This window comes from Nonomuraea sp. NPDC049141 (assembly GCF_040648415.1).
Lineage (GTDB): Bacteria > Actinomycetota > Actinomycetes > Streptosporangiales > Streptosporangiaceae > Nonomuraea.
On record NZ_JBEZDR010000008.1, the window covers coordinates 449,568 to 506,741 of the forward strand.

Genomic DNA, 57,174 nt, shown 5'->3' on the forward strand with positions numbered 1-57,174 from the left:
CGAACGTGGCGGCGACGTTGCGCGCGTTGGCCGCGCTCAGGTTGGCCGTGTCGATGATGTAGTGCAGGTTGAGCGAGTTGATCAGGCCCGCGACCAGCACCGCCACCCCCGCCCCCCAGGCGAAGGCGAAGATGAGGTTGCTGCGCGGCTCCGGCTCCATCCGGTCGAGCGCGAGCACGGCGGCCAGCAGCAGCGGCACCGGCGCCAGCGCGAGGAGGAGCGAGATGAAGAACTGCACGGGCGCGCCGTTGAACACGTCGAAAGCGAAGGAGACGAGCGCGCACAGGCCGGTCACGATCAGCCCGATGATCAACGCGAACGACGGGCGGTCCTTCAACACCCAGCGTGGATCACGGGACGCCATACGGTGACTGTAACCGATCAAAATGGTGCTGTCCTGCCCAGGTGGCGTGGCCTGTCAGCTCAGTAGCGGGTCGATGGCCACGGCGAGGAACAGCAGCGCCAGATAGGCGTTGGACCAGTGGAAGAAGCGCATCGGCCGCAGGTCGACACCGCTCTTGCCGGAGTTGAGCCGGGCCAGCAGGCGGTGCACCTCCCACAGGCACATGACGCCCAGGACGCCGGCCGCGATCGGGTAGAACAGCGTGGTGCCCGCCACCGGCCACAAGGCCAGCGAGCAGAGCACGGTGGCCCAGGTGTAGGCGATCGACTCCAGGATCACCCGGCGCTCGGTGGCCACCACGGGCAGCATCGGCACCTCGGCCGCCGCGTAGTCCTCCTTGTAGCGCATGGCCAGCGTCCAGGTGTGCGGCGGCGTCCAGAAGAACACCACCCCGAACAGCACCAGCGGCGCCCAGTCGAGCCGCCCGGTGATGCCCGCCCAGCCGATCATCACCGGCATGCAGCCCGCGATGCCGCCCCAGACGATGTTCTGGGCGGTGCGCCGCTTGAGGATCATCGAGTAGACGATGACGTAGAACAGGATGGCGCCGGTGGAGAGCATGGCGGCCAGCCAGTTGGTGGTCAGCCAGAGGCCGACCAAGGACAGCACGCCGAGCACGATGCCGAAGATGAGCGCGCCGGTCGGCGAGACCTGGTGCCTGGCCAGCGGTCGCCGCCGGGTGCGGCGCATCTTCTGGTCGATGTCGCGGTCCACGTAGCAGTTGAGCGCGTTGGCGCTGCCCGCCGACAGGGTGCCGAACACCATGACCGCCACGGACGTCCACAGCGGCGGCAGCCCGCCGGCCGCCAGGAACATCACGGGGAGCGTCGTGATCAGCAGGAGCTCGATGATCCGCGGCTTGGTGAGAGCGATATAGGCCTTGACGAGCATGCCGATCGTCCTTGGCGGCTCGGCCGCGGGAGCGGGGGCCGTCGTCTGCCTGTTCGTCAGCACCGTCAAGGCGCTTCCAGCACGTGCGGAGTCAACGCGTAACCTCTGATTGGAGCGGAATCTCATGGACGGACGCCAGGCGTCCCTGTGACAACGAGAACAACCAAACTGTAGTAGCAGGGTCGTCCGGTCCGGCCAATGGGGGGACACGCACGGGGTGGAGGGGGAATCGATCGCCGACTCCACTCAGTTAGGGTCCGGTGTGGGCGGGATATGCCAACCGGTACCACCACAAGACAACTAGATTCCGGAGACCGAGCACTTGAGCACCGAACTCGTGCCAGCCCTCGAATGGACCGACCTAGACAAGCAAGCGGTCGACGTCGTTCGAGCCCTGGCCATGGACGCAGTCGAAAAGGCGGGTTCGGGTCACCCGGGCACCGCCATGAGCCTGGCTCCCGCCGCGTACCTGCTGTTCCAGCGCGCGATGCGCCACGACCCCACAGATCCCACGTGGATCGGGCGTGACCGTTTCGTCCTGTCGTGCGGGCACTCCAGCCTGACCCTGTACATCCAGCTGTTCCTGTCCGGATACGGGCTCGACCTGGACGACCTGAAGCGGCTGCGCCAGTGGGACAGCCTGACCCCCGGCCACCCCGAGCACGGGCACACGGCCGGTGTGGAGACCACCACGGGCCCGCTCGGCCAGGGCCTGGGCAACGCCGTCGGCATGGCCATGGCGGCCCGCCGCGAGCGCGGCCTGTTCGACCCGGACGCCGAGGTGGGCACCTCGCCGTTCGACCACCACATCTGGTGCATGGTCAGCGACGGTGACATCGAGGAGGGCGTCAGCCACGAGGTCAGCGCGATCGCCGGCCACCAGAAGCTGGGCAACCTCATCGTCATCTACGACGACAACCACATCTCCATCGAGGACGACACGCTGATCGCGAAGTCCGAGGACGTGGTCAAGCGCTACGAGGCCTACGGCTGGCACACGCTCAGCGTCGACTGGACCGAGACCGGCGACTACGTCGAGGACGTTCAGGCGCTGCACGCGGCGCTGGAGTCGGCGCGCGCCGAGACCGACCGGCCGTCGTTCATCCGCCTGCGCACGATCATCGGCTGGCCCGCCCCGAACAAGCAGAACACCGGCAAGATCCACGGCTCCGCCCTCGGCGCCGACGAGGTGGCCGCCACCAAGCGGGTCCTCGGCATGGACACCGAGAAGAGCTTCGACGTGCCCGCCGAGGTGCTGGCGCACGCGCGCGAGGTGGCGCACCGGGGCCACGAGGCGCACGCCGCCTGGCAGAAGGGCTACGAAACCTGGCGCGCGGCCAACCCCGAGCGGGCCGCCGAGCTGGACCGCATCTCCCACCACGAGCTGCCCGCCGGCTGGACGAAGGCGCTGCCCACGTTCGACAAGGGCGGCTCGATGGCCACCCGCAAGGCGTCCGGCGAGGTGCTCACCGCGCTCGCGCCGGTGCTGCCCGAGCTGTGGGGCGGCTCGGCCGACCTGGCCGAGTCCAACCTCACCACGATGAAGGGCGAGCCGTCCTTCATCCCGGAGGAGTACCAGACCAAGGACTTCCCCGGTAACCGCTACGGCCGCACGCTGCACTTCGGCATCCGCGAGCACGGCATGGGCGCCATTCTCAACGGCATCGCCCTGCACGGCGGCACCCGGCCGTACGGCGGCACGTTCCTGGTCTTCTCCGACTACATGCGCCCCTCGGTGCGTCTGGCGGCGCTGATGAAGCTGCCGGTCACCTACGTGTGGACGCACGACTCCATCGGGCTGGGCGAGGACGGACCGACCCACCAGCCGATCGAGCACCTGTGGGCGCTGCGCGCGATCCCCGGCCTCGACGTGGTGCGCCCCGGCGACGCCAACGAGACGGCCTACGCCTGGCAGAGCGTGCTCCAGCACGTCGACAGGCCCGCCGCGCTCGCCCTGACCAGGCAGAACCTGCCGGTCTTCGAGGGCACCAGCGCCGAGGGCGTGGCCAAGGGCGGCTACATCCTGCACGAGGCGTCCGACGGGCAGCCCCAGGTGATCCTCATCGGCACGGGCAGCGAGCTGGAGCTGGCCGTCAACGGCCGCGAACTGCTCGAAGCGCAAGGCATCCCGACGCGGGTCGTCTCGATGCCGTGTGTCGAGTGGTTCAACGGGCAGGACATTGCGTATCGGCAGACTGTTCTGCCGTCAGCGATCAAGGCCCGGGTCGCGGTCGAGGCGGGCATCGCCCTCGGCTGGCGAGAGTTCGTCGGCGAGAAGGGTGAGGTCGTCAGCCTTGAACACTTCGGCGCGTCGGCACCGTATAAGACGCTGTACGAGCAATTCGGGCTGACGGCGGAGCGCGTGGCCGCGGCGGCCAAGGCGAGCCTCGCCAAGCTGGGTCACGACAAGGGCGAGACGACGGGAAACTGAACGAAAATGAGTGAGATCCTCAACAAGCTCTCCGGCCAGGGCGTGTCCATCTGGCTGGACGACATCAGCCGGGAGCGGCTGCGCACGGGCAACCTGGAGCAGCTGATCCGCGAGAAGAACGTGGTGGGCGTCACCTCCAACCCGACCATCTTCGCCGGCGCGCTCAGCAAGGGCGACGCCTACGACGCCCAGCTGCACGACCTGGCCGTGCGTGGCGTCGAGATCGGCGAGGCCGTGCGCGCCATCACCGCCTATGACATCCGCTGGGCCGCCGACGTGCTGCGCCCGGTCTACGACGCCACCGCCGGCGTCGACGGCCGCGTCTCGCTGGAGGTCGACCCCCGGCTGGCCCGCGAGAGCGAGAAGACCGTGGCCGAGGCGCGAGCGCTGTGGTGGCTGGTCGACCGGCCCAACCTGTTCATCAAGATCCCGGCGACGCTCGAAGGGCTGCCCGCGATCACGCAGGCGATCTCCGAGGGCATCAGCGTCAACGTCACGCTGATCTTCTCGCTGGAGCGCTACCGCGCGGTCATGGACGCCTGGCTGGCCGGTCTGGAGGCCGCCCAGGCCAAGGGCCTCAACCTGGGCACGATCGAGTCGGTGGCCTCGTTCTTCGTCAGCCGGGTCGACACCGAGATCGACAAGCGGCTCGACCAGCTCGGCAGGCCGGAGCTCAAGGGCAAGGCCGGCATCGCCAACGCGCGCCTGGCCTACGCCGCCTTCGAGGAAGTGATGAACTCCGAGCGCTGGCAGCGGCTGCGCGCCGCCGGTGCCCGCCCGCAGCGCCCGCTGTGGGCCTCGACCGGCGTCAAGAACCCCGACTACTCGCCCACGATGTACGTCGACCAGCTCGTCGCCCCCGGCACCGTCAACACGATGCCGGAGAAGACGCTCGACGCGACCGCCGCCGGCGCCGTCATCACCGGCGACACCGTGCGCCCCTTCTACGAGGACGCGTGGAACACCATGGCCGCGCTCAAGGAGGCGGGCGTCGACTACGACGACGTGGTCAAGGTGCTGGAGGACGAGGGCGTGGAGAAGTTCGAGACCTCCTGGAACGAACTCCTCGAGAGCGTCAGCAAGAACCTGGTCCCCTGATGACCGTCACGTACCGCGAGGAGGGGGTGGCCGAGGCCGCCTCCTCCGCCGCGGGGCGGCTCGTCGCCGATGGCGTGCCCACGCGGCTCGCCGCCGGCGATCCCACGCTGTGGGGCGCGGACGCGGAGGCGGTGGCGGCCGTCCGGCTGGGCTGGCTGACCCTGCCGCGCACCTCGCGCGAGCTGCTGCCCGAGCTCGGCAAGCTGGCCGAGCGGGCACGCGCCGAGGGCCTGACCAACGTGGTGCTGGCCGGCATGGGCGGCTCGTCGCTGGCGCCCGAGGTGATCTGCGCGACGGCCGACGTGCCGCTGACCGTCCTGGACACCACCGACCCAGGTCAGGTGCGGCGGGCGCTGGAGGAGCCGCTCGACACCACGATCCTGGTCGTGGCCAGCAAGAGCGGCTCGACCGTCGAGACCGACAGCCACCTGCGCGTCTACGAGGAGCTCTTCCGCGAGGCGGGCATCGACCCGGCCGGCCGGATCGTGGTCGTCACCGACCCGGGCTCGCCGCTGGAGCAGGCGGCCGTGGCCGCCGGCTACCCCGTGGTCCTGGCCGCGCCCGACGTGGGCGGCCGCTACTCGGCGCTGTCGGCGTTCGGCCTGGTGCCGAGCGCGCTGGCCGGAGCCGACGTGAAACGGCTGCTCGACGACGCCGACGAGGTCCTGCCCCTGCTCTCGCTCGACCTCGGCAATCCCGGGCTCGACCTGGGCGCGGCGCTCGGCGGAGCGGCGCTCGCCGGACGCGACAAGCTGATACTCGACGACCGGCTGTCCTCGATCAGCGGGCTGCCCGAGTGGATCGAGCAGCTCGTCGCCGAGTCCACGGGCAAGGACGGCGTGGGCATCCTGCCGGTCGTCGGCGCCGAGCCGAACGGCGCCCGTGACGAGCTGGTCGTCGGGATCGACTCCGACGACGGCGACGTGCGCGTCGACGGGCCGCTCGGCGCGCAGTTCCTCATCTGGGAGTACGCCACGGCCGTGGCCGGGCTGCTGCTGGAGATCGACCCGTTCGACCAGCCGAACGTGGCCGAGTCCAAGGCCAGCACGGCCGCACTGCTCGACATGGAGGCGTTGCCGCTGGGCGAGCCGGTACTGGTCGACGGGCCGGTGGAGGTCTACGGCTCGACCGGGGCCAAGGATCTGCCCGGCGTGCTGAGCGAGCTGCTCCACGCGGTGCCCGATGACGGCTACCTGGCCGTGATGGCGTACCTGGACCGGCTGTCGGCCTTCGATGTGTTCGTCCCCGAAGGCGCGGACTTCGAGCAGATGACCGACGCGTGGATGGCGGCCGACCCGGCCACGCTCCGGGCGCTGCTGGCCCTGCGCACCGACCGGCCGGTCACCTTCGGGTGGGGGCCGCGCTTCCTGCACTCCACCGGCCAATATCACAAGGGCGGCCCGCAGAACGGGGTGTTCCTGCTGATCACCGGCGCCGTGGCCGACGACGTGCCGGTGCCCGGCAGGCCGTACACGCTGGGTGAGCTCCAGCTCGCGCAGGCGCTCGGCGACCTCGGGGCACTGCTGCAGCGCGGGCGGCCGGCCGTACGCCTGCATTTGACCGATCGCGCGGCTGGAGTCGCGTACCTGCTCGAAGCCGCACAGGAGGCTTGAGATGACAGAGCCCGAAGCACCTCCGGAGGAGGCCGCCCTTGACAGCACGGCGGCGGCCACAATAGCCACCTCAGCCGCGGGCACCTCCACCACCATCGAAGTGGCGGCCGCCAATCCGCTGCGCGATCCGCGCGACAAGCGGCTGCCCCGGGTGGCGGGACCTTGTGTCATGGTGCTGTTCGGCGTGACGGGGGACCTGGCCAAGCGCAAGCTGCTGCCGGCGATCTACGACCTGGGCAACCGGGGGCTGCTGCCGCCCGGTTTCTCGCTGGTCGGGTTCGCCAGGCGGGACTGGAAGGACCAGGACTTCGCCCAGGTGACCCATGACGCCGTCAAGGCGCATGCCAGGACGCCCTTCCGCGAGGAGGTCTGGAAGCAGCTGCGCGAGGGCATCCACTTCGTGCCCGGCGAGTTCTCCGACGACGGCGCGTTCGACGCGCTGGCGATGGCGCTGAAGGAGATCGACGAGACCCGGGGCACCGGCGGCAACTATGCGTTCTACCTGTCCGTGCCGCCGAAGTTCTTCCCTGTGGTGGTGGAGCAGCTCAAGCGGACCGGGCTGTCCGACGCGCCCGACGGGTCGTGGCGGCGTGTGGTGATCGAGAAGCCGTTCGGGCACGACCTGAAGTCGGCGCACGAGCTGAACGAGATCACCACTTCGGCCTTCCCGGAGAGCTCGATCTTCAGGATCGACCACTACCTGGGCAAGGAGACCGTCCAGAACATCATGGCCCTGAGGTTCGCCAACAACCTCTACGAACCCATCTGGAACCGCAGCTACGTCGACCACGTGCAGATCACCATGGCCGAGGACATCGGCATCGGCGGCCGGGCCGGCTACTACGACGGCATCGGCGCGGCCCGCGACGTGATCCAGAACCACCTGCTCCAGCTGCTCGCCCTGGTGGCGATGGAGGACCCGACGTCCTTCGACGCCTCCGCGCTGCGCCGGGAGAAGGAGAAGGTGCTCAAGGCCGTGCAGCTCCCGTCCGACCTGGGGCTCAACACCGCGCGCGGGCAGTACGACGCGGGCTGGCAGGGCGGCGAGAAGGTCGTCGGCTACCTGCAGGAAGACGGCATCTCCGCCGACTCCACCACCGAGACGTACGCGGCCATCAAGCTGGAGATCGCCAACCGGCGCTGGGCGGGCGTGCCGTTCTACCTGCGGGCCGGCAAGCGCCTCGGCCGCCGGGTCACCGAGGTGGCCGTGGTGTTCCAGCGGGCGCCGCACCTGCCCTTCAGCAAGGACGACACCGAGATCCTCGGCCAGAACGCGCTGGTCATCAGGGTGCAGCCGGATGAGGGCATCACCGTGCGGTTCGGCTCCAAGGTGCCGGGCACGGCCATGGAGGTGCGCGACGTCTCGATGGACTTCGCCTATGGCGAGTCCTTCCTGGAGTCGTCCCCCGAGGCGTACGAGCGGCTGCTGCTCGACGTGATGATCGGCGACCCGCCGCTCTTCCCGCACCAGCGGGAGGTCGAGCTGTCGTGGAAGATCCTCGACCCGATCGAGGAGTTCTGGGCCACGCAGGGCCAGCCCGAGGGCTACCCGTCGGGTGCGTGGGGGCCGGAGTCCGCCGACGCGATGATGGCGCGTGACGGTCGTGTGTGGAGGAGACTCTGATGACCACCTTTATGCTCACCGACACGACGGCGGGGAAGATCTCCGCGCAGTTCACGCACCTGCGCCACCAGATGGGCGCGCCCGCGATAGGGATGGTGCTGACGCTGGTCGTGGTCTGCGAGGAGCGCGACCAGTACGACTCGCTCCGCGCGGCCAGCGAGGCGGCCCGCGAGCACCCCTCGCGCATCATCGTGGTGATCAACCGCGAGTCCGACGAGACCAACCGGCTCGACGCGGAGCTGCGCATCGGCGAGTCCACGCCGGGCGAGGTGGTCGTGCTGAGGCTGTACGGCGAGCTGACCCAGCACGCCGACTCGGTGGTCAGCCCGCTGCTGCTGCCCGACACGCCGGTCGTGGCGTGGTGGCCGGGCCTGGCGCCCGAAGTGATGTCCAAGGACCCGATCGGGATGCTCGCCCAGCGGCGCATCTCCGATGCCAGGTCCGCGCACGACGGCGGGGTCAAGTCGCTGGTGACCAGGGCCAAGGGCTACGCCCCCGGTGACACGGACCTGTCCTGGGCCCGGCTGACGCCGTGGCGCAGCCTGCTGGCGGCGGCGTTCGACCAGCCCGCGGGCCAGTTGCGCAAGGGCTGGGTCGAGGCGTCCGAGGGCAACCCGAGCGCGCCGCTGCTGGCCGCGTGGCTGTCGGAACGCCTCGGCGCGCCGGTCAAGGTGGGCGAGTCCAACGGGCCCGGCATCACCGCCGTACGGCTCACGATGACCGACGGCGAGCTGGCGGTGTCCAGGAGCGACGCCAGGCTGGCGACGCTGTCGCGGCCCGGCCAGCCGGACCGGATCGTGGCCCTGGCCCGGCGGCAGACCTCCGAGCTGCTGGCGGAGGAGCTGCGGCGGCTCGACTCCGACGAGATCTACGGGGTGGCGGTCAAGCGGCTGGCCCGCACGCACAAGTCCTGACCCCATCTCCCACCGGCCGGCGCGGGCCCTGTCCTGGGGGTCGCGCCCGGCCGGTGGGTGCCCATCGTGAAAGAGTGAGCTCGTGAGCGTTCCCAATGTGGTCGTCCATCGTGACGGCGACGTCCTCGCCAAGGCCGTGGCGGCGCGGATCATCACCCGGCTGGTCGACGTGCAGTCGGCCAAGGGGTCGGCGTCGCTGGTCCTGACCGGCGGCACGGTCGGCCACGCGACGCTGGCCGCGATCGCCGCCACGCCGGCGCGCGACGCGGTCGACTGGCACCACCTCGACATCTGGTGGGGCGACGAGCGCTTCCTGCCGGCCGGTGACCCCGAGCGCAACGAGACGGGCGCCCGCAAGGCGCTCCTCGACCACGTCGAGCTCGACCCCGAGCGGGTGCACGTCATGCGCGGGCCCGACTCGGGGATGTCGGCGGAGGAGTCGGCCGAGTCCTACGCGGCCGAGCTGCGCAAGGCGGCCCGGCCTGAGGATCACGGGCCGGTGCCCAACTTCGACGTGATGCTGCTCGGCATCGGGCCCGACGCGCACGTGGCGTCCCTGTTCCCCGGGATGCCGGCGCTGTACGACACGCGGCCCGTGGTGGCCGTCCACGGCGCTCCCAAGCCGCCGCCCACACGCGTCTCGCTGACGCTGCCGACGATCCAGGCCTCGCGCGAGGTGTGGGTGGTGGCGGCGGGCGAGGAGAAGTCGGGCGCGGTACGACTGGCGCTGTCCGACTCCGGGCCCGTGCAGGTGCCCGCGGCCGGGGCCAGAGGCCGGGTGCGGACGCTGTTCCTGCTCGACCGGGCCGCCGCGGCCAAGCTCCCGCCGGGCCTGGGCCGCATCGCCTCCCCCTGAGCCGTTTCAGGCGGTCAGCGCGTCGATCTCGGCCAGGAGCGCCCGCTTGCGCTCCGGCGCCAGGAAGGACGCGTGCACGCCGTTGCGGGCGAGCTGGGCCAGTTCCGGCTCGCCGAGGCCGAACACGTGGGCGGCCACGCGGTACTCCCCGGCCAGGGTGGTGGCGAACATGGGCGGGTCGTCGCTGTTCAGCGTGACGAACAGCCCCTCCTCCAGCAGCCTGGGCAGCGGGTGGTCCTCGATGCGGGCCACCTGCCCGGTGCAGACGTTCGACGTCGGGCAGACGTCCAGCGGGAGCTGCGTCTCGCGCAGGTAGGCCACCAGGCGCGGGTCCTGGAGGCAGGAGATGCCGTGGCCGACGCGCTCGGCGCCCAGCCCCTCGATGACCTCCCAGACGCTCTCGGGACCGGTCATCTCGCCGCCGTGCGGCACGCTGTGCAGCCCCGCCGCGCGCGCCGCCGCGAACGCGTCCCGGTAGGCGTCACGGTACTGCGGGCGGCTCTGCTCGATCCCGCCCAGGCCGAAACCTACCAATGCGGCGGGAGGTTCCTCCAGAGCGTGCATGACCGTGATCTTGGCCGCCTCCTCGCCGAACTCGCCGGGGATGTCGAAGATGTAGGCCATCTCCACCCCGTGGTCGGTCGCGGATCGGCGGGCGGCCAGGTCGAGCGCCTCGGTGACCTCGCGCATGGGCATCCCGACGATGCTGTGGGCGTACGGGGTGACCTGCAGCTCGGCGTAGCGGGCGCCCTGGGACGACAGGTCGCGGGCCAGGCCGAGCACGAGGGTGGCGACGTCCTCCGGCTCGCGGACCAGCGCGTTGACCGCCCCGTACACCTGCGCGAAGTGGGGGAAGTCGCGGAAGGCGTAGAACGCGCGCAGTCCCTCCTCCGTCGTGGGGACCGGGCCGCCCGGGTGGCGGCGGGCGAGCTCCAGGACGGTGGCCACGGAGGCGGAGCCGACCAGGTGAACATGCAGCTCTACCTTGGGCAGGGCGTCGATGAAGGCGTCGGTGGGGGTCGTCATGGCGACGACCATAAGCCCGCCATTTCGCCCCAAAACAGAGTTTCAAGCGAAATTTCACACAAAAATGTGAGGTTATCTGGACCAGGCGTGGACCAGCGGCAGCAGGACCGTGTCCACCGAGTCCGCGACGAAGGACTCGTCGAACAGTGGCCCGAGGAAGATCATGCGGTGCCAGACCAGCGCCTCCGCCACCCCGAACAGCCGGCCCGCATCCACCGGCCCCGGCAGGTCGCCGCGCTCCCTGGCCCGCCCCAGCAGCGCCTCCACCCCGCCCAGGTCCTTGGCCGGCATGTGCTCCCGCAGCGTCCTGGCCAGCTCCTGGTGCGAAACCAGCGTCGAGGACAGCCCCATGATGAGGCCGTGCTTGCGTTCGACGGCCCCGCACAGGCCGCCGAACACCGAGGCGAGGTCGCCGCGCAGCGAACCGGTGTCCTCGGCGGCCGGCGTGTCCATGTCGAACCGGCGGCAGATGACGTCGACCACCAGCTCCGGCTTGCCCGCCCACCGGCGGTAGATGGTGGCCTTGCTGGCCTTGGCCCGCTTGGCGATCTGATCGACCGACATGCGGTCGTAGCCCATCTCCGACAGCAGCGCCAGCGTCGCGTCGAGGATGGCCCGCTCCCGCTCGGGGTCGAGTGGTGCCACGTGCACGTCCTTCAGCTGTAGGTGATCTCGTCGAATCGTACGCCGGTCAGCCGCGTGGACACGTCCCACAGCTCGGCGGCGAGCTGCTCGGAGCGGGCCGCCTTCGACGGCGTGAGCAGCTGGGTCTTGGGGCCGACGAACTCCCCGCCGTGGATCTCCGGCGAGGTGGCCGCGTACAGGGAGGACACCGCACCGGCCGCCGCGCTCTGCAGGAACACCCCCATGAGGGGCTGTAGCGGCCCCAGCGTGAAGAAGTTGGTGGCCGTGACACCAGGATGGGTGGCGACACTGACCAGGTCCGCCTGGGACCGCTGAGCGCGTCGCTGGAGCTCCAGGGTGAAGAGCAGGTTGGCCAGCTTGGAGCGGCCGTAGGAGGTCATCTTCTTGTAGCCGCGCTCCAGGCCCAGGTCGTCGAAGTCCAGCTTGCCCACTTTGTGGGCGTCGCTGGAGACGTTGACCACCCGCGCGCCGGGTCGCGACAGCAGCAGGGGCAGCAGCAGGCCGGTGAGCGCGAAGTGGCCCAGGTGGTTGGTGCCGAACTGCATCTCGAAGCCGTCACGGGTCAGCTGTCGCGGGATCATGCCGACGCCCGCGTTGTTGACCAGCAGGTCCACCCGGTCGACGCCGGCCGCGAAGCTCCTGACCGAGGCGAGGTCGGCCAGGTCCAGCGTGCCGTGTTCGACCTCGGCGCCAGGGACGGCCCGGCGGATCTCCGCCACGGCCGCGCCGCCCTTCGCGGCCGAGCGGGTGGCCACGATGACGCGGGCGCCGTGTCGGGCGAGCTCGAGTGCGGTGGGCAGGCCGATGCCGCTGTTGGCGCCGGTCACGATGGCCGTCTTGCCGCTCAGGTCGGGCATGTCGGCGGGGGTCCAGGTCATCACTACTCCAGGTGTACGGAACCGTTTCGTACACCATAACCTAACGCTCCGCCCGCTGCCGCGCGTGCCGCTCCTCCCGCTGGGCGACCTCCAGCCGCTGGGTGCTCTCAGCGAGCCTCTTGCGGGCCTTGGCCAGCTTCCGCTCCAGCCGGGCGACCCGCTCGGCCCGCTCGTCGTGCTCCTTCCCGGCCTGCTCCAGGGCGGCCACCCACTCCCGGTGGGCGTCCTGCGCCTCCTGCCGTTCGGCGGCCTTCCTGGTCTCGGCCTCTTCCCGCCGTTTCGCCTCGGCCGCCGAGTCCGCCGGCCTTTTGGCAGGTCTGCCGCGCGGCACCGGGGCCGGGGCGAAGCCGCTGTAGCTGAGCGGCTTGGCCAGCCGGCCGCGCCGTACCTCCTCGGCCGCGCCCGCGTCCACGACGGCGGCGTCGAGCGTCTGCTCGGCCTCGGCCGCCGCGGCGGCCGACAGACCGGTGTCCCGCCTGAGCAGCCGGGACAGGACCCCCGCCAGCTCGCCGCGCCGCCGGGTCAGCTCCGCCAGCGCCTCGGCGTCGTGCGCCGCCCACGCCTCACGCAGCCGCCCCCCGAGCGCCAGCAGCTCGCCGAGGTCGTCCGGATGCTCGCGGACCAGCCGGTTCACGGCCGAGGCGGACACCGTGGGCTTACGCAGCCCGGCGATGTCGCGGGCCAGCCGTACGTCGCCCGCGTCCTTGGCGGCACGGGCCTCGGCCGCGCGCGCGGCGGTGAACTCGGACGGCGGGAGCGCATACAGGCGACCGGCCACCTCGTCAAGATCCACACTGGTCAAATACCCCACATCCGCTGGTTTGTAGCGCATAGTGGAGGCACGCCACTCGAACGGAGGACCACCGGTGTTCGAGCGCTTCACCGATCGTGCCCGAAGAGTCGTCGTCCTCGCCCAGGAAGAGGCGCGGATGCTGAGCCACGACTACATCGGCACGGAACACATCCTGCTCGGCCTCATCCACGAGGGCGAGGGCGTGGCGGCGCTGACGCTCGACAGCCTCGGCGTCGAGCTGGGGAACGTGCGCGCGTACGTCGAGCGCGAAGTGGGCCAGGGTGACACGGCGCCGAGCGGGCACATCCCGTTCACCCCGCGCGCCAAGAAGGTCCTGGAGCTCTCGCTGCGCGAGGCCCTGCAACTGCGCCACAACTACATCGGCACCGAGCACATCCTGCTCGGGGTGATCAGGGAGGGCGAGGGGCTCGCCGTCCGCGCGATCGTGGATCGCGGCGTGGAGCTGGGCGACCTGCGGCACCGCGTGCTCACCCGGGTCGGCCAGGGGTCGAAGGAGCGGCCGAGTGAGATGTTCTTCGCCGCCGGCTCGATGCTCGGCGAGCGGCTCACCCAGATCCAGGAGAGCCTCGACCGCATCGAGCGCCACCTGGGCATCCAGCGGCCCGACCGGGCGGCGTCCGACCCGGAACCGTCAGAGCGGGAATCCGGGCCGGACGAAGGCGAGCGGGAGTCAGGCTGACGCCAGCGCGCCGACCGGCAGCCTGGCCTCGATCACGCCCGGGTCCTCGGTGTAGCCGAGCGTGGCGCCCAGCGACAGCAGGAGCCGCCGCATCCGCACGTTGTCGGACAGCATCGTGGCCCTGACCTCGGCGTAGCCGAGATCACGCGCCTCGCGCACCAGCGATCGGGCCAGGGCCGTGCCCAGACCGCGCCCCTGCCAGCGGTCCTCGACCAGGAAGGCCATCTCGGCGATGCCGGGATCGGGAGTGAACATCAAGGAGGCCATGGCCACCACCTGGCCGTCGTGCCCGCCCACGATCGAGTGGCCGCGGCTGCGGTCGCAGAGCCGGTCGAACATCCGCGCCGGCAGCGCGGGCATCGAGGTGAAGTAGCGGAACCTGCGGGCCTCGGGCGAGCACCTGTCGTGCAGGTCGCGTACGGCCTCGCGGTAGATCGAGGTGAGCGGCCGGACCGTGACCTCTTCACCGTCGCTCAGCCTGATCACGGGCTCGCCGGCGCTCTGCTCGACCGGCGGCTGCGCGAGCCGGACGAAGGAGGCCGCCCTGGCCGCCTCGGTCAGCGTGAAGGGCAGCTCGGCGCGGCGCAGCCGGACGGCCCGCTTGGCCGCTACGGGCACCACGAGCAGGGTCGGGTCGGGAAGATCACTCACGGCTTCACCATAGATCCACCGGGCATCGTCGGCGCGCAGCAGCTCGGCCAGGAACTCCGGCAGCCGCCACGGCATGGACCGCAGCCGGGAGGCGAGCAGCAGCGCGCGGGTGGGTTCGTCGGTCAGCTCGTGCGCCGTCGCGGGGACCACCTGGACGCGGCGTCCACCCGCCGCTTCCAGCGCCTCGCGCACCGCCTCCGGACTGGCCGGGATGTCGGCGACGAACTCGTCGACGGTGCCGTCCGCATCCGACTGGACGCTCAGGCCGAGGATGTTGCCGCCCCTGTCGGCCAGGGCCGCGGCCAGGGAGGCCAGCCGTCCCGGACGCTCGTCCACCGTCGTGCGAATGCGCAAGAATCCCATACGAAGAGGATGCCGGGGAGGTGTTACCTGGCCGCTACCGCCGTGTTTCGAATGCGAATTTCATAGCGAGATGCGGCGTATAGGAGGATAACGGCCATGAACGCGCAAGTCTCCTTGTCGTCCGGATTCGTGAACGGCGACGTGTCCTTCTGGTACCGCGCTTCCGGCGTGCCTTCCCCTGGTCCACGCCTCGACGGCGACCTCCAGGCGGACGTGGTGATCGTCGGTGCGGGCTACACGGGACTGTGGACCGCCTACTACCTCAAGCAGGCGCGGCCGTCGCTGAACGTGGTGGTGCTGGAGAAGGACTTCGCCGGGTTCGGCGCCTCGGGGCGCAACGGCGGCTGGCTGACCGGCGATCTGGCCGGATCGCACCAGCGCTATGCCGCGACGCACGGCGTGGAGGCGGCGCGGCGGCTGCAGCGCGAGATGTACGCCTCGATCGACGAGGTGATCGGGGTCTGCGAGAAGGAGGCCATCGACGCCGACGTCGTCAAGGGCGGCGTGGTCAACGTGGCCCGCACTCCCGCCCAGGCGGCGCGGCTGCGGGCCTCGGTGTCGGCCGCCCGCGCCTGGGGCATCGAGGAGACCGACCTGCGGCTGGTCGATCCCGCGGAGCGGCTGCGGGTGACGGGGGCCGTGGCCGCCTCCTGGAGCCCGCACTGCGCGCGGGTCCAGCCCGCCAAGCTGGTACAGGGGCTGGCGCGGGCCGTACGGGAGCTCGGGGTGACCGTCTATGAGCGGACGCCCGTCACGGAGATCGCCCCGGGGCGGGCCGTGACGCCGTTCGGGACGGTCCGGGCACGTCACGTGCTCCGCGCGACCGAGGGGTTCACCTCGCGGCTGAAGGGGCTGCGGCGGCAGTGGCTGCCGATGAACAGCTCGCTGATCGTCACCGAGCCGTTGCCCGCCTCGTTCTGGGAGACGGTCGGCTGGCAGGGGTCCGAGCTGCTCGGGGACATGGCCCACTACTACATGTACGCCCAGCGGACCGCCGACGACCGCATCGCCTTCGGCGGGCGCGGCCGGCCGTACCTGTACGGCTCGCGGGTGGACGCCAGGGGGCACACGCACGAGCGGACGGTCGAGGCGCTCTGGGAGCTGCTGATCGACTTCTTCCCCGCCGCGGCCTCCTCCTCGGTGGCGCACGCGTGGTCGGGGGTGCTGGGGGTGCCGCGCGACTGGTGCTCGACCGTGCACGTGGACCCGGCCACCGGCCTCGGCTGGGCGGGCGGCTACACCGGGCACGGGGTGACGACGGCCAACCTGGCCGGCCGTACGCTGCGGGACCTCGTCGTGGGCGAGCGGACGGCGCTGACGGAGCTGCCGTGGGTGGGGCGCCGGGTGCGGGCGTGGGAGCCGGAGCCGCTGCGCTGGCTGGGGGTGCACGCGATGTACCGCTTGTACCGGATGGCCGACCATCGGGAGCGGTCGATGCCGCGTACGTCCGCGCTGGCCCGCGTGGCCGACCTCATCACCGGCCACTGATCACCGACCCATCACCGAGATCTGGGAGCACCATGCACACGCTCTTCCGAGGGGGACGCGTCTTCACCGCGAAGACCGGTTTCGCCGAGGCCGTACTCGTCCGCGACGGTGTGATCGCCGCCGTGGGCGACGAGCGGGAACTGGTACGGCTGGCGCCGGGCCACGAGACCGTGGACCTGGAGGGCGGCCTGCTGATGCCCGGGTTCACCGATGCTCATGTGCATCCGGTGCAGGCGGGCCTGGAGCGCGCCAAGTGCGATCTATCCGAAATTTACGGACTCGATGCCTACTTGGCGAAGATCGCCGACTATGCGGCGAAAAATCCGGAAAAAGAGTGGATCGATGGCGGCGGGTGGGACATGTCGGCCTTCGAGGGTGGGTTGCCGCACCGTGACCAGCTCGCCTTCGCCGACCGGCCCGTCTACCTCATCCAGCGTGACCACCATGCCGCCTGGGTCAACACCCGCGCCCTGGAGCTGGCCGGCGTCACCGCCGACACCCCCGACCCCGCCGACGGCCGGATCGAGCGCGACGCCGACGGCACGCCCAGCGGCGTCCTGCACGAAGGCGCGATGGACCTCGTCGGCCTGCTCACCCCCCGCCCCGCCGCCCAGGACCTGGACCGGGCGCTGGCGGAGGCGGAGCGGTACCTGTTCTCGCTCGGCATCACCGGCTGGCAGGACGCCATCGTCGGCTCGTACGCGGGCTCGGTGGACCAGCTGCCCACGTACGTGTCGGCGGCCGGCTCCGGCAGGCTGCGGGCCCGCGTGGTGGGCGCGCTGTGGTGGGACCGAACCCGTGGTCTCGACCAGCTCGACGACCTGGCCGCGCGGCGCGCCTCGGCGGAGGGGCTGGACCGGTTCCGCGCGACCTCGGTGAAGATCATGCAGGACGGCATCACGGAGAACTTCACGGCCGCGACGCTGGAGCCGTACTGCCTCTGCGGCGGCACGGGCCTGTCCTACGTCGACCCGGGCAAGCTCAGGACGTACGTGGCCGAGCTGGACCGGCTCGGCTTCCAGGTGCACGTCCACGCGATCGGCGAGCGGGCCGTACGCGAGGCGCTCGACAGCCTCGAGGGCACCTCCCCCGGCAACCGGCACCACATCGCCCACCTGCAGATCATCGAGCCGTCGGACGTGCCGCGCTTCGCCGCGCTCGGCGTCACGGCCAACCTGCAGCCGCTCTGGGCGACCCACCACGCGCAGATGGACGAGCTGACGCTGCCGTTCCTGGGCGAGCCCCGCTCGTCGTGGCAGTACCCCTTCGCCGACCTGCTCGCCCACGGCACGCGGTTCTGCGCGGGCAGCGACTGGCCGGTGTCGAGCGCCGATCCGCTGCAGGGCGTGCACGTGGCCGTCAACCGCACCGAGCCCGGCGGCTCGGTGCACGCCGGCTACCCGACGGCGCAGACCCCGTTCCTGCCCGGCCAGCGCCTCGACCTGGCGACCGCGCTGACGGCGTACACGGCGGGCTCGGCCTGGATCAACCGCTCACCCGCCGGCGTGATCGAGCCGGGCCGCCCGGCGGACCTGGTCGTCCTGGACCGCGACCCGTTCGAGCTGCCGGAGCGCGACATCTGGACGACTCGGGCGCGCATGACGTTCGTGGACGGCGTCGCCGTACACGAGGGGTAGCCGCGCGATCCGGCCCTGCGGAACGCGCACCCTTCCCGGGTACGGTCGCCTCCGACTCGAACGGAGGTTGACATGGTGATGCGGCGAACGTGGGCCGTCGCGGCGCTCGCCTGCGCGATGACGGTGACCATTCCCGGAGTCGCGCAGGCGACGACCCAGCGCGGCCAGGACGTGGTCATCACGTCCAGACGCGGCTGGCAGGACACCGGGATCTACGTGTTCGGCGGCGACCGCGTCCGGGTCGAACAGGTGGGCGGCAGTTGGACGGTCGACCACAACTCCTTCCCCTGGGTGGGCGCCGACGGGTACGACTGGGACACCGACTCGCACATCTACCAGGGCTGCAAGATCCGCGACGACTCCCCGTACGCCCGGCTCCTGTCCCGGGTCAAAACCGGCTCGCGTGCCCTGGGCGCGCACCGGAGCTGGCGGGCCACGACCAGCGGCCGGCTGCTCATGAGGATCAATGATCAGGACCGCTGCCTCGGCGACAACGCGGGCGCGCTGGTCATCAGGATCTGGCACTAGCCATCGGGTCCGGAGTCTAATGACCGTGTGACGGGGACACACGGCAAGCGCGTGGTCGTCGTGGACGACGACGACATCAGCCGCACCGGCATCGTCGCCATCCTGTCCGGGACTCCGGGTGTGGAGGTGGTCGCGGGACTCGACCACCGGGCGGCGGCCGGCTGGTCGTACGAGGGCGTCGACGTCGTGCTGGTGGACGCCGCCGACGAGCGGCGCCCCGACGACCACTTCCCCGGCGTGGCGGTCGTCGAGGCCGTCCGCCGGGTCCGGAGCCGCCGCCAGACCACGGTCATCGTGCTCACCGGCCACTTCCTCGACGGCGCGGTCCGGAGGCGCATGCGGGAGGCCAGGGCCGACTACTTCTACCACCGCAGCCAGCTCGGGGACGCGGCCCGCCTGCGCGCCGCCGTACTCTCCCCGTCGGGAACCGTGCCCGGCCCCGCCGACCCCGAGGAGGAGATCAGGCTCGGCCTCTCGGCCGCCAGCCGGGTCAACGCGGCCGTGGCGCACGCCCTGGCGGAACACCTGCCGGAACGGCTGGGCGAACGGGCCAGCCCCCGGTCGCGGGCCTGGATCCGATTACGGGAGCGGTTCAACCGGCAGGCCCGGCTCGCGGCGATGACCTCCGACGGCCGGGCTCCGGACCGCGCCCAGTCGCTGCCGTCACTGCCGCAGATCGCCCGGTTCCTGACATGGGCGACAAGAGTCAAGACACCCCCACCGCCGTCCCCGTCACCACCCCCGCCGCCCTCACCGCCGCCCTCGCCATCGGATGAGTGAACCGCTCAGTGGGACCGCGCGGTCCACCTCCTTCACCGCGATCCGCCTGTTCCTCAACCTGCGGCTGGCCTCGCGGGTGACGATCTGCGTGACCCTCTGGAAGACCCTCACGCCGCCCGTGGCGGCGCTCACCCTGCTCGCCTCGTGCCTGTACGACGTGCTGGTGTTCCTCGCCCTCAGACGCCACAGGATCCCCGTCCCGGTACGGCTGGCGCTGGACGTCGTCGACGTGGCCGTCTGGTCCGCACTCTCCGGAGACTCGATCGACGCCCCTGCCCTGCTGGCCGCTCCCCTGGCATACGAGCTGGCCCTGGAGCACGGCTGGGCGGCACTGGCCGTGCCCCTCACCTCTGGGGCGGTGACCAACGTGGCACTGACCGTGGCTGGCTGGCCGTACAGTCTCGCGCCCTTCCTCTGGCCCGCAGGCGGCGTGGCAGGTGGCGTGTTCATCGGCCGCTACCTGCGCGGGCGCCTGCGGCAGCGGCTGCGCGTGGCCGCGGCGGAGCGGCAGGCCGCCAGGAGCCAGGCCGAGCTGGCCGGCCGGCACAGCGTGGCCGTGGGCGCCGACACCGTGGTGGACCTGCTGACCCGCACCTGGCCGCTGCTGGCGGGGCCGGGCCGCCCCGTGGCGTCACCTCTGTCGGCCTGGCGGCAACGGCTGGCGGAGGAGACTGCCGACCACGCCGAGTACCTGGCGGTCGCGTTGCTGCGCTGGGAACAGCGCCACAATCTGGCCAGTCCGGACCTCTCCCGCGACGTGGAGTTCCGCCCCTCGTCCGGCAGCGGCGCACTGCTGCTCTCCCCCGCGCAGACCGCCGCGCTGCACGACGCCCTGGTACGACTGGCCCCCGCCGGCGTGCTCACCGTCACCGCGGACCAGCCACGGCCCCTCGGCCGACGGCAGGAACTACGCATCGGCTCCAGAAAGGTGGTGCTGCCCGAGGATGCCCGGCCGCACACTCCGTCGTTCGACGCGGGACCGATCGCCATCGCGCTGGGCGCCATCGGCTCACTCAGTCACTCCTGGCGCGACATGGACGGCGTGCCACTCCCGGCCGGCGCGGCCCTCACGCTGACCGGGCTGCTGGTCGCCCTCTGGGCGCACCGGCGCATCGTCGCCCGCGGCACGGCGGCGCACGCGTGGGTGCTGGCCGCGGGGCTCTGCTTCGGCGCGGTGGACGCGCTCGTCTCGACGTCGCTCATGCGCACGATGGTCGCCGGGGGACTCACCCGGATGCCGTTCCTGCACTCGATGCTCTTCGCCGTCCCGTTGACGGTCGTGTACTGGCGCGACCTGGGGCTGGGACGACGGGTCGCGGCCGTGGCCTGGCTGGCGTCGATCCTCGCGGTGTGCGGGTGGCTGCTGCCCGTACCGCTGCACTGGACCGATCTGGCGGCGCTGGTGTGGCCGCTGGCCTTCACCATCGGCGCCTCGGGAGTGCGCGACCTGCTGGACCTGGACACCACGGGGGTGGACCACGAACTGGCCGCCGAGCACGCCGCCGCCGTACGCGAGGGCTACCTCAGCGGCCGGGCCGACGTACTGCGGCTGGTGGAGCGGGTCGCGGAGGAAGCCGCCCACCGCCTGACCACGGACCGGGACTCGCTCGACCCGCGCTTCCTCCCAGAGCTCGAACGCCGCCTGCACCAGGTCCGCGAACGCGTCTCGGCCTTACGCGGCCAACCAGACCCCTGAATGACGACCGACTTCAGCAGTGCGACCACCCAACACGCGCCCCCGCTCAACGGCCCGCAACCTGTAAGGCCCCCGGGCGCAACGCCAGAAGGGCCCCGGCGCGGTGCCGGGGCCCTTCTGACATATGTACCTCTGAGCTAACAAGATCCTGCTGTTCCTACCAGGGAGACTTGTTGTTGCGCAGACGCTCCAGCGCTTCCTCGAGGATCGCCTTGCCGTCCTTGTCGCTCCTGCGCTCCTTCACATAAGCGAGGTGCGTCTTGTACGGCTCGTTCCGGGGCGGGGCAGGCGGGGCCTGCTCGTCCTGGCCGGCCGGGAGACCGCAGCGTGGGCAGTCCCACATTTCGGGCACCGCCGCGTCGCTGGCGAAGCTGGGACGCGTCTCATGCATGTTGGCGCACCAGAACGAGACCCGCACTCTCGGAGCTGCCTCGCCGCGCTCGGCCTCCCCCATCGGGCCGGCGCCGACACGGCTGCCACGGATCGCGTTGCCACTACCCACGGATGAACTCCTCGCTCGATCGCCCCGTGACACACGGGGGGAGAATCACTGTCACGCGTCAACCTGACTCAGGGCCGCAGGAGCAGGCCCAGAGCGATGATGCAGACGAACCAGACGGTGCCCGTGATGACGGTCAGCCGGTCGAGGTTACGCTCCACCACCGAGGAACCACCGAAGTTCGACGAGAAACCGCCGCCGAACATGTCAGACAAGCCGCCACCCTTGCCCTTGTGGAGCAGGACGAGCAGGATCATGAGACAGCTCGCCAGGATGAGGGCGATGGAGATTCCGATTTCCACGGTATGCCTAGTCCTTCAATGCTCTGTCACGCGTGACGATTCAAACTTGCCTCTAGAGGGTACGGCTTGTTGTCAAGTCGCACCCCCGGAACGACTCAGTTAGCCGGACATATCGGAGAAACGGCAGATCTTTACGAACTCCCCGGCATCGATGCTGGCACCGCCCACGAGCGCGCCGTCGATATCGGGTTGAGCCATGATCCCAGCGATGTTGCCTGACTTTACTGACCCTCCGTAGAGGATACGTACTGCGGAGGCCACTTCGGGGTCGTACAGCTCAGCGAGTCTGCCTCGCAGTGCTCCACAGACCTCTTGGGCGTCCTCGGGCGTGGCCACCTCGCCGGTGCCGATCGCCCACACCGGCTCGTAGGCCACTACTATCGATTGTGCCTGCTCAGCGGAGATCTTGCGCAGTCCACCGTCAAGCTGGTTCAGGCAATGTGAAACGTGTTCGCCTGCCTGGCGCACGGGCAGGCCCTCGCCCACGCACAGGATCGGCGTGAGCGAGTGGCGGAACGCCGCCTGCACCTTGGCGTTGACCAGGTCGTCGTCCTCGCGGTGGTATTGGCGCCGCTCCGAGTGGCCGGCCAGGACGAACGTGCAGCTCAGCTTGGCCAGCATCGCGCCCGATATCTCGCCGGTGTAGGCGCCCGCGTCGTGCTGGGACAGGTCCTGCGCGCCGTAGACGATGCGCAGCTTGTCGCCGTCGACGAGCGTCTGGACGCTGCGCAGGTCGGTGAAAGGCGGCAGGACGGCCACCTCCACCCGGTCGAAGTCCTTGTCGGTGAACGCGAAGGCGAGCTTCTGGACCAGCGAGATGGCCTCAAGGTGATTGAGGTTCATCTTCCAGTTGCCGGCGAAGAGCGGCTTTCTCACGGTCAGTCCTCCAGGGCGGCGAGTCCGGGGAGGGTCTTGCCTTCGAGATATTCGAGGCTCGCTCCGCCACCGGTGGAAATGTGCGAAAAGCCGTCTTCGGGCAGGCCGAACTTACGCACGGCCGCCGCCGAGTCGCCGCCGCCGACCACCGTCAGGGCCTCGGCCCTGATCAGCGCCTCGGCCACGGCGCGGGTGCCGCCGGAGAAGGCGTCGAACTCGAAGACGCCCATGGGGCCGTTCCAGAAGACGGTTTTGGCGTCGGCCAGCTTGGCCGCGAACAGCTCACGGGTCCTGGGACCGATGTCGAGCCCCTCGCGGTCGGCCGGGATGGCGGTGGCCTCGACCACGTCGTGCGGCGCGTCCTCGGCGAAGCCGGTCGCGGCCAGCACGTCGACGGGCAGCACGAGGTCGACGCCACGCTCGGCGGCCTCGTTGAGGAAGCCGCGCACCTGATCGAGCTGGTCCTCCTGGAGCAGCGACTTGCCGACCTCGTAGCCCTGGGCCTTGAGGAAGGTGTAGGCCATGCCGCCGCCGATCAGCAGCCGGTCGACCTTGGCCAGGAGGTTGGAGATCACGCCGAGCTTGTCGGAGACCTTGGCGCCGCCCAGCACCACCACGTAGGGGCGCTCGGTGTCCTCGGTGAGCTTCCTGAGCACCTCGACCTCGGCCACGATGAGCCCGCCCGCCGCGTGCGGCAGCAGCCGGGGCACGTCGTAGACGCTGGCGTGCTTGCGGTGCACCGCGCCGAAGCCGTCGCCCACGTAGAGCTCGGCGAGTCCGGCCAGCTTCTCGGCGAACGCGCCCCGCTCGGCGTCGTCCTTGGACTCCTCGCCGGGCTCGAACCGCAGGTTTTCCAGCAGGGCGACCTGGCCCTCGCCCAGCGCGTCGACGACGCCGTGCGCGCTGTCGCCGACCACGTCGGTGGCGAAGGCCACGTCCTCGCCGAGCAGCTCGGCGAGGCGTTCGGCGACCGGCTTCAGCGAGAAGCCGGGGTTGGGGCGGCCCTTGGGGCGGCCCAGGTGAGCGCAGACGACGACCTTCGCGCCCGCGCCGGTCAGAGCCTTGATCGTCGGCACCGACGCGCGGATGCGGCCGTCGTCGGTGATCGTCTCACCGTCGAGTGGGACGTTGAGGTCGGCGCGTACGAGCACGCGCCGACCCTTCACGTCGAGATCGTCGAGCGTACGCATCAGAGGTCCGCGCCCACCAACTGGATGAGGTCGACGAGGCGGTTGGAGAAGCCCCACTCGTTGTCGTACCAGCCGACGACCTTCACCTGGTTGCCGATGACCTTGGTCAGGCCGGCGTCGAAGATGCAGGAGTGCGGGTCGGTGACGATGTCGCTGGAGACGATCTCGTCCTCGGTGTAGCTGAGCACGCCCTTGAGCGGCCCCTCGGCGGCGGCCTTGTACGCGGCGTTGACCTCTTCGACGGTCACGTCACGGGAGAGCTCGACGGTCAGGTCGGTGGCCGAGCCCGTGGGGATCGGCACGCGCATCGCGAACCCGTCGAGCTTGCCCTTGAGCTCGGGCAGCACCAGGCCGATGGCCTTGGCCGCACCGGTCGAGGTGGGCACCACGTTGACGGCGGCGGCGCGGGCGCGGCGCAGGTCCTTGTGCGGGCCGTCCTGCAGGTTCTGGTCCTGCGTGTAGGCGTGGATCGTGGTCATCAGGCCCTTCTCGATGGTGAAGGCGTCGTTGAGGACCTTCGCCAGCGGAGCCAGGCAGTTGGTGGTGCAGGAGGCGTTGGAGATGATCGTGTGCTTGGCGGCGTCATAGGCGTTGTCGTTGACGCCCATCACGATCGTGACGTCCTCGTTCTTCGCCGGAGCGGAGATGATGACCTTCTTGGCGCCGTTGTCGGCGTGCACCTTGGCCTTGGCCGCGTCGGTGAACAGGCCGGTCGACTCCAGCACCACGTCGACGCCGAGGTCGGCCCACGGCAGCTTGGCCGGGTCGCGCTCCTCGAAGACCTTGATCGCCTTGCCGTCGACGATGATCTCGTCGCCGGCGACCTTCACCTCGTAAGGCAGGCGGCCGAGGATGCTGTCGTACTTCAGCAGGTGGGCGAGCGTCGCATTGTCGGTCAGGTCATTGACCGCAACGATCTCGATGTCCTTGCCACTGGCGGCCACCGCACGCCAGAAGTTGCGGCCGATGCGGCCGAAGCCGTTGACGCCTACGCGGATGCTCACGGGAACCGATCTCCTCGTACGTGATGGCGAGTGAAAACCTCGATGACAAACCCTATCGGACCCAAATTGGTTTAGACCACTGGACTCCCCTTAGCGCGAATCCGCGATCCGGGCGCGTAATTTGTGAGCTTCGAGTAAAGTGCCCGACTCATCGGAGTAAATTCGGGCATTCTCTGGGGGCTGAGATGTCACAACCTAGGTCCGGCCTGCTGTCTGGCCTGGTCGTGGGCTTCATAGCCACGCTCATCTGCACCATCGCGCAAGCGGCGGCACTCCACTACGGAGCCCGCTTCCTTCCGGCTGCCTTCCTGGCGGCCGGCGACGGCCTCTGGGCGCTGACCGCGATCGCCTTCGTCATCGCGCTCCTCCTGTCGGTCCTGGTATGCCTGGTCAGATCGAGCAGCCGGGTGCTGCCCTGGTGGTCAACCCTCTGCGCGATCGCGGCGGTGGCCCTGGGCTGGACCACCGCCCGCGCGACGAGCACCGGCGGCCAGCCGGACCTGAGCCTCGACCGCCTCAGAACCACCTTCCCGAGCGAGCTGACGAACCTCTGGTCCTCGCTGAAGGACTCCTGGGAGCCCTGGCTGCCCCTGGCCGCGGCGGCTCTGACGGCCTATGTGGTCGTACGCATCCGGGTGGGCCGCGTCCGAGCCCGCCAAACGTCCGTCACCCCACCCGAGGACGAGGACCCGACCTCTGCCGAACCGGAGTACCGGGCCCCCTTCGAGCCCCTCCAAAGCCCCACCAACCCCTCCCGCCCCACGGGCGACCTCTTCGCCCCAAGAGACCCGGGCCGCGCCTGAAACGACGCACGGGCCGACCCACGGACTCGGCGCACAAGCCCCTGTCACCGGAACAGGCGCACAAACCCGATCCACGGGATCGGCCGACGAGCCCGCACGTCACGGCGAGAAGTCCCTCCACCGGAGGAGCGTTCCCCTGGACAGGGCCCAGCTCACGACGGCGGTTGGCGCCCACCGTGCCTGCCGTAAAGCATGAACCGCCTTGACGGCAGGCCACGCACGGGGAGCACCCGCACAGAGCCGGACAAAGAACGTCCCGCACAGAGCCGGACAGAGAACGGGTCTACTGGGCGAGCATGTCCACGGTGAGGTTGGCCTCGGTGTTGGGGATGCCCAGGTCGGTCGCGCGTTTGTCGGCCATCGCCAGCAACCGCCGGATACGTCCGGCGATCGCGTCCTTGGTCAGCGGCGGATCCGCGATCTGCCCCAGCTCCTCCAGTGACGCCTGCTTGTGCTCCACCCGCAGCCGCCCCGCGATCACCAGATGGTCGGGTGCCTCGTCGCCCAGGATCTCCAGCGCCCGCTGCACCCGCGCCCCCGCCGCCACCGCCGCCCGCGCCGAGCGGCGCAGGTTGGCGTCGTCGAAGTTGGCCAGCCGGTTGGCCGTGGCCCGCACCTCGCGGCGCATCCGCCGCTCCTCCCAGGCCAGCACGCTGTCGTGCGCGCCGAGCCGCGTGAGCAGCGCGCTGATCGCGTCACCGTCACGCACCACCACCCGGTCGACGCCGCGCACCTCCCGCGCCTTGGCGTGGATCTTGAGCCGGCGCGCCGAGCCCACCAGCGCCAGCGCCGCCTCGGGCCCCGGGCAGGTGACCTCCAGCGACATGGAGCGCCCCGGCTCGGTCAGCGAGCCGTGCGCCAGGAACGCCCCGCGCCACGCGGCCTCGGCGTCGCAGGCGGCCCCCGCCACCACCTGACGAGGCAGGCCGCGCACCGGGCGCCCGTGGTTGTCGATCAGACCCGTCTGCCGGGCCAGCGCCTCACCGTCGCGGTAGACGCGCACGACATAGCGCGATCCCTTGCGCAGCCCGGCGGGTGCCAGCACGAGCACCTCGGCCTTGTGACCGAACACCTCCCCGATGTCCTTGATCAGCCGCCGCGCGGTGGCGTTGGTGTCGAGCTCCGCCTCGATCACGATGCGCCCGCCCACCAGGTGCAGCCCACTGGCGAACCGCAACAGCGTGGACACCTCCGCCTTCCGGCAGCAGGGCTTCAGCACTGGCAGGCGGCTCAGCTCGTCCTTCACCACACCCGTCATCGCCATAAGCGTTAGTCCTCCCCCATTCAGACCGACTCTCAGCAGTCTCTCGCACCTTTGCGCCGCGCCGACCAGGATCAACGCTTCTGGAGGAAAATCTCGTCCAGGACGGAGGCAAGACGTCGTGCGTCATGTCGGGGAGAGCCGTCGGCGGCGGCGACGTCGGCCATGACGAGCCGTCCACCGAGCGCGGCGGCCGCCTTCTCCAGGGCGTCGGGGTCGTCGACCACGCCGGTGTCGGCGAGCACGACGTCGACCCGAAGATCGCGCGCGTGCTGCCGAAGCACCTCCAGGTGCTGCTGGGGTGAGAAGTCGTCGGTCTCGCCGGGCTGCGGCGCCAGGTTGAGGGTGACCAGCCGCTTGGCCTTCGACTCGTGCAGCGCCCTGGCCAGCGCGGGCACCTTGAGATGCGGTAACACGCTGGTGAACCAGGACCCCGGCCCGAACACCAGCCAGTCGGCCTCCAGCACGGCCCGCACGGCCTCGGGCCGCGCGGGCGGGTCCTCCGGCACCAGGGAGATGGCCTGCACCCGGCCGGGGGTCAGCGCGCAGGCCACCTGCCCGCGTACGGTCGAGATGACGCCGTCGAGCTCCACCTCGGCCACGATGTCGAGCGGCACCGACGCCATCGGCAGCACCCGGCCGTGCGCGCCGAGCAGCCGGCCCACCCAGTCGAGGCCCGCCACGGGGTCGCCGAGCAGCTCCCACAGCGCCACGATGAGCAGGTTGCCCACGGCGTGGCCGTGCAGGTCGCCCTCGCTGCGGAAGCGGTGCTGGACGACCTCGCTCCAGGTGCTCCCCCACTCGTCGTCGCCGCAGAGCGCGGCCAGCGCCATGCGCAGGTCGCCGGGAGGCAGCACGCCGAGCTCGCGCCTGAGCCGCCCGCTGGAGCCGCCGTCGTCGGCGACCGTCACCACCGCGGTCAGGTCACCCGCCACGCCGCGCAGCGCGGAGAGCGAGGCGTAGAGCCCGTGACCGCCGCCCAGCGCCACCACCCGCGGCCGATCATCGGACGCCCGGCCTGCTAGGACCGCGTCACCTGGGGCTTCGCCCTCATCGGTCACTCCCGCCCCACATCCCGGTGGCTGACCTGTACTTCCATGCCGCGGTCACGCAGCCGGCCGGCGACCTGCTCGGCCATGGCCACACTGCGGTGCTTACCGCCCGTGCAGCCCACCGCGAGCGTCGCGTAGCTCTTGCCCTCGCGCGCGTATCCGGCGGCGATCACCTGCAGAACCTCCTCGTACGCGTCAAGGAACTCCTTCGCGCCCGGCTGGCCGAGCACGTAGTCACGCACCGGCGCGTCAAGCCCGTTCATCGGCCGCAGCTCCGGCACCCAGTGCGGATTGGGCAGGAACCGGCAGTCGACCACGAGATCGGCGTCGACCGGCAGCCCGTACTTGAAGCCGAACGAGACCACGTTGAGCCGCAGCCCCGGCCGGTCCTCGCCGCCGAAGAAGTTGACGATCTTGTTGCGCAACTCGTGCACGTTGAGCGAGGAGGTGTCGATCACCAGGTCGGCGTTGGCCCGCACCTCGCGCAGGATGCCCCGCTCACGGGCGATGCCGTCGACCAGACGGCCCTCGCCCTGGAGCGGGTGAGGTCTGCGGACGTTCTCGAACCTGCGCACCAACCCTTCGTCGCTGGCTTCCAAGAACACCACGCGCACGCGTACGCCGCGACCTTCGAGCTCTTCGATGGCGGCGTTGAGATCGGTGGTGAAGGCCAGGCTGCGCACGTCGACGACGGCGGCCACCTTGTCGGCGGCCAGCTTGACCTTGCCCGCCTCCTCCGCCATGGCGAACAGCAGCCCCGGCGGCAGGTTGTCGATGACGAACCAGCCCAGGTCTTCCAACGCCTTCGCCGCGGTGCTGCGCCCCGCCCCTGACATGCCGGTGACGATGACGAACGCCGGCTCGGTGTTCATTGCCTCACTCCGTTCGGCGGGCTCACTGTCCCTCCCCCTTCAGCGTCGACGCGATCACCTCGGCGATGGCCGGACCGATGCCGGGGACCTGGCAGATCTCGGCGGCGGTGGCCTCGCGCAGCTTCTTCACGGAGCCGAAGTGTTTGAGCAGCGCCTGCCTGCGCGCCGGCCCGAGGCCGGGCACGGCGTCGAGCGCGCTCTCTTTTACGCTCTTGGACCTCTTAGCACGATGGTAGGTGATGGCGAACCTGTGTGCTTCGTCCCGCACGCGTTGCAGCAGGTAGAGGCCCTCGCTGGAGCGCGGCATGATCACCGGCTGATCGTCGCCGGGCAGCCACACCTCTTCGAGCCGTTTGGCCAGACCGCACACGGCGACGTCGTCGATGCCGAGCTCGTCGAGCGCCCGCTGGGCGGCGGCCGCCTGGGGGCCCGCGCCGTCGACCACGACCAGGTTGGGCGGGTAGGCGAACTTGCGCGGCTTTCCGGTCTCCGGGTCGATGGGCCCGTTGGGTCCGTCGGCGTCGTCGTCGGCCGCCAGCTCGCCGGTGGCCGAGCGCTCCTCCAGGTAGCGCCGGAACCGCCGCTGGATGACCTCGTAGATGGAGGCGACGTCGCCTTCCTTGGTCCTGACGGCGAAACGGCGGTATTCGCTCTTGCGCGGCAGGCCGTCCTCGAACACCACCATCGACGCCACGACGTTCTCGCCCTGCAGGTGGGAGACGTCGTAGCACTCGACGCGCAGCGGCACCTGGTCGAGGTCGAGCGCGTCGGCGATCTCCTGCAGCGCCTTGCTGCGGCTGGTCAGGTCGCCGGCCCGGCGGATCTTGTGCTGGGCGAGCGACTCCTTCGCGTTGCGCTCGACGGTCTCCATCAGCGACTTCTTGTCGCCGCGCTGCGGCACCCGGACCTCGACCCGGGCGCGGCGCTGCTCCGACAGCAGCTCGGTGAGCGCCTCGGCGTCGGGCGGCAGCACGGGCACGAGGACCTCGCGGGGCATCGACTCGGCGCCCGCGTCGCCGTACATCTGCAGCAGGAACTGCTCGACGAGCTCGGCGGGCGAGGCCTCCTCGACCTTGTCGACCACCCAGCCGCGCTGGCCGCGGATGCGCCCGCCACGCACGTAGAAGACCTGGACGGCGGCTTCGAGCGGGTCTTCGGCCAGCGCGATCACATCCGCGTCGGTGCCCTCGCCGAGGACGACGGCCTGCTTCTCGAGAGCGCGCTGCAGGGCCTGGATGTCGTCGCGGAGCCTGGCGGCCCGCTCGTACTCCTGCTCGGCGGCGGCCTCGCGCATGTCGCGCTCCAGCCGCTTGATGAAGCGGCCGGTGTTGCCCGCCATGAAGTCGCAGAAGTCTTCGGCCAGGAGTTGGTGCTCTTCGGGCGTGATCCGGCCGACGCACGGCGCCGAACACTTGTCGATGTAGCCGAGCAGGCACGGCCTGCCGATCTGCCCGGCCCGCTTGAACACGCCCGCGCTGCACGTGCGGACGGGGAAGACGCGCAGCAGCAGGTCGACGGTCTCGCGGATGGCCCAGGCGTGCGAGTAGGGGCCGAAGTAGCGGGTGCCCTTGCGCTTGGCGCCCCGCATCACCTGCACGCGCGGGAAGTCGTCGGCCAGGGTGACGGCGAGGTAGGGGTAGGACTTGTCGTCGCGGTATTTGACATTGAACCGCGGGTCGAACTCCTTGATCCAGGAGTATTCGAGCTGCAGCGCCTCGACCTCGGTCCCGACCACCGTCCAGTCGACGTCGGCGGCGGTGGTGAGCATCGACTGCGTGCGCGGGTGCAGCGCGGAGAAGTCGGCGAAGTAGGAGTTGAGCCGCTGCCGCAGGCTCTTGGCCTTGCCGACGTAGATCACTCGGCCATGCGTGTCCCTGAACCGGTAGACCCCCGGAGAGTCGGGAATGGAGCCCGACCGGGGCCGGAAACTCAGGGGGCTGCGCGTTGATCTCGCCACGTTCAAAGACTAACGGTCCGCACCGACAAGGCAGCCCGCCGTACCAGCCATCCTGGTACGGCGGGCGTGCGCCTAGGCGAGCGTGATCTGGTCTCCGTCCACCTTGATCTGCTGCTCCGGAAGCGGCTTCTTGGCCGGCCCGGCGGTGACGGATCCATCCTCGATCTTGAACTTGCTGCCATGGCACGGGCAGTCGATCGTGCCGTTCGCGACGCTGGCCACCGAACACCCCTGATGGGTGCAGATCGCGCTGAACGCCTTGAACTCGCCCGACTTGGGCTGCACTACCACCACCTTCTGCTCCTTGAAAACCGTCCCCCCACCGACGGGGATCTCGGAGGTCTTCGCCAGTGCGCCACCCGCGGCAGCCGGAGCGCTGGACTCCGTCGTGGCCGCCGAGGCCTGCGTGCCGGACGTGGCGTCATTACTACCGCACGCGGTCAGCGCCAGTGCCAGGCCACCCACACCCACACCGGCGATCACCGCCCTGCGACTCTGAAGGTCTTCTCCCATGTCGCCCACCCAACCGCACACAGGTGAGAAATTCATGAGGACTCGCTACGCGAGCGTGATCTTGCCCCCGCTCACCTTGATCTTCTTCTCCTTCAGCGGCTCGGAAGCCGGCCCACCTGCGACGGAGCCGTCCGAGATCTTGAACTTGCTCCCGTGGCACGGGCAATTGATGGTGCCGTCGGCCACCTCGTCGACCGTGCACCCCTGATGGGTGCAGACCGCCGTGAACGCCTTGAACTCACCCTCCGTCGGCTGAGTGACGACCACCTTCTGACTCTCGAAGACCTTCCCGCCCCCGCTGGGGATGTCGCCGGTGTCGGCGAGCGCCTTGGCGCCGGTTGCCTTCTTCTTCTTCGGAGCCTCGGACGACGGTTCGTCGGCCGCCGGTGCCTCACTCGCCTGAGTCGCGGGCGAGCCGTAGCTCGCGCAAGCGGTCATCACCACTGCGAGCCCGGCGCCTCCGGCTCCAAGCACCACCGCCCGGCGCGTCGTTTCGGTCATCGTGCGTCCTCCCAGGTCTAGTTCTCTCTTTAGGTACGGCCAGCGCCCTCGCGCCGGTTCAGCGTGCCGTACGCCAATCCCGGAAACCACGCAGAATTACCTGTTCAGACGACCACGACGCCGTCACCCTCGACTTTGACCGAATAGACCGTCAGCGGCGCGGTCGCGGGCCCCTGCAGCGCCTTGCCACTGTCGGCGGCGAACTCGCTGCCGTGGCACCCGCACGTCATGACGTTCTTTTCGGGTGCGCTGACGACGCACCCCTTATGGGTGCACACCGCGCTGAACGCCTTGAAGACGCCCTTCGCCGGCTGGGTGACCACGATCTTGTACTCCTGTACGACGATGCCGCCGCCCACGGGCACGTCCGTGGTCTTGGCCAGCACCTGCCCCTTGATCCCGGCCACCGGCGCCGCCTTGGCACCGCTGCCGCATCCCGCGATCGCGAGCCCGCACGCCGCCAATCCGGCGGCTCCCAGTGCCTCGCGACGCCCGATTTCAGGCATGGCGATGCCCGGCTCCGTAATCCCCATGGTGCCGACCCTTCCCCGTGGCCACTGACCCCCTGCAGGCCAGGCCGCTGTCGTCGGGTCAACTTTATTGCCGACCCCCCTCGGTCCCCCGTCCGGGTCAGACCCGGACGGCCGCCTGCCCCGCCAGCACCCGGGCGGCCGCGCTCCCGCCAACACCTGGACGCCCGGCGCCCAGCCGCACCACACGACGCTCCTCGGGGACTCGCGGCCACCCGACGCGAACTCTTGGTCCCGCGTCAGGTTTCATCCCCGCGATGCCGAACGACCGTCTCCCGGCCTCGGCCGCGGCCACCATCTGCCGCACCACCAGATGTCTCCACCGGGACCCGCACGACCGATGCGGACCCACTGGCCGACTGCCTCAACGCCGCAGCCATCACCAGGCAGCACTCGACCCCGCCCCTGGACACGGTCATGCCCGATGGGCGGGGTCCATGGTGTGCGAAACCCGCGGTCCGACAGTGCGCAGCTCTGTACGGCGGACCCCCGCCGCACAGAACCCTGGCCTTCAGAGCGAAAGGATCTTACGAAGGAAGCGCCCCGTGTGGCTCTCATCCACCAGCGCCACCTCCTCCGGCGTGCCCGTGGCAACCAGCGTGCCGCCCCGCGACCCACCCTCAGGCCCCATGTCGATCACCCAGTCGGCCGTCTTGATGACGTCCAGGTTGTGCTCGATGACGATCACGGTGTTACCGCCGTCGACCAACCGCCCGAGCACGCCGAGCAGCCGCCGGATGTCCTCGAAGTGCAACCCGGTGGTCGGCTCGTCGAGCACGTAGATCGTCCGCCCCGTCTGCCGCCGCTGAAGCTCGGAGGCGAGCTTGACGCGCTGCGCCTCGCCACCGGACAGCGTGGTCGCCGGCTGGCCGAGCCGCACGTAGCCGAGGCCGACGTCGTTGAGCGTCTGCAGGTGTCGCTTGATCGCCGGAATGGCGTCGAAGAAGCCGAGCGCCTCCTCGATCGGCATGTCGAGCACCTCGGAGATCGTCTTGCCCTTGTAGTGCACCTCCAGCGTCTCCCGGTTGTAGCGGGCGCCGTGGCAGACCTCGCACGGGACGTATACGTCGGGCAGGAAGTTCATCTCGATCTTGATGGTGCCGTCGCCCGCGCACGCCTCGCAGCGACCGCCCTTGACGTTGAAGCTGAACCGACCCGGCTGGTAGCCGCGGACCTTCGCCTCGGTGGTGGCCGCGAACAGCTTGCGCACGTGGTCGAACACGCCGGTGTAGGTGGCCGGATTGGAGCGCGGGGTGCGCCCGATCGGTGACTGGTCGACGTGTACGACCTTGTCGACCTGATCCATGCCGTTGATCCGGGAGTGGCGTCCCGGCACCGTGCGGGCGCCGTTGAGCTCCTTGGCCAGCGCGTTGTAGAGGATGTCGTTGACCAGGGTCGACTTGCCGGACCCCGACACGCCGGTGACCGCGGTGAACACGCTGAGCGGGAACTCGATGTCGACGCCCTTGAGGTTGTGCTCGCGCGCGCCCTTCACGGTGATCTGCCGCTTCTTGTCGCGCTTGCGACGCTTGGCGGGGATCGGGATGCTCCTGCGGCCGGACAGGTATTGGCCGGTCATCGACTCTTCGCTGGCCAGCAGCTCCTGGACGGTGCCGGACACGACGACCTGGCCGCCGTGCTCGCCCGCGCCCGGACCGATGTCGACCACCCAGTCCGCGGCGGCGATCGTGTCCTCGTCGTGCTCGACGACGATCAGGGTGTTGCCCATGTCGCGCAGCCTGATCAGCGTGTCGAGCAGCCGCATGTTGTCACGCTGGTGCAGGCCGATCGACGGCTCGTCGAGGACGTACAGGACGCCGACCAGGCCGGAGCCGATCTGCGTGGCCAGCCGGATGCGCTGTGCCTCGCCGCCCGCCAGGGTGGCGGCGGCGCGGTCCATGGTCAGGTAGTCGAGGCCGACGTCGAGCAGGAAGCCCATGCGGGCGTTGATCTCCTTGACGACCCGCTCGGCGATCTGCATGTCGCGGTCGGACAGCTTGAGCTCGGCGAGGAACTCCGCGCACTCGCCGATCGACATGGCCGACACGTCGGCGATCGACCTGTCCGCGACCGTGACGGCCAGCGTGACCGGCTTGAGCCTGGCGCCCTTGCAGGCCGGGCAGGGGATCTCCCGCATGTAGCCCTCGAACCGCTCGCGGGTCGAGTCGCTCTCCGCTTCGACGTGCCTGCGCTGGACCCACGGGATGACGCCCTCGTAGGTCGTGTAGTAGGAGCGCTGCCTGCCGTAGCGGTTGCTGTAGCGGACGTGCACCTGCTCGTCGTGGCCGAACAGCAGGGACTTCTGTGCGGCCTTGGGCAGCTTCTCCCAGGCCGTGTCGAGGGTGAAGCCCATGGTGTGGCCGAGCGCCTCGACCAGCCTGACGAAGTATTCGCTGGTGTGGCCGCCGGACCACGGGTGGAGCGCGCCGTCGCGGAGCGTGCGCTCCGGATCGGGCACGACCAGGTCGGGGTCGACCTCCATCTTGGTGCCGAGCCCCGTGCACTCGGGGCAGGCGCCGAAGGGCGAGTTGAAGGAGAACGAGCGGGGCTCCAGCTCCTCGAACGACAGGTCGTCGTAGGGGCAGTAGAGGTGCTCGGAGAAGAAGCGCTCCCGGTTGGGATCGTCTTCGGGCAGGTCCACGAACTCCAGCGTGATCGTGCCGCCGGACAGCTGCAGCGCGGTCTCGACCGAGTCGGTGAGCCGTCGGCGCGACGACTCCTTCACCGACAGCCGGTCGACGATGACCTCGATGTCGTGCTTCTCCTGCTTTTTCAGCGTGGGCGGCTCTTCCAGCCGTACGACGACGCCGTCGACCCGGGCACGGGCGAAGCCCTTGGTCTGCAGTTCGCGGAACAGCTCGGCGTATTCGCCCTTGCGGCCTCTGACGACCGGGGCCAGCACCTGGAAGCGGGTGCCCTCGTCGAAGTCCATCACGCGGTCGACGATCTGCTCCGGCATCTGCCTGGCGATCGGCCGCGCGCACACCGGGCAGTGGGGCTTGCCGATGCGCGCCCACAGCAGCCTCAGGTAGTCGTAGACCTCAGTGATCGTGCCGACGGTCGAGCGGGGGTTCTTGCTGGTGGCCTTCTGGTCGATCGACACCGCGGGCGACAGGCCCTCGATGAAGTCGACGTCGGGCTTGTCCATCTGGCCGAGGAACTGGCGGGCGTAAGCCGACAACGACTCGACGTAGCGCCGCTGACCCTCAGCGAAGATCGTGTCGAAGGCCAGGCTCGACTTGCCCGAGCCGGACAGGCCGGTGAAAACGATCAGAGAGTCTCGCGGCAGGTCCAGCGAGACGTCTTTGAGGTTGTGTTCTCGTGCACCACGCACGATCAGGCGGTCTGCCACGGCGATCCCGGATGTCGAAAGGCGGATAGGTCCACGGGGGATGGTAGACGGGGGCTCCGACAATTTCGGCGGCCCGCAGTCCGAACCCCGAAAATCCGTCGCTACCAGGTTACGGCCTACTCCCACCCCTACAGGAGGCCTTTAGCCGTCAACCGCATGACCTGCGATTTTATGCCCCGAGGATCTCCCCGCACCCCACCAAATGATGAAATATCCGGCATGACCGTTCTGCTGGCGCTCCAGGCCGAGCTGGCCGCGGCGACCGACCGTTTCCTGGCCACGGCGGCGTCCCTTACCGACGACGACCTCGCCGCGCCCTCGCGCCTTCCTGGCTGGTCCAGGGGTCACGTGCTCTCCCATCTGGCGGGGAACGCCGGCAGCCACATCAACCTGCTGACCTGGGCCAGGACCGGCGTCAAGACACCGCAGTACCCGACCCCCGAGGCCAGGGCGGCGGGGATCGAGGCCGGCGCGGGCCGTACCGCCGCCGAGCACGTGGCCGAACTGGAGGCCGGCACCGCCCGGCTGGCCGCCGCGATCCGCGACCTGCCGGAGGCGGCGTGGCGCACGACCGTCGCGGGCATGCGCCCGCCGCCGCACCCCGCCTGGTACATCCTCGTACGGCGGCTGCGCGAGGTCGAAGTGCACCACGTGGACCTCGGCGCGGGGTACGGCCCGGCGGACTGGCCGGAGACGTTCGTCCACCGGGAACTCCACGACAGCCTGCGGACCTGGCCGCACGCCCAGAGCACGGTCAGCGAGATCAGTCTGCGCGGCGGGCGGACGTGGCGCGGCCTGGGCTCCGGACCCGCGGTCGAGGGCGGCGCGGCCGACGTCCTGGCATGGCTCATCGGGAGATCCGATGGTGAGGGCGTTAGGGTGGTGACGGTGGGGCGGCCGTCCATGCCGGTTCCCGTGGCGCCGCCGTGGTTGACGATGCCCGCCCCCGCTGATCTGCCCGCGACGCCCCCGAAGGACTATCCATGACCTATACAGGTGACGTCCAGGTCGGCGGTCCCGCCGACGTACGCGAGCTCCCGAAGCTGTCGATCTGGAAGCTGGCAGTCGGGCCGTTCGACAACAACGCCTACCTGCTGCGCTGCACCGAGACCGGCGACGGGTTGCTGATCGACGCCGCGGCGGAGGCCGACCGGCTGCTGGCGCTCTTCTCCGACCAGCCGATCAGCGAGATCGTCACGACCCACCAGCACGGCGACCACTGGCAGGCGCTGGAGCAGGTGGTCAAGGTGACGGGCGCCCAGGTGATCGCGCATCCGCTCGACGCGCTCGCGCTGCCGGTCCCGGTGGACCGCACGGTCGAGCACGGCGACAGGATCGCGGTCGGCGTGGTCGACCTTGAGGTGATCCACCTGCGCGGGCACACGCCGGGCTCGATCGCCCTGCTGTACGACGGCGGCAAGGGGGAGACCCACCTGTTCACCGGCGACTCGCTCTTCCCCGGCGGGGTGGGCAACACCCAGAAGGACCCGGAGCGCTTCGCCCAGCTCTACAACGACGTCGTCGAGAAGATCTTCAACCGGCTGCCCGACGACACGTGGGTGTACCCGGGCCACGGCAAGGACACCACGCTGGGTGCCGAGCGCCCGTCGCTCCCGGAATGGCAGGCCAGAGGCTGGTAAATGCCCTCGCGCGGCCCCCGGTCAGCGGTTCGCCAGGACCCTGGCGATCCGCTGGGCCGCCAGGGCGGGATCGTCGGCCAGGCCCACGATCTCGCCCCACGACCAGCGGTAGAACCACCCTTCCGGCAGCGGCACGCAGTCGACCGTCTCGGCGAGCATCGCGGTGTCGGGGTCGCTGACCCGCAGCGCGGGCGGATAGGCACGCAGCGTGGTGGTCAGCCCGTGCAGCTCCAGCTCCCTGGCCAGCTTCGCGAGGAAGTACGTTCGCGTGTGCTCGCGCGGCGTGGCCGACATGGCTCCATCACCATCCGATGACGGCGGACGTATCCGCTCAGCTGCCGATGCGCTCGGCTTCCTTGCGCTGCTCACGCTTGTAGAACAGCACCCGCAGGGGGATCGCCGCCACGAGCGCGATCTGCATGGTGGCGCCGATCTTGATGGGCAGGTCGCCACCCTCGGGCCAGGCCACCCAGAAGGTCAGGAAGGCCACATTGATCATGATCCACCCGAGCACCACCGCGGCGAGCTGCCCCTTGGGCTTGGGGTACTCGATCCGGCTCACCATCAGCCAGGCCACGCCGAGCACCGCGAGCAACGAGTAGGGGCTCGGCTGGAACAGCATCACGATCGAGATGACGGTCATGGCGCCCATGGGAATGGGCAGGCCCATGAAGTCGCCGCTCTTGGTCTTGACGCAGGCGAACCGCGCCAGCCGTACGACACCGGCGACCAGCACCGCCGCGGCGGCGGCCACCACCGCGGCGAACGGCACCTTGTCCGTGAAACCACCCCAGATCACGACCATGAACGCGGGCGCGAACCCGAAGCTGATCACGTCGGCGAGGTTGTCGAGCTCGGCACCCATGGCGGAGGCGCGGAAGCGCCGCGCGACCAGGCCGTCGAACAGGTCACAGGTGGCGCCGATGAGCAGCAGCACCACGGCGGTCGCGAAGTAGCTGGGCGCGGGTGTGAAGTCGCCGCCGGCCTTGAGCGACTGGATGGCCGATGAGGCCAGGACGCACACCGCGAGGAACCCGCAGATGGCGTTGCCCAATGAGAGCGAGTCAGCCGCGGACAGGCGGAACGCCTTGCCGACGGGTCCTCGAGGTTCTTCGTCTTCCGCCTGCCAGCTGCCGGCATCAGCCGCGGTCAATTCTGGTCACCCCCGCAACCGTCTTCTCGCCCACGGAAACCGCGGGAGAGATCCCTTCGGGAAGGTAGATGTCGACCCGCGAACCGAACCTGATGAGCCCGATCCGCTCGGTCTGCGAGACCTTGGCCCCGGCGCTCAGGTATGGCACGATCCGGCGCGCCACGGCGCCCGCGATCTGCACCATCTCGACGTCGCCGAGCGCCGTCTCGAAATGCCACACCACGCGTTCGTTCTGGTCGCTGTCCTTGTTGAAAGCCGGCAGGAACCCACCCGCCACATGCTGCACGGAGGTGACATTTCCCGCAAGGGGGGCTCTGTTGACATGGACGTTCAGCGGGCTCATGAAGATCGCGACGCGGGTGCGTCCGTCGGCCCGCGGGTCGATGCTCTGCACGACGCCGTCGGCCGGTGACAGGATCCGCCCGTCACCTGGCGTGCGGTCGGGGTCGCGGAAGAACCAGAGCATGGCACCGGTGAGGGCGCCCAGCGGCACGGCCGCCAGCGCCCATCGACGGTCCCGGCGCGTCAGCAGCGCGGAAGTGGCCGCGGCGGCCACCGTTGGGAAGAGCCACGGGGACACCCCGCGCGCGAGCCGCACGCGGCGCGTCTTGGCAGAATCGTCTGACACGTACAACCTTCGATGGTGACTGGACTGGGCGCTTTGCCGTGATGTTACAGAGTCAGCAACTATTACACGGCGCAACTTCTCAAGCAAAGCGCCTCGAAAGCCATTTAGCTAGCCCTGCTGGTTTCCTCGCCCTTGCGCGCATCGACGCGGGCCTTGATCAGGCTGGCCGCGGTAGTGATGACCATGGTGGCGCCGATGACCGTGAGCGACACCCAGATGGGGATTTCGGGCGCCCAGGAGACCTCGCTGGCGTGCAGTGCCTCCAATATCAGCTTAACCCCGATGAAGCCCAGTATGAACGCAAGTCCATAGCTGATGTAGACCAGCCGCTGAAGCAGGCCACCCAGCAGGAAGTAGAGCTGACGTAGTCCCATCAGCGCGAACGCGTTGGCCGCGAAGACGATGAACGGGTCCTTGGTGAGCCCGAAGATGGCCGGAATCGAGTCGAGCGCGAACAGCAGGTCGGTGCTGCCGATGGCGACCATCACGATGAGCATCGGGGTGACCATCCGCCGTCCGTCGATCTTGACGGTGACCTTCGACCCGACGTACCCCTCAGTGGTGGGGAACGCCTTGCGCACCCACCTGAGCAGGATGTTCTCGCTGAACTCCTCTTCCTCATCCTTGAGGTGCTGGCGGATCAGGTTGATCGCCGTGTAGACGAGGAAAGCCCCGAAAACATAGAACAACCAGCTGAACCGCTCCAGCGCGGCCGCGCCGAGCGCGATGAAGACGCCGCGCATGACCAGCGCCAGCAGGATCCCGACGAGCAGCACTTTGTGCTGGTACGCCCGGGGCACCGCGAACCTGCTCATGATGATGAAGAAGATGAACAGGTTGTCGACGCTCAAGCTGTATTCGGTGATGTAACCGGCGAAGAACTCCCCCGCCTTGGGGCCGCCGATCGTGGCCCACAGCACCCCGCCGAACACCACCGCGAGCAGGACATAGAAGGTGACCCAGTATCCGGCCTGCCGCATCGAGAACTCGCGGGCTTCACCCCGGTCGACGATCCAGAGGTCGATGGCGAGGACGACCAGCAGGCCACCGATGACGGCGATCCAGGCCCAGACAGGTACGGTCACGTTCCACTACCTCCGGCATGCAAAATACGACTGCCGGAGGTCTCTCCCGCCCGCCAAGAGCGCGGACCGGCAGCCCCGGGGGCCCCGTGGAGCGGGGCTGCACCGTGATGACGAGGCTACCGCGAAGGGATACTCCCCTCCCTAACGCACGCAGTATATGAGAACGCGTAAGTCTCGCCTAATCATGTATGTGATCATGACCGTGCGTAAACATTCAGCACACTTTCGACCGCGTCTTCGGCATCGGGCAGCTCGGCCCCCCGCCGCGCCGCCGCCGCCGCCAGCCGCGCCGCCTCGGCAGCATCTCCGACCACATCCCGCACGGCGTCACGCAACGCCACCGCGTCCCCGTACGGCACCAGAATCCCCGCCCCGGCGACCAGGTCGGGCACCCCGCCCACGGCGGTCGCGATGACCGGCCGCCCGACCATGAGCGCCTCGCTCAGGCTCAGCGGCTGGCCCTCCCACCTGCTGGCCCACACCACGACGGTCGCGGCGGCGAGCAGGTCGGGCACGTCGTCCCGGTTGCCCAGCAGCACCACGGGCAGCGCCTCGGCCTCGATCCTGCGCCGCATCTCGCCAAGCAGCGGTCCCTCCCCCGCCACCGCGAACAGCGGTGTCTCACCCGGCCAGGGCCCGCGAGCGGCGTCCAGGAGGGTCTCGTAACCCTTCTGCTGAGCGAGCCTGCCGACGGCCAGCACGATCGGCCGTCCCCCGGCCCCCAGCTCGGCCCTGACGTCCTGCGGCGACCTCCGGGCCACCCGCGGCACGGGCGCGGGCACCACGGCCGGCCGCACGTCCCGCGCCCCCAGCGCCCTCATCCGCGCCCCCAGGTCGGGCGAGACGACCAGCACCTGATCCGCCCTCCTGGCCACAACCCGTTCGAGCCCGCCGTAGACGATCCCGATCAGCCCTCCTGCGGTGAGCGCGTTGTGCAGCGTCACCACCAGCGGCACCCGCCCCTTCGCCCCGAACGGCACCAGCCCCCCGACACGGGCCCGCTCATCCCCCGGCCCCCGCACCGTCGCGCCAGATCGCTCATCCTCCGGTGCCGGTCCCGGCTCGCCGGACCGCTCATCCCCCAGCGCCCGTTCCGCTGCGCCAGACCGCTCATCCCCCGGAGCCGGACTCGTCGCGCCGGACCGCTCAGCCACCCGTGTTCGTCCTGCCGCCCGGCCCCACAGCCCCAGCCCGGCCAGGGCCCCGGCCCGGAGCCCATGGGCGTGCACCACGTCGGCGTCCTTGGTCATCCGCCTGATCGCGAGCACCGCCCGCAGGTCATTGACCGGATGCGGCCGATCCGACATCGGCACCTCCACGAACCGGGCCCCGGCGCCGCCGAAGGAGAACCGCTCCTCGACGCTCCCCGGCCCCAGGACCACCACGCGATGGCCACGCCGCACGAGCCCCTCGACCAGCATCCGGACATGCCGTCCCGTACCACCGGACGTGGTGCCCAGCACGAAAGCCACCCGCACAGCCGCTCCTCACTTCCCAGATCCACGTCTGAACGAACCGGCCACCGCCCGAGCCGTCGGCCGATCCACCAGTGCCACGACCACGCCACCGGCGACGACCGCCACGAACGCCGCTAGCACGGTCGCCCCGACATTGGGCCAGATGCCCCGCGCCCCCAGCACCCCCACGACCGCCGCCCCGGCCAGGTAACCAGCCCCACCCCCGGCGACCGAAGCCAGCCCGGCCCGGCCCAGCCCGGCCACCGCGACCCGGCCCCGCGCCCACACCACCGAGACGAGCAGCAGCGCACCCCCCACCGTCATCCCGACGGTCATGCCGAGCGCCATCCCGCCGATCTTCCACTCATCGGGAAACGTCAGCGCGAACACGGTCTGCGCCACCATGACGACGCCCCACCCCACCACGGTGCCCGTCGCCGCGGCCCGCCCGCGCCCGGCCGCGTACAGGACGCGGCTCAGATGCGCGATGAGCCCGTAACCGATCAGCCCGGGCGCGAACAACGCGATCGCGTGCGCGAACACCTGCGCGGGCACCTGGCTCTTGAAGCCGAGGAACACCACCGCCCCCGGCTCGGCGACCGCGGCGAGCACCCCGGCGGCCAGCCCCGACACCAGCACCACCGCCCGCGTGGTCCGCGCCGCCAGCGTCGCGAACCCCTCCGCGTCGCCGTTGCCCGCCTGCGCGGACAGCCGCGGAAAAGCGCTGGTGGCAATGGGTACGGCCAGCACCGCGTACGGCACCAGGTAGATCGCCCAGGCGTAGTTGTAGATCGCGATGGCGCCGTTGCCGATCTGCTTGTTGGCCAGCACGAGCACCACGACCATGGCGGCCTGCTGGGCCAGCAGCGCGGCGACCCCGGCCAGCGCGAGCCTGCGCACCTGTACGGCCACGCCGTCGGGGAAGCGCAGCGTGGGCCGCCACCGCAGCCCGAGCCCGGCGACCGGGCCGATCACGGTCAGCACCAGGGCCAGCACCCCGAGGCTGGTCCCCACGGACAACGCGAGCTCGGCGGCCCCCGGCACCCGGGCAGGATCGATGATCCCCCTGCTGAGCGGCACGAACAGCAGGTAGGCGACGATGACCACGACACTGGACACCAGCGGGGCGACCGCGGGCCCGGCGAAGCGGTGGTGGGCCTGGAGCACGCCGTACAGGACGACCGCGACGCCGTACAACGGGATCTGGGGGGCGAAGACGACCAGCATGCGGGTGGCGACCGCGGTCACCGCACCCGCGTCGCAGTCGCGCACGAAGTCGCCGAAGAACAGCCCGACGATCGGCCCGGCGAGCACCGCGGTCAGCACGCCGAGCGGCACGAGCACCACGACCACCCAGCTCAGCAGCGCCGAACCGATCCACCCGGCCCGCTCCCGCGCCACGCCGCCACCCAGAACATGACCCGACCTAACGCCCGCCTCGGACGCGGCCCCCGTCTCGGACGCGACGCCCGGCTCGGGCTCCGTACCCAGCCCCGGCCCGACGTCGGGCTCGCCCCCGATGTCCAGCTCGCGCGCGCCCCCCGGCTCCCGCCGGACACCCGCCTCGCGTCCGGCTCCCGCGAGCACCGGGACCACCATCCCGGCGAGCGCGCCGCCGACGACGACCTCGAAGACGATGTTGGGAATCTGGTTGGCAGTGCCGTAGGCGGTCGCCAGGCAGTTGGTGCCCACGGTCTGGGCGAACGCGTACTGCTTGGCGAACCCCGCGACCCGCGCCAGCACGGTGATCGCGCCGATGAGCAGCGCACCACCGGCGACGCCACGCACGAGCCGCTCTCTCACCACGCCCGCCCCGCCCCGCACCCGATCACGGGAACATCCTGGCAGGCCGCACCGACATTCGCGCAGCGCGTCCCATCACCTCACACGGGGTCGACGGGACGGCGACCGAGCATGTCGAGCCGGTTGAGCACCGGATTGCCGGCGATGACCTTGGTGAAGCTGACCTTCTCCGACGCGGCCGTCAGCGCCGCCACCGTACCGAGCAGCACGAACCGCCCCCGCCGCCCCAGTTTGGTCACCGCGGCCAGCCCGAGCAGCGCGCCCAGCGCGTTGGCCCCGGCGTCCCCGAGCATCGCCCGCTCTCCGAGGTCGTCGGGAAGCAGCGCGGCGGCCGCGCCGAGCGGCACGGCGGTGAGCGCGGCGGTCAGCGGCGCGTCGCGGAAGAGCGACGCCGCCAGCAGCGGCCCGCCCGTGAGCAGGCCCACCTTGATCGCCCGCCCGGGCCGCAGGTCGAAGAGGTTGGCCAGGTTGGCCGTGCCCGCGATGGTCGCCCCGTTGACCAGAGTGTCGACCGGCCCCCGCGAGACGAGCGCCGCCGCGCCCAGCCCGGTGGCCCCGATGCCGAGGATCTTGACCGCCCCGCTGGTCACCTCGCCGCGGCCGAGCGCGGTCAGGTGCCCCTTGAAGCCCTTGGACTTGGTCGTGCCGTAAAGGTCGTCGTAGGCGCCGAGCGCTCCGCTGCCGACGCCGGCCAGCAGCGCCGCCAGGCGTACCCGGGGAGGAAGACCCGGCGCCAGCGCGGCCGCCACGCCGGAGCCGGCCACGAACGCGGGGCCCTCCAGCAGCGTGATCGGCTCGCCGCGGTGGTTGGTGCGGGTCCAGCGGCCCGACTCCTTCTCCTCGCCGGCGCGCGGCGCCAGGCGGGTGAAGGCGGTGTAGGCGGCACGGGCGGCGACGGCGCCGATCGCGGCGCCGACGAGGGCGTAGCGGAGGCCACGAGCCATGTCAGCTCCCTGACTGGGTGGGGGACGGGGTCGCGGTCGGTGCCGCGGGCTGGAAGGACGAGGCTCCCGTGCCGATGCCGTAGTGGCCGTAGCGACCGCTCAGCTGCTCGCGGAGCGCGTCGACGATCACGATCCGGCCCGCGGGCATGTCGGGTGTGTCGACGGTCGAGACGCGCTTGTTGACCTCGCCGTCGTCGCGCAGCGCGTTGATCACGCCTCCGGACACGGCGGCGGTGGGGGCGGAGGCCGTCAGCACCGAGCCCTTGCCGCCGGCGTCCAGGCCGCCCACGAGTGAGACGAGGGCGTCGGCCTGGGCATCGGCGTTCTCGCCCTCGAACGGCTTCTCCGGGGCGAACATCACGGCGAGCGTGGCCCGCTTGCTCGGGTCGCCCTCGACGCTGAGGAACCCGCCCTCCTCGAAACCACCGAGGACGGCGGCGGTGGCCGGGTTGGCGGTGCTGGCCTGGGCCGGGTCGGTGGTCATGACGGCGGCGGCGAGCACGGCGCCGGCCTTCTGGTAGGCGGTGGCTGCCGCGGGGAAGGTCATGTCGCCTGGTTTGAGGGTGTTGGCCAGACCGTCGATCACGCCGCTCTGCTTGGGGTCGACGAACTTCTCGCTCAGCGCCACCCGCCCCGTTACCAGGGCGCCCGCCTGGGTGAGCACCTGCTGCTCGGCTTCGCGGTAGGTGGTGCTGGAGCCCGGCGCCTCGATCAGCACGACGTGCTGGCCGGTGAGCTCGCCCGCGACGCGTTGCGCGGTTAGCGCGGTGACGAAGGAGTCGTTGCCCGCCTCCCGGCCGCGCAGCGCGTCGATCTCGGCCCGGAGGCTGCTGTTGTCCTTGGTCATCTGGTCACTCGTCCGCCTGGCCGACTCGATGGCAGGCGACTGGAGCAACGTGGTGCCCATGACGATGCCCACGGCCAGCGCGAGGAAGATCGCGACGATGGAGACGAGGTGATAACGGAAATCGATCACGAGAAGAGTCCGACCAGCCAGAAGATGAAGGCGTTCCAGAAGTCCTGCACGCCGTTCAGCCAGGTCTGGCCGATCGGTGACAGGAAGAGCGCGACGCCCATGGTGATCAACGCGGTGATCACGAGCAGCAGCAGTTGCGGCGTCGAGATGCGGCTGCGGTAGAGCCTGCTCACGCCCTTGGCGTCGATGAGCTTGCTGCCGACCCGCAGCCGGGTGAGGAAGGTGCTGGCCATCCCTGAGCGCCCCTTGTCGAGGAACTCCTCCAGCGTGCCGTGCGTGCCGACCGCCACGATCAGCTCGGCGCCCTTGTCGTCGGCCAGCAGCATCGCGATGTCCTCGCTGGTGCCGGTGGACGGGAAGATCACCGCTTCGCGGCCGAGCTGGTGGACCCGTTCCAGCCCGGGCGCCCGGCCGTCGCGGTAGGCGTGCACGACGAGCTCGGCACCGCAGCTCAGCGCCTTGGTGGAGACCGAGTCGAAGTCGCCGACGATCACGTCGGGCAGGTAGCCGGCCTCCAGCAGCGCGTCGGCGCCGCCGTCGACCCCGATGAGCACCGGGCGGTATTCCCTGATGTAGGGGCGCAAGGTGGCGATGTCGTCTTTGTAGTGGTAGCCGCGCACCACGATGAGGACATGCCTGCCCTCCATGGGGGTGCGGATGTCCGGCACGCCGACTCCGTCGATGAGAAGCTTGCCCTCGCCCCGAACGTACTCCATCGTGTTGACGGCGAAAGCCTCAATCTGCACCGCGAGTCCGGCGCGAGCCTCGGCCATGGCGGCGTCGACCGCTTCGGGGGTCTGCTCCTCGCCCTTGCCGACCACATCGCCGTCGAGGTAGACGACCCCTTCGTGGAGCCGTACGACGTCACCGTCCTTGACCCGCTCGAACAGGTCCTGGGTGGCGTTGTCGACGAACGGCACCCCGGACTCGATGATGATCTGCGGACCGAGGTTGGGGTAGCGGCCGCTGATGCCGGCGGCCACGTTGACCACCGCCGACACCCCGCACGCGACAAGCGCCTCCCCGCTGACCCGGTCCACGTCGACGTGATCGATAATCGCTATTTCACCGGGCTGGAGGCGCTTGGTCAGCCTCTTCGTCCGCCGATCGACTCTCGCCACTGCCGTGACACCGGGAAGGTCCGCGACCTTCCTAGCGCGGAGGCCCGGCATCCTGCTCCCCGGAACCTTCATCAAGACCATCCTGCCAGAGTGAAGCAGCGCAGAGGCCACGCACTGCGCGGCGTGTCCGCTATGTCACTCAGAATCACCGATCGGCGGCCGCCAGCCCGAGTAGTTCTTCGGCGTGGGCTCTGCCCAGCTCAGAGTCTTCCAACCCGGCCAGCATGCGGGACAGTTCGCGGACGCGACCCTCATGGTTGAGGGCGAGGACACCGCTGCGCACGACACTGCCGTCACTGGCCTTCTCGACCACCAGATGCTGGTCGGCGAACGCGGCCACCTGCGGCAGGTGCGTGACGACGATGACCTGGGCGGTACGCGCCAGCCTGGCGAGGCGGCGCCCGATCTCGACCGCGGCCTTGCCACCCACCCCCGCGTCGACCTCGTCGAACACGAACGTCGGCACCGGATCGGCGCCCGCGAACACCACCTCGATCGCGAGCATGACGCGGCTCAGCTCACCGCCGGAGGCGCCCTTGTTCAGCGGGAGCGGCGGCGCGGCGGGGTGGGCGGCCATGCGCAACTCGACCTCGTCGACGCCTTCGGGGCCGAAGTCCGCGACCTGGGTGAGCTGGACGATGACCCTGGCGTGCGGCATGGCCAGCGCGGTCAGCTCGTCGGTGACAGCCTGGCCGAACCGGTCGGCGGCGCTCTCACGCACCCGGGTCAGCTCCGCGGCCAGGTCGGTGAGCCTGGCGGTCAGCTCGTCGTGCTCGCGGGTTAGCTCGTCGATCCGTTCGTCGTCGCCTTCCAGCTCGATCAGCCGGGCGGACGCCTCCTGGGCCCACTGCAGGACACCGGCGCTGTCTTCGGCATATTTCCGAATCAGTCCGGTCAGCAGGGCCCGGCGATCCTGCACGGCCGCGAGTCGCGCGGGGTCGGCCTCGATCGACTCGGCGTACGCGGCCAGGTCGGTGGCGACGTCGGAGATGAGGTAACCCGCCTCGGCCAGCCGGTCGGCCACCCCGGCGAGCTGCGTGTCGTAGTCGCGCACCGCCTCGACGGCCGCGCGGGCCTCGCCCAGCAGGGAGATCACGTCGTGCGTGCCGCTCGAGGACTCCATCGGATCGCCGAGCAGCGCCGTGTGCGCGGTCGTCGCGGCACCGCGCAGCGCGTCGGCGTGCGAGAGCCGCTCCTCCTCGCCGCGCAGGTCGAGGTCCTCACCGGCCTTCGGCTCGACCTTCTCGATCTCCTCCAGGCCGAACCGCAGCCGGTCGGCCTCCTGAGCGCGCTCGCGCGCCCGGGTGGTGAGCTCGTCGAGCAGCGCCCCCACCTGCTTGTGCCGTTTGTACGCCTGCGTGTAGGCGCGCAGCGGCTTGACCAGATCGTCACCGGCATAGCGGTCGAGCGAGGCCCGCTGCCTGGCCGGCTGCAGGAGACGCTGCTGGTCCATCTGCCCGTGGACGGCGACCAGGTCGTCGGCCAGGTAGGTCAGCGTGCCGACCGGCACCGTACGGCCGCCGAGCCAGGCCCGCGAGCGGCCCTCGGCCGAGACGGTGCGCGAGATGATGAGCTCGCCGTCCTCGATCTCGCCGCCGATGTCCTCGACCTGCTGGGAGACGCGGCCGCCGGCTTCGATGACCAACGTGCCCTCGATGGTGGCCTTGTCGGCGCCCGGCCGGATGCGGGAAGGGTCGGCCCGGCCACCGAACAGCAATCCGAGCCCGGTGACGACCATCGTCTTGCCGGCACCGGTCTCGCCGGTGACCACGTTGAAGCCTGGCGAAAGCTCCAGAACGGCCTCATCGATGACGCCGAGCCCCTGGATGCGGACCTCCTCGACCCTTGGTCGCACTGCCCACTCCCGTCGCTCCGAACGCTTGTGCGAACTAACTCTACGCGCTTCACCTGTAATTGACTCAGGGACGCACCCGTCCGCGCCAGCCCTGAACGGGTAGTTCGAACTTGGCGACCAACCTGTCGGTGAAGGGGGCGCCGGTGCTCTCCACCCCGTGCAGGCGGGCCAACCGTACCGGCTCGGAGCCCCGTCGTACCTCCACCCGGCTGCCGGAGGGCAGGTCGAAGCGGCGCCGGCCGTCGCACCACAGTACGCCGCCCGGGGTGTCGGGCAGGATCTCGACGGCGAGCGTCGAACGCGGCGAGACCACGAGCGGCCTGGCGAACAGCGCGTGCGCGCTGATCGGCACCATGAGCAGCGCCTCCACCTCCGGCCACACGACGGGACCGCCCGCCGAGAAGGCGTAGGCGGTAGAGCCGGTCGGGGTCGCGCAGATCACACCGTCGCAGCCCCAGCGGGACAGCGGCCGCCCGTCGATCTCGGCGACCACCTCCAGCATGCGCTCGCCCTTTTCCACGCTGGCCTCGTTGAGCGCCCACGTGTCGGCGAGCACCTGGCCGTTCTGCCTGGCCAGCACGTCGATCGTCATGCGTTCCTCGACGTCGTAGCGGCCCGCTACGACGCTGTCGACCGCCGACTTCAGATCGGCGACCTCGGCTTCGGCCAGGAAGCCGACGTGCCCGAGGTTGACGCCGAGCAGCGGGGTGCCGGTGGGCCTGGCCAGGTCGGCCGAGCGCAGCAGCGAGCCGTCGCCGCCGAGCACGATCAACATCTCGGCGTCCTTGGCGGCGAGGGGATCACACGGCACCACGTCGATGCCGTGACAGCCGATCTCACCGGCCTCCACATCGAGCACCCTGACCTGGATCCCCGCCGCGACGAGGCGGTCGATGACCAAACGGGCGCTGTCGACCGCGGCCTCCCGTCCGGTGTGCACGGTGACCAGCACAGTTCGGTTCATTGCGGCCCTTCCGCGACGGCCCGCTCGATCTCGGCCTCGAGGTCGGCGACCGGCGGCTCGCCCTCCCCCTTGCCGAGCCAGAGCAGGTACTCCACATTTCCCGACGGACCGGGCAGCGGGCTCGCGGTCACGCCGCGTACCACCAGGCCCAGTTCGCGCGCCTTGGCCGCGGCCTCGCGCACCGCACCCGCCCGCAACACCGGATCGCGTACCACTCCACCGGCACCCACCAGGTCCTTGCCCACCTCGAACTGCGGCTTGACCAGCAGCACGAAGTCCGCCCGAGGCGCGGCCACCGAGGCCAGCGCGGGCAGCACGAGCCGCAGCGAGATGAACGACAGGTCACCGACGATCAGCGAAGGCGGCTCGCCGACCATCTCCGGGGTGAGCTCACGTACGTTGACGCGCTCCATCACCGTCACCCGGTCGTCGGTCCGCAACGACCAGGCGAGCTGTCCGTAACCCACGTCGACGGCGAGCACGCGTTCGGCGCCGTGGCGCAGCAGCACGTCGGTGAACCCGCCCGTGGACGCGCCCGCGTCAAGGCACCGGCGGCCCCGGATCTCCAGCGCGCCGAACGCCTCGATCGCGCCGATCAGCTTGTGCGCGCCGCGCGAGACATAGTCGGGGCCGTCCGCGGACTCGGCCACGACGATGGCCGAGGCGGTGTCGACCTGGGTCGCCGCCTTGCCCGCCCGCCGGCCGCCGACCGTGACCCGGCCGGCCTCGATGAGCTGGCCCGCCTGCTCCCGCGACCTCGCCAGGCCGCGCCGTACCAGCTCGCTGTCCAGCCGGATACGTCGGCTCACTGGTCGCCCATCTGGCCGTCCACGCTCCCCAGCGCGGCCTCGAGCCCGGAGAACGCCTGCTCGAACACCGCGACGTGCTCGCCCACCGGCCGCTCGGCCAGGTCGCCGAGACCGGCGAGGACCGCGTCGACCCGCTCGTCGCCGGTCTCCTCCGGTAGCTCACTCATGACACGACCGTAACGCCTCACGCGAGCACCCGGCACCTTGGCAGGCATGTCACACGTTGAACGTTCACACGGGGGGCCACTGATGTGGAACGCTACCGTCCGGAATGGAAGAAAGGATCCCACCATGGCAAGCGTCGAGGAGTGCCGGACGGCACTGGCCAAGCTCGTCGCCCATTTCGACGAGATCGGCGAGGAGGACCGGGCCAAGCACGTGGTCGAGCGTACGGTGAGCTGCCGGGTCTCCGACCTCGACGTGATCTTCTATGGCCGCCTGCATCCTGAGGGGCTGGACCCGTTCCTGGAAGACCCACCCGCGAACGGCAAGTCGGCCGACGTCAAGCTGACGATCGTCAGCGACGACCTGATCGCGCTGGTCGACGGGGAACTCGACCTGGCACGCGCCCTGCTCGGCGGCCGGGTGCGCATCGACGCCAGCTTCGGCGACCTGCTGCGCCTGCGCCGCCTGCTCTGACCCTCCCCTCGACACACCACCGAGACCGACCAACCGGGCCGGACGCGCGACGATCCGTCGACCCTCGCACGGGCATCCCGCGCGAGCCGCCTTCTCGTCGGCGCGTCCACTCGCGCGCATCGGCTCCGTGCCGCATCCGATCAGCCGAACCGACCTCCTCGGCGCGGCCGGTCAGCCGATCTGGGCCAGTACCGGCTTGACGGCGTCCTCCTCGGCCTGGCCCTCGCCCGCGTGTGTCCAGGCGGCGTCGCAGGCCGCCCTCAGCCCGTCGATGCGGCTGCCTTCGCCCTCCAGGCTGAGCACCCCGTCCACCCACCGGGCCCGCCATCCTCCGCAGGCGCCCTGCCGTACCTCCGGGTAGGGCCGCAGCAACGCGGACAGATCCTCGGCCACGTACGTCGGCCGCTGCCGCGGGGAGGCCGTGAGCACGTCGAGCGGCGTGGCCACCCCCGTGAGCACCAGCAACCCATCGACGCCCGCGTTGACCGCGCCCTCGATGTCGGTGTCGAGCCGGTCACCCACCACGAGCGGCCGCTTCGCCCCGGTACGGATCATCGACTCCCGATGCAACGGCGGATCGGGCTTGCCCGCGAACACCGGCTCCACCCCGGTCGCAGTGGCGATCACCCGGACCATCGCCCCGTTGCCCGGCAGCTCACCCCGCCGCGTCGGCAACGTGCTGTCCCTGTTGGCGGCGACGAACAACGCGCCATGCCGCACGGCCAGCGCGCCTTCCGCCAGCAGGCCGTACGAGAGACCGGGAGCGATCCCCTGCACGACGGCGACCGGCGCGTCCGCCGCGGTGGTGACGGGCCTGAGCCCTTGATCCCGTACGGCCAGCCGCAACCCGGAACCCCCGACCACGAGCACATTGGAGCCCGGCGGCACCCGTTCGGCGACCAGCCGGGCGGCGGCCTGCGCCGAGGTCACGACGTCTTCGCCCATGGCGGATACCCCGAGCTCGCGCAGGTGCGCGGCGGTCGCGGCGGGCGTTCGTGAGGCGTTGTTGGTGACGTACGCCAGCCGCACGTCCCTGCCCCGCGCCTCCTCCAGCGACTCGACCGCATGGGGCACCGCGTGGGGGCCCAGATAGACGACCCCGTCGAGGTCGAGCAGCAGGGTGTCATAGCCGTCGATCAGCACTGCGCCTCTTCCCGTTTGACTTCTCACGCCGCGTGCGACTTTAGCGTCGGCCTCGTACCCGCCTGACGAAAGGCCGACCATATCCACACATTCCCCCCTCAACCTCGCAGAACGCACCACCCCATACGACGACCCCAACCGTCGGAGCACCGCGCCGGAGCACCTCGTTGAAACACGCGTCCGCGCACGCCCCAGAGCATGCGTCGCGGCACGCGTCGCAGCGCGCGTCGCGGCACGCCTCAGAGCATGCGTCGCGGCACGCGTCGGAGGCCGAGGAACGCTGGGGCGGAACGGAAGCCTGGTGTCAGTCGATGTCGATGGAGCGCAACAACCCCTCGCTGACAGCCACTTTCATCACTCAGCTCACATCGCTACCGACTAACAACAATGAGCTCTCTGGTTGCGATCACAACAACAACAGCCAAATCACGAGCGCCAGCACTGGTGCCCTATGCGACTCAATGCGCTAAATACGCCAAATACGCCATATCAGAGCCGCCCACAACCGGACTAGTTAAGCTCACCGCCCACACCGAACCCAGCCAAGCGGCAGAATAACGCTGTGACGAACACCCCCAGCGCGAAGCAGACAATTCACAAGATCAAGGTCACCTTGCGCGGTTCCCGACCACTGATCTGGCGCCGGCTGGAGGTCGCCTCGGACAGCACTCTGCGGCACCTTCACGACGTCATCCAGGCGTCCTTCGGCTGGGAGAACTACCACATGTGGGTCTTCGACACCCCAACCGGCCGCTTCGGCGTCACCGATCGTGAGCTGGAGATCCGCAGCGCGGCCTCCAGACGACTCGACCATGTCGCCCCTCATGCGAATGACCGGCTCCGCTACACCTACGACTTCGGCGACGACTGGGAACACGAAATCCTGGTCGAAGCCATCACCGATCCGGAACCCGGCACGGCCTATCCCCGCTGCCTGACTGGACGCCGCGCAGGACCACCCGAGGACTCCGGCGGCGTCTGGGGCTACGAATATCTCCTCGAAATCCTCGCCGATCCCGCCCACGAGGAGCACCAGGAGCGCCTGGAATGGCTCGGCCTCGACTCCGCCGACCAGTTCAACCCCGCGAGCTTCGACGCCAACAAGATCAACGACGTTCTCTCCAGCCTCGCGATCGTCCTCACCAAGGACTGACCACGCGCCATCTCCACCCGAGATGGACCTTTCTCCAGATCAATGATCAAAGCCCCACGAACGCGCTCGAACCACTCTCAACCGGCCCACCCACCCCCGGCTGGCGCCCGCATCAGGGAACCGGCACGCACCTCCCGACTACCCGGCCCGCGCCCATAGCCCCAGACCAGCATCCAGAACACTGGGACTACGCCCGAACGCAAGCCCTCCCAGCAGGACATCGGGGTCGTTCCCCAAGCGCGGGAGTTGCTCCAAGCGGGCAGATCGCCCTCGCGCTCTCCATGGCCCTGCGGGCGAGCGCCGGGAGCCCACACCGCATCCAAACACCGTCCCCATGCCCACGAAGCATCAGAATCGCGTCCAGGACAGCCCGGTCATGCCCCGGAACGCCGGAGTTGCCCTCGGAACCCCTGGTGACTGTTCCCAGAGAGCCCAGCTCGCGTCCAGAACACCGGACTCATCCCCGCGAAGCGCCAGAACGCCTCCAGGACAACCAGGCCACATCGAAGCGCCACCCCGCGCCTGAGACACCCTGGCCAGCCCCCGGACCGCCAGCCCTGCCTTGCCACCGCACCCAGGTCACGCCTGAGCCGCCGAGAGCAAGCCTGAGCCCGCTCAACGACTCGTCCCCACGGGCCGACGTTGCACGCCGGCCGCCGAAGCTACCTATCCACTACATCTCACGGCGGGCCCGCAGAGTGGCGCGCACGTTCTTCAGCGCGGTCACGTAGTGCCGCTCCTCCGGCCGCATGGCCACAGCGATCGCGAGAGGCTCCTGAGCGCCCTCAACATCACCCGTCCGCCACAGCGATAACCCAAGCCCGAAATACGCGTAATCCTCGGTCGGATTGGCGTCGACGATCTGGCGGAAGCTTGCCGCAGCGTCCGCGTACTGCCGCGAATTGAACTGCGCTCGCGCAAGCGCCTCTCTGATGCTGCGCGAATCGGGCTCCGCGGCCGCGGCCCGCTTGAGCAGTGCGGCGGCCGCTGCCGGACTGCCCTCTTTCAAAAGCTTCACCCCGCGCTGATACCAGTCGTAAACGTCACCTCCCGGAGATCCGGGGGATTCATCGTGAACGTTTCTACCTTGGACCATGCGTGAGGCCTCCTTCATCGGCTGACAAGGGTTCGGTGGAATTCGCCGCGGAATCAGGCATCGCTAGGTGGTTTGGGGGCGACTTCCGGAAGACCCGGACACTTATGGGAGCATGCCCGGTATGGGGAATCCTGAACTGCCGGTGCCCGATGGACTGCTCCTACGCCCCTTCCGCGGCGTCCGCTTCACGGTCGACGATCCCGCCAAGGTGACCTCCCCGCCCTACGACCTGATTGCCGACGGCGACGTTCGCACTCTTCTGGATGCTCATCCCAACAACGTCGTCCGCCTCATCCTTCCCTGCTCAGCGGCACTCAAGTCCCCCGAAGAGCACCCACCGCACCCCAGCACGGCATCAAGCGTCACTCCAGACGACGCCACCCCCATCGCAGGGACAGACGACAAACCATCTGTTTCCATACCGGGCAGCCTGGCCGAGAGCACCCATCAGAGCGCGCCCGATAACGCAGTCGGCACCCGCCAGCCCCAAGACTCCATGGCCACGCACGACGCCTCCGGAATCGCGGCCGACGATCACGACAACAATCCGTCCCGGATCCCGGCCGGTCACCGCCCCGGCGGAATGCCCGACAACCCAGCCGCCAGCCAGCACAGCGGCCCACCGGAAGCCACCGAACAGCCGGAAGGAGCCACCGAACAGCTCCACGACGGCGAACGCCCCAGCGACGAACGACATGGTGCGGCCGACGGGGACACAGCGCTCCAGCCATGTGGCGACACGCCCGGCACCTCAGCGGACGAGCGCTATGGCGTAGCCCGCGACACCCTCCTCGCCTGGCTGGACGCGAAAGTGCTGGTCCCTGACGAGCAACCGGCCCTGTACGTGTACGAGCAGCACGGACCGGGCGTCCTCCAGCGCGGCCTCATCGGAGACGTCGCCCTCTCGGACCCGGCTCGGCGCATCATCCTCCCCCACGAAGACATCTTCCCCGGCCCCGTCGCCGACCGGCTCGCCCTCATGAGCACCACCCAGGCCAACCTCGAACCCATCTTCCTCCTCTACGACGGCGACCGAGGCACGACCACCCGGCTGGTGGATCACGTGGCCGCGACACGCAAACCTCTGGTGACGGCCCGCACGGAAGACGGTCTGTACCACCGCCTCTGGGCGATCACGGATCCGGCGGAGATCGACGCCGTCAACACCGACCTCCGAACCCGCCAAGCCCTCATAGCCGACGGCCACCACAGGTACGCGACATACCGGGTCCTGCAACGCCAAGAGCACGCGGCCCGCACCGGCCAAGCCCCCGGCTCATGGCCCCTGCTCACAACACCCACACCCGCCGCACCGCAGCCTCCCGGCCCCTCATCACCGGACACACAGCCGCATCCAGACACGGAACCAGAGCCGAACTCCACGCCAAGACACGGCACTCAGCCCAACGCCACACCAACCCAGGCTCCGCCGTCCCAGGGTCCGACAACCCACGAGCCGACAACCCAGAACCCAGAGCCCACCACCACACCGACCCAGAACACGGCCTCCGACGGCGGACCTGACCAGGAGCCAGAACCCGCCACCGCCACATCAGCCCACGGGGTTCAGCCCGTAGGACAGCGTGTGCATGGCAGCGAGCAGGGACAATCCGCGTTTGGTCCATGGGACTTCGGGCTGGCGTTGCTCGTGGACTCGACCGCGTACCCACCCGACCTCAAGGCGATCCACCGCGTCATCCCCGGCCTGCCCCTGGCCGAGGCGGCGGCCAGGGCCAAGGGATCGTGGCGCGTCCACGACCATGCCGACCTCGGCCAGGGCCTGGCCGCGCTCGAAGCCGCAGGGGAACCTGCCTTTCTGCTCGCCGGAGAAGGCGGCTATCACCTGCTCACCAACCCCGATCCGGTGCAGCTCGCCCGCGCCATGCCGCCGGACCGCTCCGATCGGTGGAACTCGCTGAACATCTCCATCCTCAGTGAGTTCGTCCTGCCCAAGGTGTGGGGCATGGAGGATGATCAGCAGGCCGTACGGATCGTGCATCATGACCCGGAGGCCGCCCTGCAGCTGGCCCTCGACACAGGTGGCACCGCAGTGATTCTGAAGCCGCTCGCCGTCGACGACGTGCTGGCCATCGCGGCGGGCGGTGAGCGTGTCCCTCGCAAATCAACCTCCTTCGGGCCCAAGCCCATAACGGGCCTCGTGCTTCGCACCTTCGCCACCGGTTGAGGCGAGGCATCGGTCCGGTAGTTCCTCAGTCGGTCTCAAGATCCGCGACCTCTCAAAGCGCAAGGTGATCCCCCCTCGACGCCTCGCGAAGATCGCCAGAAGATTCACCACCCCAGGGGACGTCATTCCCGCTGCGGCAGCCACCCGCCATGAGACACAGGCACGCAGAATGAGCGAGCGCTAGCCAGCTTGGGCCAGGTCGAGGGCTGGGCGTGGAGGTGGGATGGATGCCAGGACGTCGGGCATATCGCGAGCCATCGCGCTTCCGGAAGGCTCGGGGCTTCGTGGCGGTGCCGGGCCTCGCCGGCACTCCTGACCTTCCGGAGGTTCCGGGTTGTTCCCGAGTCGTCGGGTCCGCGAGGGTGGGAAGGGTTTCCGAGGCCTTCGCGACGGCCTCGGCTGTTCCACTGTGTCAGGTGGGGCTTCCTTGGCCATGCTGACCTCGACTTCATAGCGCCAGATCTTGGCGGCTGTCGGGCCGTAGACATGGCAGCGGAAGGCGCCCTTGATCTCCATGGTGTCGCGAGGTCTGAGGCTGCGGACGAACGCGGCCGCCTCGGGATCGAAGGTCGTGCATGGCACGCTGTCCGTCATCGTTTGACCGTTTCGGTGGTGCGGGCGGCGCACGATCAGGCGCCATTTCGTGAGAATGTCGCCGCTCGGCAGGGGTTTGTCCTCTGGTGCCGCGGACAGCCTTCCCAGGTCACGTCCGAGATGCGGTGTAAAAGAGAACGAGCGTAGGTTGCCGTGCTGAACCGACCAAAGTTCGCACTACGCAAGGACCTACGCTCGTGGC

The 57,174-nt window shown here is 70.1% G+C and carries 53 protein-coding genes and 1 pseudogene (1 of these 54 cut by a window edge); 18 read left to right on the forward strand and 36 right to left on the reverse strand.

What is annotated here, in order from left to right; genetic code table 11:
* A protein-coding gene (locus AB0B91_RS26515; protein WP_358324730.1) for a PrsW family intramembrane metalloprotease crosses the window boundary here: on the reverse strand, positions 1–364 show its 5' end (the start). It extends 830 nt beyond the left edge of the window; only the first 364 of its 1,194 coding nucleotides appear in the window; it begins with the start codon at positions 362–364; its stop codon lies beyond the left edge, outside the window.
* 54 nt (positions 365–418) lie between these two features.
* A complete protein-coding gene (locus AB0B91_RS26520; protein ID WP_358324733.1) occupies positions 419–1,363 on the reverse strand; it encodes a heme o synthase in 945 nt (314 codons plus the stop codon).
* Between the two features lie 253 nt (positions 1,364–1,616).
* Between AB0B91_RS26520 and tkt the strand changes: the two genes are divergently transcribed.
* The 6 genes from tkt (at position 1,617) to pgl (ending at position 9,830) form a co-directional block, all read left to right on the forward strand.
* Positions 1,617–3,725 (forward strand): transketolase, encoded by a 2,109-nt coding sequence (tkt, locus tag AB0B91_RS26525; RefSeq protein WP_358324735.1) that lies wholly within the window; start codon positions 1,617–1,619, stop codon positions 3,723–3,725.
* Between the two features lie 6 nt (positions 3,726–3,731).
* A complete protein-coding gene (tal, locus tag AB0B91_RS26530) occupies positions 3,732–4,823 on the forward strand; it encodes a transaldolase (RefSeq protein WP_358324737.1) in 1,092 nt (363 codons plus the stop codon).
* Positions 4,823–6,436 carry a glucose-6-phosphate isomerase gene (locus AB0B91_RS26535; RefSeq protein WP_358324740.1) on the forward strand — a complete coding sequence of 538 codons (1,614 nt, stop codon included), beginning with the start codon at positions 4,823–4,825 and terminating at the stop codon, positions 6,434–6,436. Before tal ends, AB0B91_RS26535 begins: the two co-directional genes overlap by 1 nt.
* A 1-nt stretch (position 6,437) precedes the next feature.
* A complete protein-coding gene (zwf, locus tag AB0B91_RS26540) occupies positions 6,438–8,060 on the forward strand; it encodes a glucose-6-phosphate dehydrogenase (protein ID WP_358324743.1) in 1,623 nt (540 codons plus the stop codon).
* The gene (locus tag AB0B91_RS26545) at positions 8,060–8,974 is read left to right on the forward strand and encodes a glucose-6-phosphate dehydrogenase assembly protein OpcA (protein ID WP_358324746.1); all 915 of its coding nucleotides are present in this window, start codon (positions 8,060–8,062) and stop codon (positions 8,972–8,974) included. Before zwf ends, AB0B91_RS26545 begins: the two co-directional genes overlap by 1 nt.
* Before the next feature lie 82 nt (positions 8,975–9,056).
* Positions 9,057–9,830, forward strand: a complete 774-nt coding sequence (gene pgl, locus AB0B91_RS26550; protein ID WP_358324749.1) for a 6-phosphogluconolactonase — start codon at positions 9,057–9,059, stop codon at positions 9,828–9,830.
* 6 nt (positions 9,831–9,836) lie between these two features.
* On the opposite strand, the gene add is transcribed toward pgl, so the two are convergent.
* From add to AB0B91_RS26570, 4 genes are all read right to left on the reverse strand, one after another.
* Entirely contained in the window at positions 9,837–10,856 is a 1,020-nt protein-coding gene (gene add, locus AB0B91_RS26555; RefSeq protein WP_358324751.1) for an adenosine deaminase, read from the reverse strand.
* A 72-nt stretch (positions 10,857–10,928) separates the two neighbouring features.
* Positions 10,929–11,501: a TetR/AcrR family transcriptional regulator gene (locus AB0B91_RS26560; protein WP_358324753.1), complete on the reverse strand. Its 573-nt coding sequence runs from the start codon at positions 11,499–11,501 to the stop codon at positions 10,929–10,931.
* Between the two features lie 11 nt (positions 11,502–11,512).
* Positions 11,513–12,379: an oxidoreductase gene (locus AB0B91_RS26565; protein WP_358324756.1), complete on the reverse strand. Its 867-nt coding sequence runs from the start codon at positions 12,377–12,379 to the stop codon at positions 11,513–11,515.
* A gap of 40 nt (positions 12,380–12,419) precedes the next feature.
* The gene (locus tag AB0B91_RS26570) at positions 12,420–13,181 is read right to left on the reverse strand and encodes a hypothetical protein (RefSeq protein WP_358324759.1); all 762 of its coding nucleotides are present in this window, start codon (positions 13,179–13,181) and stop codon (positions 12,420–12,422) included.
* Positions 13,182–13,245: 64 nt separating this feature from the next.
* On the opposite strand from AB0B91_RS26570, the pseudogene AB0B91_RS26575 reads away from it, so the two are divergent.
* A pseudogene (locus AB0B91_RS26575) lies at positions 13,246–13,662 on the forward strand (Clp protease N-terminal domain-containing protein); the annotation flags it as partial.
* Positions 13,663–13,863: 201 nt separating this feature from the next.
* Here the strand turns inward: AB0B91_RS26575 and AB0B91_RS26580 are convergent.
* A complete protein-coding gene (locus AB0B91_RS26580; RefSeq protein ID WP_358324762.1) occupies positions 13,864–14,886 on the reverse strand; it encodes a GNAT family N-acetyltransferase in 1,023 nt (340 codons plus the stop codon).
* 96 nt (positions 14,887–14,982) lie between these two features.
* Between AB0B91_RS26580 and AB0B91_RS26585 the strand changes: the two genes are divergently transcribed.
* From AB0B91_RS26585 to AB0B91_RS26605, 5 genes are all read left to right on the forward strand, one after another.
* On the forward strand, positions 14,983–16,374 hold the full coding sequence (locus AB0B91_RS26585; RefSeq protein WP_358324764.1) for an FAD-binding oxidoreductase: 1,392 nt from the start codon (positions 14,983–14,985) through the stop codon (positions 16,372–16,374).
* Positions 16,375–16,406: 32 nt separating this feature from the next.
* Entirely contained in the window at positions 16,407–18,011 is a 1,605-nt protein-coding gene (locus AB0B91_RS26590) for an amidohydrolase (RefSeq protein WP_358324767.1), read from the forward strand.
* A gap of 72 nt (positions 18,012–18,083) precedes the next feature.
* Complete coding sequence (locus AB0B91_RS26595; protein ID WP_358324770.1) at positions 18,084–18,539, forward strand: hypothetical protein; 456 nt, start codon at positions 18,084–18,086, stop codon at positions 18,537–18,539.
* A 27-nt stretch (positions 18,540–18,566) separates the two neighbouring features.
* On the forward strand, positions 18,567–19,319 hold the full coding sequence (locus tag AB0B91_RS26600) for a hypothetical protein (protein ID WP_358324773.1): 753 nt from the start codon (positions 18,567–18,569) through the stop codon (positions 19,317–19,319).
* Positions 19,312–21,015: a hypothetical protein gene (locus AB0B91_RS26605; protein ID WP_358324776.1), complete on the forward strand. Its 1,704-nt coding sequence runs from the start codon at positions 19,312–19,314 to the stop codon at positions 21,013–21,015. Before AB0B91_RS26600 ends, AB0B91_RS26605 begins: the two co-directional genes overlap by 8 nt.
* A 157-nt stretch (positions 21,016–21,172) precedes the next feature.
* Here AB0B91_RS26605 and AB0B91_RS26610 read toward each other — a convergent pair whose 3' ends face one another.
* The 5 genes from AB0B91_RS26610 to gap form a co-directional block, all read right to left on the reverse strand.
* Positions 21,173–21,517 (reverse strand): RNA polymerase-binding protein RbpA, encoded by a 345-nt coding sequence (locus AB0B91_RS26610; RefSeq protein WP_214636247.1) that lies wholly within the window; start codon positions 21,515–21,517, stop codon positions 21,173–21,175.
* Between the two features lie 68 nt (positions 21,518–21,585).
* Complete coding sequence (secG, locus tag AB0B91_RS26615; protein ID WP_214636246.1) at positions 21,586–21,816, reverse strand: preprotein translocase subunit SecG; 231 nt, start codon at positions 21,814–21,816, stop codon at positions 21,586–21,588.
* A 99-nt stretch (positions 21,817–21,915) separates the two neighbouring features.
* Positions 21,916–22,698 (reverse strand): triose-phosphate isomerase, encoded by a 783-nt coding sequence (gene tpiA, locus AB0B91_RS26620; protein WP_358324901.1) that lies wholly within the window; start codon positions 22,696–22,698, stop codon positions 21,916–21,918.
* Positions 22,695–23,882 (reverse strand): phosphoglycerate kinase, encoded by a 1,188-nt coding sequence (locus AB0B91_RS26625; protein WP_358324779.1) that lies wholly within the window; start codon positions 23,880–23,882, stop codon positions 22,695–22,697. The genes tpiA and AB0B91_RS26625 overlap by 4 nt, the downstream gene beginning before the upstream one ends.
* The gene (gap, locus tag AB0B91_RS26630; protein WP_358324782.1) at positions 23,882–24,886 is read right to left on the reverse strand and encodes a type I glyceraldehyde-3-phosphate dehydrogenase; all 1,005 of its coding nucleotides are present in this window, start codon (positions 24,884–24,886) and stop codon (positions 23,882–23,884) included. Before gap ends, AB0B91_RS26625 begins: the two co-directional genes overlap by 1 nt.
* A 185-nt stretch (positions 24,887–25,071) precedes the next feature.
* Here gap and AB0B91_RS26635 point away from each other — a divergent pair, with 185 nt between their 5' ends.
* Positions 25,072–25,689 carry a hypothetical protein gene (locus AB0B91_RS26635; protein WP_358324785.1) on the forward strand — a complete coding sequence of 206 codons (618 nt, stop codon included), beginning with the start codon at positions 25,072–25,074 and terminating at the stop codon, positions 25,687–25,689.
* A 283-nt stretch (positions 25,690–25,972) separates the two neighbouring features.
* Here the strand turns inward: AB0B91_RS26635 and whiA are convergent, their stop codons facing one another.
* From whiA to uvrA, 9 genes are all read right to left on the reverse strand, one after another.
* Positions 25,973–26,953 (reverse strand): DNA-binding protein WhiA, encoded by a 981-nt coding sequence (gene whiA, locus AB0B91_RS26640; protein WP_219528586.1) that lies wholly within the window; start codon positions 26,951–26,953, stop codon positions 25,973–25,975.
* A gap of 71 nt (positions 26,954–27,024) precedes the next feature.
* A complete protein-coding gene (gene yvcK / locus AB0B91_RS26645; protein ID WP_219528670.1) occupies positions 27,025–27,942 on the reverse strand; it encodes a uridine diphosphate-N-acetylglucosamine-binding protein YvcK in 918 nt (305 codons plus the stop codon).
* 65 nt (positions 27,943–28,007) lie between these two features.
* On the reverse strand, positions 28,008–28,874 hold the full coding sequence (gene rapZ / locus AB0B91_RS26650; protein WP_214636241.1) for an RNase adapter RapZ: 867 nt from the start codon (positions 28,872–28,874) through the stop codon (positions 28,008–28,010).
* A 22-nt stretch (positions 28,875–28,896) separates the two neighbouring features.
* Positions 28,897–30,831: an excinuclease ABC subunit UvrC gene (gene uvrC, locus AB0B91_RS26655; protein WP_358324789.1), complete on the reverse strand. Its 1,935-nt coding sequence runs from the start codon at positions 30,829–30,831 to the stop codon at positions 28,897–28,899.
* A 72-nt stretch (positions 30,832–30,903) separates the two neighbouring features.
* A complete protein-coding gene (locus AB0B91_RS26660) occupies positions 30,904–31,344 on the reverse strand; it encodes a Rieske (2Fe-2S) protein (RefSeq protein WP_219528589.1) in 441 nt (146 codons plus the stop codon).
* Between the two features lie 45 nt (positions 31,345–31,389).
* Positions 31,390–31,845, reverse strand: a complete 456-nt coding sequence (locus AB0B91_RS26665; RefSeq protein WP_358324792.1) for a Rieske (2Fe-2S) protein — start codon at positions 31,843–31,845, stop codon at positions 31,390–31,392.
* A 104-nt stretch (positions 31,846–31,949) separates the two neighbouring features.
* Positions 31,950–32,351 carry a Rieske (2Fe-2S) protein gene (locus AB0B91_RS26670; RefSeq protein WP_358324795.1) on the reverse strand — a complete coding sequence of 134 codons (402 nt, stop codon included), beginning with the start codon at positions 32,349–32,351 and terminating at the stop codon, positions 31,950–31,952.
* Positions 32,352–32,475: 124 nt separating this feature from the next.
* Positions 32,476–32,685: a hypothetical protein gene (locus AB0B91_RS26675; protein ID WP_358324798.1), complete on the reverse strand. Its 210-nt coding sequence runs from the start codon at positions 32,683–32,685 to the stop codon at positions 32,476–32,478.
* A gap of 201 nt (positions 32,686–32,886) precedes the next feature.
* Positions 32,887–35,727 carry an excinuclease ABC subunit UvrA gene (uvrA, locus tag AB0B91_RS26680; protein WP_358324801.1) on the reverse strand — a complete coding sequence of 947 codons (2,841 nt, stop codon included), beginning with the start codon at positions 35,725–35,727 and terminating at the stop codon, positions 32,887–32,889.
* A gap of 219 nt (positions 35,728–35,946) precedes the next feature.
* On the opposite strand from uvrA, the gene AB0B91_RS26685 reads away from it, so the two are divergent.
* Together AB0B91_RS26685 and AB0B91_RS26690 are read left to right on the forward strand one after the other, a co-directional pair.
* Positions 35,947–36,714 (forward strand): maleylpyruvate isomerase family mycothiol-dependent enzyme, encoded by a 768-nt coding sequence (locus tag AB0B91_RS26685; RefSeq protein ID WP_358324803.1) that lies wholly within the window; start codon positions 35,947–35,949, stop codon positions 36,712–36,714.
* Positions 36,711–37,367, forward strand: a complete 657-nt coding sequence (locus AB0B91_RS26690; protein ID WP_358324806.1) for an MBL fold metallo-hydrolase — start codon at positions 36,711–36,713, stop codon at positions 37,365–37,367. Before AB0B91_RS26685 ends, AB0B91_RS26690 begins: the two co-directional genes overlap by 4 nt.
* A 21-nt stretch (positions 37,368–37,388) precedes the next feature.
* Here the strand turns inward: AB0B91_RS26690 and AB0B91_RS26695 are convergent, their stop codons facing one another.
* The 13 genes from AB0B91_RS26695 to AB0B91_RS26755 form a co-directional block, all read right to left on the reverse strand.
* Positions 37,389–37,661: a hypothetical protein gene (locus AB0B91_RS26695; RefSeq protein WP_358324809.1), complete on the reverse strand. Its 273-nt coding sequence runs from the start codon at positions 37,659–37,661 to the stop codon at positions 37,389–37,391.
* A gap of 37 nt (positions 37,662–37,698) precedes the next feature.
* Positions 37,699–38,520: a CDP-diacylglycerol--serine O-phosphatidyltransferase gene (gene pssA / locus AB0B91_RS26700; RefSeq protein ID WP_358324812.1), complete on the reverse strand. Its 822-nt coding sequence runs from the start codon at positions 38,518–38,520 to the stop codon at positions 37,699–37,701.
* Positions 38,507–39,148 carry a phosphatidylserine decarboxylase gene (locus AB0B91_RS26705; protein ID WP_358324815.1) on the reverse strand — a complete coding sequence of 214 codons (642 nt, stop codon included), beginning with the start codon at positions 39,146–39,148 and terminating at the stop codon, positions 38,507–38,509. Before AB0B91_RS26705 ends, pssA begins: the two co-directional genes overlap by 14 nt.
* 104 nt (positions 39,149–39,252) lie before the next feature.
* Complete coding sequence (locus AB0B91_RS26710) at positions 39,253–40,233, reverse strand: TerC family protein (protein WP_358324818.1); 981 nt, start codon at positions 40,231–40,233, stop codon at positions 39,253–39,255.
* A gap of 194 nt (positions 40,234–40,427) precedes the next feature.
* Positions 40,428–41,711 carry a glycosyltransferase gene (locus tag AB0B91_RS26715; RefSeq protein ID WP_358324821.1) on the reverse strand — a complete coding sequence of 428 codons (1,284 nt, stop codon included), beginning with the start codon at positions 41,709–41,711 and terminating at the stop codon, positions 40,428–40,430.
* 9 nt (positions 41,712–41,720) lie between these two features.
* Entirely contained in the window at positions 41,721–43,496 is a 1,776-nt protein-coding gene (locus AB0B91_RS26720; protein WP_358324824.1) for a lipid II flippase MurJ, read from the reverse strand.
* Positions 43,497–43,573: 77 nt separating this feature from the next.
* Positions 43,574–44,437, reverse strand: coding sequence for a hypothetical protein (locus AB0B91_RS26725; protein ID WP_358324827.1), 864 nt, complete (start codon positions 44,435–44,437; stop codon positions 43,574–43,576).
* Position 44,438: 1 nt separating this feature from the next.
* A complete protein-coding gene (locus AB0B91_RS26730) occupies positions 44,439–45,413 on the reverse strand; it encodes a copper transporter (protein ID WP_358324830.1) in 975 nt (324 codons plus the stop codon).
* Entirely contained in the window at positions 45,410–46,606 is a 1,197-nt protein-coding gene (gene steA, locus AB0B91_RS26735) for a putative cytokinetic ring protein SteA (protein ID WP_358324833.1), read from the reverse strand. Before steA ends, AB0B91_RS26730 begins: the two co-directional genes overlap by 4 nt.
* Positions 46,607–46,679: 73 nt before the next feature.
* On the reverse strand, positions 46,680–48,389 hold the full coding sequence (recN, locus tag AB0B91_RS26740) for a DNA repair protein RecN (RefSeq protein WP_358324836.1): 1,710 nt from the start codon (positions 48,387–48,389) through the stop codon (positions 46,680–46,682).
* Positions 48,390–48,453: 64 nt separating this feature from the next.
* Positions 48,454–49,353 (reverse strand): NAD kinase, encoded by a 900-nt coding sequence (locus AB0B91_RS26745; protein ID WP_358324838.1) that lies wholly within the window; start codon positions 49,351–49,353, stop codon positions 48,454–48,456.
* Positions 49,350–50,162: a TlyA family RNA methyltransferase gene (locus AB0B91_RS26750; RefSeq protein ID WP_358324841.1), complete on the reverse strand. Its 813-nt coding sequence runs from the start codon at positions 50,160–50,162 to the stop codon at positions 49,350–49,352. The genes AB0B91_RS26745 and AB0B91_RS26750 overlap by 4 nt, the downstream gene beginning before the upstream one ends.
* Positions 50,159–50,329: a hypothetical protein gene (locus AB0B91_RS26755; protein ID WP_358324844.1), complete on the reverse strand. Its 171-nt coding sequence runs from the start codon at positions 50,327–50,329 to the stop codon at positions 50,159–50,161. The genes AB0B91_RS26750 and AB0B91_RS26755 overlap by 4 nt, the downstream gene beginning before the upstream one ends.
* 124 nt (positions 50,330–50,453) lie before the next feature.
* Here AB0B91_RS26755 and AB0B91_RS26760 point away from each other — a divergent pair, with 124 nt between their 5' ends.
* Positions 50,454–50,801 (forward strand): SCP2 sterol-binding domain-containing protein, encoded by a 348-nt coding sequence (locus AB0B91_RS26760; protein WP_219528607.1) that lies wholly within the window; start codon positions 50,454–50,456, stop codon positions 50,799–50,801.
* Positions 50,802–50,972: 171 nt separating this feature from the next.
* On the opposite strand, the gene AB0B91_RS26765 is transcribed toward AB0B91_RS26760, so the two are convergent.
* A complete protein-coding gene (locus tag AB0B91_RS26765; RefSeq protein WP_358324847.1) occupies positions 50,973–51,944 on the reverse strand; it encodes an HAD-IIA family hydrolase in 972 nt (323 codons plus the stop codon).
* A gap of 562 nt (positions 51,945–52,506) precedes the next feature.
* On the opposite strand from AB0B91_RS26765, the gene AB0B91_RS26770 reads away from it, so the two are divergent.
* A complete protein-coding gene (locus AB0B91_RS26770; RefSeq protein ID WP_358324850.1) occupies positions 52,507–53,097 on the forward strand; it encodes a plasmid pRiA4b ORF-3 family protein in 591 nt (196 codons plus the stop codon).
* 673 nt (positions 53,098–53,770) lie between these two features.
* Here AB0B91_RS26770 and AB0B91_RS26775 read toward each other — a convergent pair.
* Positions 53,771–54,115: a tetratricopeptide repeat protein gene (locus AB0B91_RS26775; RefSeq protein WP_358324853.1), complete on the reverse strand. Its 345-nt coding sequence runs from the start codon at positions 54,113–54,115 to the stop codon at positions 53,771–53,773.
* A 199-nt stretch (positions 54,116–54,314) separates the two neighbouring features.
* On the opposite strand from AB0B91_RS26775, the gene AB0B91_RS26780 reads away from it, so the two are divergent.
* On the forward strand, positions 54,315–56,378 hold the full coding sequence (locus AB0B91_RS26780) for a DUF1015 family protein (RefSeq protein WP_358324856.1): 2,064 nt from the start codon (positions 54,315–54,317) through the stop codon (positions 56,376–56,378).
* Positions 56,379–57,174: the final 796 nt, after the last annotated feature.

Bases quoted from the DNA above. Each gene is read 5' to 3' on its own strand.
- tal (WP_358324737.1), top strand. From the start codon at position 3,732: ATGAGTGAGATCCTCAACAAGCTCTCCGGCCAGGGCGTGTCCATCTGG.
- AB0B91_RS26535 (WP_358324740.1), top strand. From the start codon at position 4,823: ATGACCGTCACGTACCGCGAGGAGGGGGTGGCCGAGGCCGCCTCCTCC.
- zwf (WP_358324743.1), top strand. From the start codon at position 6,438: ATGACAGAGCCCGAAGCACCTCCGGAGGAGGCCGCCCTTGACAGCACG.
- AB0B91_RS26545 (WP_358324746.1), top strand. From the start codon at position 8,060: ATGACCACCTTTATGCTCACCGACACGACGGCGGGGAAGATCTCCGCG.
- add (WP_358324751.1), bottom strand. From the start codon at position 10,856: ATGACGACCCCCACCGACGCCTTCATCGACGCCCTGCCCAAGGTAGAG.
- AB0B91_RS26565 (WP_358324756.1), bottom strand. From the start codon at position 12,379: ATGACCTGGACCCCCGCCGACATGCCCGACCTGAGCGGCAAGACGGCC.
- AB0B91_RS26580 (WP_358324762.1), bottom strand. From the start codon at position 14,886: ATGGGATTCTTGCGCATTCGCACGACGGTGGACGAGCGTCCGGGACGG.
- AB0B91_RS26585 (WP_358324764.1), top strand. From the start codon at position 14,983: ATGAACGCGCAAGTCTCCTTGTCGTCCGGATTCGTGAACGGCGACGTG.
- AB0B91_RS26590 (WP_358324767.1), top strand. From the start codon at position 16,407: ATGCACACGCTCTTCCGAGGGGGACGCGTCTTCACCGCGAAGACCGGT.
- AB0B91_RS26595 (WP_358324770.1), top strand. From the start codon at position 18,084: ATGGTGATGCGGCGAACGTGGGCCGTCGCGGCGCTCGCCTGCGCGATG.
- AB0B91_RS26605 (WP_358324776.1), top strand. From the start codon at position 19,312: ATGAGTGAACCGCTCAGTGGGACCGCGCGGTCCACCTCCTTCACCGCG.
- AB0B91_RS26625 (WP_358324779.1), bottom strand. From the start codon at position 23,882: ATGCGTACGCTCGACGATCTCGACGTGAAGGGTCGGCGCGTGCTCGTA.
- AB0B91_RS26635 (WP_358324785.1), top strand. From the start codon at position 25,072: ATGTCACAACCTAGGTCCGGCCTGCTGTCTGGCCTGGTCGTGGGCTTC.
- whiA (WP_219528586.1), bottom strand. From the start codon at position 26,953: ATGGCGATGACGGGTGTGGTGAAGGACGAGCTGAGCCGCCTGCCAGTG.
- rapZ (WP_214636241.1), bottom strand. From the start codon at position 28,874: ATGAACACCGAGCCGGCGTTCGTCATCGTCACCGGCATGTCAGGGGCG.
- AB0B91_RS26660 (WP_219528589.1), bottom strand. From the start codon at position 31,344: ATGGGAGAAGACCTTCAGAGTCGCAGGGCGGTGATCGCCGGTGTGGGT.
- AB0B91_RS26665 (WP_358324792.1), bottom strand. From the start codon at position 31,845: ATGACCGAAACGACGCGCCGGGCGGTGGTGCTTGGAGCCGGAGGCGCC.
- AB0B91_RS26670 (WP_358324795.1), bottom strand. From the start codon at position 32,351: ATGCCTGAAATCGGGCGTCGCGAGGCACTGGGAGCCGCCGGATTGGCG.
- AB0B91_RS26685 (WP_358324803.1), top strand. From the start codon at position 35,947: ATGACCGTTCTGCTGGCGCTCCAGGCCGAGCTGGCCGCGGCGACCGAC.
- AB0B91_RS26690 (WP_358324806.1), top strand. From the start codon at position 36,711: ATGACCTATACAGGTGACGTCCAGGTCGGCGGTCCCGCCGACGTACGC.
- AB0B91_RS26695 (WP_358324809.1), bottom strand. From the start codon at position 37,661: ATGTCGGCCACGCCGCGCGAGCACACGCGAACGTACTTCCTCGCGAAG.
- AB0B91_RS26725 (WP_358324827.1), bottom strand. From the start codon at position 44,437: ATGGCTCGTGGCCTCCGCTACGCCCTCGTCGGCGCCGCGATCGGCGCC.
- steA (WP_358324833.1), bottom strand. From the start codon at position 46,606: ATGAAGGTTCCGGGGAGCAGGATGCCGGGCCTCCGCGCTAGGAAGGTC.
- AB0B91_RS26745 (WP_358324838.1), bottom strand. From the start codon at position 49,353: ATGAACCGAACTGTGCTGGTCACCGTGCACACCGGACGGGAGGCCGCG.
- AB0B91_RS26755 (WP_358324844.1), bottom strand. From the start codon at position 50,329: ATGAGTGAGCTACCGGAGGAGACCGGCGACGAGCGGGTCGACGCGGTC.
- AB0B91_RS26760 (WP_219528607.1), top strand. From the start codon at position 50,454: ATGGCAAGCGTCGAGGAGTGCCGGACGGCACTGGCCAAGCTCGTCGCC.
- AB0B91_RS26780 (WP_358324856.1), top strand. From the start codon at position 54,315: ATGGGGAATCCTGAACTGCCGGTGCCCGATGGACTGCTCCTACGCCCC.